52 protein-coding genes (1 of these 52 running past the window's edge) are annotated in these 56702 nt (G+C 69.7%); 34 read left to right on the top strand and 18 right to left on the bottom strand.

The features are described from left to right. Positions 1–571 carry the 3' portion of an NADPH-dependent FMN reductase gene (locus IEY93_RS06135; RefSeq protein WP_189161973.1) on the top strand. The gene continues 11 nt to the left of window position 1, outside the view, so the window shows 571 of its 582 coding nt (coding positions 12–582); the start codon falls outside the window, past its left edge; its stop codon occupies positions 569–571. A 10-nt stretch (positions 572–581) separates the two neighbouring features. Further along, complete coding sequence (locus tag IEY93_RS06130) at positions 582–935, top strand: winged helix-turn-helix transcriptional regulator (protein WP_189161972.1); 354 nt, start codon at positions 582–584, stop codon at positions 933–935. A gap of 51 nt (positions 936–986) precedes the next feature. Here the strand turns inward: IEY93_RS06130 and IEY93_RS06125 are convergent, their stop codons facing one another. The 3 genes from IEY93_RS06125 to IEY93_RS06115 form a co-directional block, all read right to left on the bottom strand. Then, a complete protein-coding gene (locus tag IEY93_RS06125) occupies positions 987–1340 on the bottom strand; it encodes a hypothetical protein (protein WP_189161971.1) in 354 nt (117 codons plus the stop codon). Between the two features lie 68 nt (positions 1341–1408). Beyond that, positions 1409–2332 (bottom strand): hypothetical protein, encoded by a 924-nt coding sequence (locus IEY93_RS06120; protein WP_229690899.1) that lies wholly within the window; start codon positions 2330–2332, stop codon positions 1409–1411. 118 nt (positions 2333–2450) lie between these two features. Beyond that, a complete protein-coding gene (locus IEY93_RS06115) occupies positions 2451–3593 on the bottom strand; it encodes a GTP-binding protein (RefSeq protein WP_189161970.1) in 1143 nt (380 codons plus the stop codon). Between the two features lie 72 nt (positions 3594–3665). On the opposite strand from IEY93_RS06115, the gene rpmG reads away from it, so the two are divergent. From rpmG to IEY93_RS06040, 15 genes are all read left to right on the top strand, one after another. Beyond that, on the top strand, positions 3666–3830 hold the full coding sequence (gene rpmG, locus IEY93_RS06110; protein ID WP_189161969.1) for a 50S ribosomal protein L33: 165 nt from the start codon (positions 3666–3668) through the stop codon (positions 3828–3830). Positions 3831–3894: 64 nt separating this feature from the next. Beyond that, positions 3895–4131 (top strand): 50S ribosomal protein L28, encoded by a 237-nt coding sequence (rpmB, locus tag IEY93_RS06105; protein ID WP_189161968.1) that lies wholly within the window; start codon positions 3895–3897, stop codon positions 4129–4131. Then, complete coding sequence (gene rpsN, locus IEY93_RS06100) at positions 4131–4430, top strand: 30S ribosomal protein S14 (protein WP_189161967.1); 300 nt, start codon at positions 4131–4133, stop codon at positions 4428–4430. Before rpmB ends, rpsN begins: the two co-directional genes overlap by 1 nt. A 2-nt stretch (positions 4431–4432) precedes the next feature. Next, positions 4433–4594 carry a 50S ribosomal protein L32 gene (rpmF, locus tag IEY93_RS06095; RefSeq protein ID WP_189161966.1) on the top strand — a complete coding sequence of 54 codons (162 nt, stop codon included), beginning with the start codon at positions 4433–4435 and terminating at the stop codon, positions 4592–4594. A gap of 267 nt (positions 4595–4861) precedes the next feature. Beyond that, positions 4862–5284: a hypothetical protein gene (locus IEY93_RS06090; protein WP_189161965.1), complete on the top strand. Its 423-nt coding sequence runs from the start codon at positions 4862–4864 to the stop codon at positions 5282–5284. Then, positions 5281–6522, top strand: a complete 1242-nt coding sequence (locus IEY93_RS06085; RefSeq protein WP_189161964.1) for a DUF6395 domain-containing protein — start codon at positions 5281–5283, stop codon at positions 6520–6522. Before IEY93_RS06090 ends, IEY93_RS06085 begins: the two co-directional genes overlap by 4 nt. Next, positions 6519–7361, top strand: a complete 843-nt coding sequence (locus IEY93_RS06080) for a M55 family metallopeptidase (protein WP_189161963.1) — start codon at positions 6519–6521, stop codon at positions 7359–7361. Before IEY93_RS06085 ends, IEY93_RS06080 begins: the two co-directional genes overlap by 4 nt. Before the next feature lie 4 nt (positions 7362–7365). Beyond that, positions 7366–9186: a flavin monoamine oxidase family protein gene (locus tag IEY93_RS06075; RefSeq protein WP_229690898.1), complete on the top strand. Its 1821-nt coding sequence runs from the start codon at positions 7366–7368 to the stop codon at positions 9184–9186. A 5-nt stretch (positions 9187–9191) separates the two neighbouring features. Beyond that, entirely contained in the window at positions 9192–9716 is a 525-nt protein-coding gene (locus tag IEY93_RS06070) for a YbaK/EbsC family protein (RefSeq protein ID WP_189161962.1), read from the top strand. A gap of 410 nt (positions 9717–10126) precedes the next feature. Further along, positions 10127–12529, top strand: a complete 2403-nt coding sequence (locus IEY93_RS37875; protein ID WP_203968353.1) for a serine/threonine-protein kinase — start codon at positions 10127–10129, stop codon at positions 12527–12529. Next, positions 12526–14577, top strand: a complete 2052-nt coding sequence (locus IEY93_RS06060; RefSeq protein ID WP_189161961.1) for a protein kinase domain-containing protein — start codon at positions 12526–12528, stop codon at positions 14575–14577. The genes IEY93_RS37875 and IEY93_RS06060 overlap by 4 nt, the downstream gene beginning before the upstream one ends. A gap of 45 nt (positions 14578–14622) precedes the next feature. Beyond that, complete coding sequence (locus tag IEY93_RS06055) at positions 14623–15840, top strand: serine/threonine-protein kinase (RefSeq protein ID WP_189161960.1); 1218 nt, start codon at positions 14623–14625, stop codon at positions 15838–15840. Positions 15841–16189: 349 nt separating this feature from the next. Continuing rightward, the gene (locus tag IEY93_RS06050; protein ID WP_189161959.1) at positions 16190–16969 is read left to right on the top strand and encodes an electron transfer flavoprotein subunit beta/FixA family protein; all 780 of its coding nucleotides are present in this window, start codon (positions 16190–16192) and stop codon (positions 16967–16969) included. Positions 16970–16979: 10 nt separating this feature from the next. Next, the gene (locus IEY93_RS06045) at positions 16980–17933 is read left to right on the top strand and encodes an electron transfer flavoprotein subunit alpha/FixB family protein (protein ID WP_189161958.1); all 954 of its coding nucleotides are present in this window, start codon (positions 16980–16982) and stop codon (positions 17931–17933) included. 222 nt (positions 17934–18155) lie between these two features. Next, the gene (locus IEY93_RS06040; RefSeq protein WP_189161957.1) at positions 18156–18686 is read left to right on the top strand and encodes an NUDIX hydrolase; all 531 of its coding nucleotides are present in this window, start codon (positions 18156–18158) and stop codon (positions 18684–18686) included. A gap of 174 nt (positions 18687–18860) precedes the next feature. Here IEY93_RS06040 and IEY93_RS06035 read toward each other — a convergent pair whose 3' ends face one another. Beyond that, positions 18861–20234, bottom strand: coding sequence for an MFS transporter (locus tag IEY93_RS06035; protein WP_189161956.1), 1374 nt, complete (start codon positions 20232–20234; stop codon positions 18861–18863). A gap of 313 nt (positions 20235–20547) precedes the next feature. Continuing rightward, positions 20548–21057, bottom strand: coding sequence for a TetR/AcrR family transcriptional regulator (locus IEY93_RS06030; protein ID WP_189161955.1), 510 nt, complete (start codon positions 21055–21057; stop codon positions 20548–20550). Between the two features lie 60 nt (positions 21058–21117). Here IEY93_RS06030 and IEY93_RS06025 point away from each other — a divergent pair, with 60 nt between their 5' ends. Then, the gene (locus IEY93_RS06025; protein WP_189161954.1) at positions 21118–22281 is read left to right on the top strand and encodes a cysteine desulfurase family protein; all 1164 of its coding nucleotides are present in this window, start codon (positions 21118–21120) and stop codon (positions 22279–22281) included. A 187-nt stretch (positions 22282–22468) separates the two neighbouring features. On the opposite strand, the gene IEY93_RS06020 is transcribed toward IEY93_RS06025, so the two are convergent. Next, positions 22469–23686: a serine hydrolase domain-containing protein gene (locus IEY93_RS06020; RefSeq protein WP_229690897.1), complete on the bottom strand. Its 1218-nt coding sequence runs from the start codon at positions 23684–23686 to the stop codon at positions 22469–22471. A gap of 464 nt (positions 23687–24150) precedes the next feature. Here IEY93_RS06020 and IEY93_RS06015 point away from each other — a divergent pair, with 464 nt between their 5' ends. The 3 genes from IEY93_RS06015 to IEY93_RS06005 are packed head-to-tail and all read left to right on the top strand — an operon-like array spanning position 24151 to position 30733. Next, the gene (locus tag IEY93_RS06015; RefSeq protein WP_189161952.1) at positions 24151–27681 is read left to right on the top strand and encodes a type I restriction endonuclease subunit R; all 3531 of its coding nucleotides are present in this window, start codon (positions 24151–24153) and stop codon (positions 27679–27681) included. Next, positions 27678–29231, top strand: coding sequence for a restriction endonuclease subunit S (locus IEY93_RS06010; RefSeq protein WP_189161951.1), 1554 nt, complete (start codon positions 27678–27680; stop codon positions 29229–29231). Before IEY93_RS06015 ends, IEY93_RS06010 begins: the two co-directional genes overlap by 4 nt. A 5-nt stretch (positions 29232–29236) precedes the next feature. Then, positions 29237–30733 (top strand): class I SAM-dependent DNA methyltransferase, encoded by a 1497-nt coding sequence (locus IEY93_RS06005; protein ID WP_203968354.1) that lies wholly within the window; start codon positions 29237–29239, stop codon positions 30731–30733. 107 nt (positions 30734–30840) lie between these two features. Here IEY93_RS06005 and IEY93_RS06000 read toward each other — a convergent pair whose 3' ends face one another. Continuing rightward, positions 30841–32163 carry a helix-turn-helix domain-containing protein gene (locus tag IEY93_RS06000; protein ID WP_189161949.1) on the bottom strand — a complete coding sequence of 441 codons (1323 nt, stop codon included), beginning with the start codon at positions 32161–32163 and terminating at the stop codon, positions 30841–30843. 270 nt (positions 32164–32433) lie between these two features. Next, positions 32434–33783, bottom strand: coding sequence for an NsdA family TPR-like regulatory protein (locus IEY93_RS05995; protein WP_189161948.1), 1350 nt, complete (start codon positions 33781–33783; stop codon positions 32434–32436). Between the two features lie 187 nt (positions 33784–33970). Here IEY93_RS05995 and IEY93_RS05990 point away from each other — a divergent pair, with 187 nt between their 5' ends. From IEY93_RS05990 to IEY93_RS05960, 7 genes are all read left to right on the top strand, one after another. Continuing rightward, on the top strand, positions 33971–34681 hold the full coding sequence (locus tag IEY93_RS05990) for a hypothetical protein (protein ID WP_189161947.1): 711 nt from the start codon (positions 33971–33973) through the stop codon (positions 34679–34681). A gap of 99 nt (positions 34682–34780) precedes the next feature. Next, positions 34781–35530: an aKG-HExxH-type peptide beta-hydroxylase gene (locus IEY93_RS05985; protein WP_189161946.1), complete on the top strand. Its 750-nt coding sequence runs from the start codon at positions 34781–34783 to the stop codon at positions 35528–35530. Further along, positions 35527–36177, top strand: coding sequence for a TIGR02466 family protein (locus tag IEY93_RS05980; RefSeq protein ID WP_189161945.1), 651 nt, complete (start codon positions 35527–35529; stop codon positions 36175–36177). Before IEY93_RS05985 ends, IEY93_RS05980 begins: the two co-directional genes overlap by 4 nt. Continuing rightward, positions 36174–36734: a 2OG-Fe(II) oxygenase family protein gene (locus IEY93_RS05975; RefSeq protein WP_189161944.1), complete on the top strand. Its 561-nt coding sequence runs from the start codon at positions 36174–36176 to the stop codon at positions 36732–36734. Before IEY93_RS05980 ends, IEY93_RS05975 begins: the two co-directional genes overlap by 4 nt. A 34-nt stretch (positions 36735–36768) precedes the next feature. Further along, positions 36769–36984 (top strand): hypothetical protein, encoded by a 216-nt coding sequence (locus tag IEY93_RS05970; protein ID WP_189161943.1) that lies wholly within the window; start codon positions 36769–36771, stop codon positions 36982–36984. A gap of 171 nt (positions 36985–37155) precedes the next feature. After that, positions 37156–40737, top strand: coding sequence for a DNA polymerase III subunit alpha (gene dnaE, locus IEY93_RS05965; RefSeq protein ID WP_189161942.1), 3582 nt, complete (start codon positions 37156–37158; stop codon positions 40735–40737). Next, positions 40734–41099 (top strand): DUF6300 family protein, encoded by a 366-nt coding sequence (locus tag IEY93_RS05960; protein ID WP_268241533.1) that lies wholly within the window; start codon positions 40734–40736, stop codon positions 41097–41099. The genes dnaE and IEY93_RS05960 overlap by 4 nt, the downstream gene beginning before the upstream one ends. Positions 41100–41118: 19 nt before the next feature. Here the strand turns inward: IEY93_RS05960 and IEY93_RS05955 are convergent, their stop codons facing one another. After that, positions 41119–42165, bottom strand: coding sequence for a hypothetical protein (locus tag IEY93_RS05955; protein WP_189161940.1), 1047 nt, complete (start codon positions 42163–42165; stop codon positions 41119–41121). Between the two features lie 197 nt (positions 42166–42362). Beyond that, positions 42363–43685 carry a helix-turn-helix domain-containing protein gene (locus IEY93_RS05950; RefSeq protein ID WP_189161939.1) on the bottom strand — a complete coding sequence of 441 codons (1323 nt, stop codon included), beginning with the start codon at positions 43683–43685 and terminating at the stop codon, positions 42363–42365. A gap of 265 nt (positions 43686–43950) precedes the next feature. Between IEY93_RS05950 and IEY93_RS05945 the strand changes: the two genes are divergently transcribed. Both IEY93_RS05945 and IEY93_RS05940 read left to right on the top strand, forming a co-directional pair. Beyond that, entirely contained in the window at positions 43951–44787 is an 837-nt protein-coding gene (locus tag IEY93_RS05945) for a type II CAAX endopeptidase family protein (RefSeq protein WP_189161938.1), read from the top strand. Beyond that, positions 44784–45938 (top strand): sensor histidine kinase, encoded by a 1155-nt coding sequence (locus IEY93_RS05940; RefSeq protein ID WP_189161937.1) that lies wholly within the window; start codon positions 44784–44786, stop codon positions 45936–45938. Before IEY93_RS05945 ends, IEY93_RS05940 begins: the two co-directional genes overlap by 4 nt. A 103-nt stretch (positions 45939–46041) precedes the next feature. Here the strand turns inward: IEY93_RS05940 and IEY93_RS05935 are convergent, their stop codons facing one another. From IEY93_RS05935 to IEY93_RS05925, 3 genes are all read right to left on the bottom strand, one after another. Next, the gene (locus IEY93_RS05935) at positions 46042–46620 is read right to left on the bottom strand and encodes a hypothetical protein (RefSeq protein ID WP_203968355.1); all 579 of its coding nucleotides are present in this window, start codon (positions 46618–46620) and stop codon (positions 46042–46044) included. A gap of 284 nt (positions 46621–46904) precedes the next feature. After that, positions 46905–47879, bottom strand: a complete 975-nt coding sequence (locus IEY93_RS05930) for a threonine ammonia-lyase (RefSeq protein WP_189161935.1) — start codon at positions 47877–47879, stop codon at positions 46905–46907. Then, positions 47860–48492 (bottom strand): TetR/AcrR family transcriptional regulator, encoded by a 633-nt coding sequence (locus IEY93_RS05925; protein WP_189161934.1) that lies wholly within the window; start codon positions 48490–48492, stop codon positions 47860–47862. Before IEY93_RS05925 ends, IEY93_RS05930 begins: the two co-directional genes overlap by 20 nt. Before the next feature lie 102 nt (positions 48493–48594). On the opposite strand from IEY93_RS05925, the gene IEY93_RS05920 reads away from it, so the two are divergent. Both IEY93_RS05920 and IEY93_RS05915 read left to right on the top strand, forming a co-directional pair. Beyond that, positions 48595–49404 (top strand): SDR family oxidoreductase, encoded by an 810-nt coding sequence (locus tag IEY93_RS05920; protein WP_229690896.1) that lies wholly within the window; start codon positions 48595–48597, stop codon positions 49402–49404. 162 nt (positions 49405–49566) lie between these two features. Further along, positions 49567–50517, top strand: a complete 951-nt coding sequence (locus IEY93_RS05915; RefSeq protein WP_189161933.1) for a MerR family transcriptional regulator — start codon at positions 49567–49569, stop codon at positions 50515–50517. A gap of 112 nt (positions 50518–50629) precedes the next feature. Here the strand turns inward: IEY93_RS05915 and IEY93_RS05910 are convergent, their stop codons facing one another. The 3 genes from IEY93_RS05910 to IEY93_RS05900 form a co-directional block, all read right to left on the bottom strand. Next, complete coding sequence (locus IEY93_RS05910) at positions 50630–50977, bottom strand: helix-turn-helix domain-containing protein (RefSeq protein ID WP_189161932.1); 348 nt, start codon at positions 50975–50977, stop codon at positions 50630–50632. A gap of 2 nt (positions 50978–50979) precedes the next feature. Continuing rightward, positions 50980–51342, bottom strand: a complete 363-nt coding sequence (locus tag IEY93_RS05905) for a type II toxin-antitoxin system RelE/ParE family toxin (RefSeq protein WP_189161931.1) — start codon at positions 51340–51342, stop codon at positions 50980–50982. A gap of 218 nt (positions 51343–51560) precedes the next feature. Then, complete coding sequence (locus IEY93_RS05900) at positions 51561–52604, bottom strand: DUF695 domain-containing protein (RefSeq protein ID WP_189161930.1); 1044 nt, start codon at positions 52602–52604, stop codon at positions 51561–51563. Positions 52605–52703: 99 nt separating this feature from the next. Here IEY93_RS05900 and mnmA point away from each other — a divergent pair, with 99 nt between their 5' ends. Further along, positions 52704–53774: a tRNA 2-thiouridine(34) synthase MnmA gene (gene mnmA / locus IEY93_RS05895; protein WP_189161929.1), complete on the top strand. Its 1071-nt coding sequence runs from the start codon at positions 52704–52706 to the stop codon at positions 53772–53774. Between the two features lie 93 nt (positions 53775–53867). Here the strand turns inward: mnmA and IEY93_RS05890 are convergent, their stop codons facing one another. Next, positions 53868–54503, bottom strand: coding sequence for an MBL fold metallo-hydrolase (locus IEY93_RS05890; RefSeq protein WP_189161928.1), 636 nt, complete (start codon positions 54501–54503; stop codon positions 53868–53870). Positions 54504–54688: 185 nt separating this feature from the next. Here IEY93_RS05890 and IEY93_RS05885 point away from each other — a divergent pair, with 185 nt between their 5' ends. After that, positions 54689–55699 (top strand): methionine synthase, encoded by a 1011-nt coding sequence (locus IEY93_RS05885; protein ID WP_189161927.1) that lies wholly within the window; start codon positions 54689–54691, stop codon positions 55697–55699. A gap of 61 nt (positions 55700–55760) precedes the next feature. On the opposite strand, the gene IEY93_RS05880 is transcribed toward IEY93_RS05885, so the two are convergent. Further along, positions 55761–56135, bottom strand: coding sequence for an ASCH domain-containing protein (locus tag IEY93_RS05880; protein WP_189161926.1), 375 nt, complete (start codon positions 56133–56135; stop codon positions 55761–55763). Positions 56136–56702: the final 567 nt, after the last annotated feature.

Raw genomic sequence — 56702 nt, 5'->3', positions numbered from 1 at the left:
GATGATCATTCTGGCGAGCACGCGGCCGAACCGCGCCGGCTCCGCCGTGGCGAACTGGATCGAGACGGAGGCCAAGGCGCACGGTGGGTTCGAGGAGGTCCAGCTGGTCGACCTCGCCGTGCTGAACCTGCCGTTCATGGACGAGCCGCACCATCCGCGACTGGGCAACTACGTCCACGGCCACACCCGCGAATGGAGCGCCGCCGTCGACTCCGCGGACGCGTTCGTGTTCGTGATGCCCGAGTACAACTACGGCTACAGCGCCCCGCTGAAGAACGCGATCGACTACCTGTTCCGCGAGTGGGCCTACAAGCCGGTCGGGCTGGTCAGCTACGGCGGGGTCTCCGGCGGTCTCCGGGCCGCACAGATGATCAAGCAGGTCGTCACCACGCTCAAGATGACCCCGGTGGTCGACGCGGTCTCCATCGCCATGATCAACCGGGTCATCGGCGAGGACGGTAGCCTTTCCCCCAGCGAAGCCATGGTCTCGTCGGCCACGGCCATGTTCGAGGAGCTGAAGCGGATGAGCGAGGCCCTGCGCCCGCTGCGCGAGGCGGGACAGCCCGCATAAGGAGTCTGACGTGACGGCCGCGACCGACGTTCACCGTGTCTGCGCGCGCTACCACATCGCCGTCGAGCTGATCGGCGCCCGATGGAGCGGCGCGATCCTGCGCGTCCTGTTCACCGGCCACCACCGGTACGCGCAGATCAGGGAGGCCGTTCCAGGGCTGAGCGACACCATGCTCGCGTCGCGGTTGCGCACTCTGGAGACCGAGGGCCTCGTCGAGCGCGTGGTCCTCCCGTCCTCCCCGGTGCAGGTCGAGTACCACCTCACCGAGAAGGGCCAGGACCTCGCCCCCGTCATCGACGCCCTGCGTACTTGGTCGCACAAGTGGATCCCCGATCCCGAGGACCACCCGGCGGACCCTGCCTGAGGCCTGATTTGGATCTTCGATCAGGGGGTAACCGCGTACCCGCGAAGCCGGTCACGCACTACGAGCCGGCTCAGGCCCGGCGAACAGTTCCTGAGGGGACTCGACGGCGACGCTGCGGCGCAACCACACCTCAAGCTGATCGGCATCGCGGCAGCCGGTGACGCGCTCACGATCGACCGCGGAAACCCGCACCCCACGAGCCTCCAGCACGACCAACACCGCTTCGATCCAGCCCTGCAACCAGCCTTCTATTCGTCCTTGTGCCCAGCCTGCGAGCCGGGCTAGGGCCCTGACCTTCGACAGGGCTTCTTCCTTGCGTTGCCGCTTTCCTTCTTCGATGCCTTCGTCGCAGTGCTCTTGAGTCCAAGGGCCATGCACCGGCCAAGTGTCGGACGACATGAACATCTCCGCAGGATGACGTGCGGTCCGGGGTTCAATCACTCCCGGACCGCATGGATAAGGAGGGGGTTGCGTTACGCCGGCTGGTCGGGCGGCGTGAAGAGTTCTTCAGCAGAGCCGACGGTGGCGCTGCGGCGGAGCCACGCGTTGAGCTGGGCGAGGTCATGGCAGGTGGTGATGTGCTCGCGGGCGGCGGCGGAGAGTTGGATGCCCCGGCTGTCTAGTACGGTCAGCACTGCTTCTGTCAGAGTCTCCTGCTTGCCTTCCTTCCTGCCCTCCTTCCTGCCTTCCTCTTTGCCTTCTTTCTTGCCTGCTTCGAGGCCCTTGCCGTAGTGCTCGCGGGCGAAAGGGCTGTAGACCGGCCAGGTGGTGGAAGCCATGATCTCCTCCAAGGTGCGCCGAACGGCCTTCGAGGCCAGTCGATATGCGTATTCATAGTACTGCGGAGCGTCACGATCGATGTGCATCATCGATGCGACGAAGGCCTTGGTCACGTCGGGGTTCTCGCCGTGCGCCATCACCGACAGCGCGGCCAGCTCCGGGTGTGCCGCGGCCTCCTTGGCATCGGTGATGACCGGGGTCAGGTCGGGTCCGAACGCCTTGGGGGTGAGGACGTAGCCCGGCAGGCTCGTCACGATCGGCTCGGCCGCCCACTTGGCGACCTTGGCGTCGTTGCAGATCACCAGGACGGTGACCGGGCAGTCGAGCCGGAGCCACAAGGCGGCCGCGTAGCGGGAGAGCCCGCGGCGCTTGGAGTCCTCGATCTCCTGCTGGATCTCGACGACGATGCCGTGCATCGGGTCGTGCGGCGGGCCGACGACGATCACCGTGTCGGCCTGGCTGTCTCGTGACGGGCGGTCGTTGAAGTCGCCGGCGGCCAGGTGCGCCGGTGCGTGGACCGGAACGTCCACGCCGAGCTGCTCTCGCAGGATCTCCACCGCGAACTCGGGGCGGTTGCGGAACAGCAGATTGAGTGTGTCGTGTACAACGGAGGGCACGTCACGGCAAGTTATCAGTCAAGTGCGCACCGTCACCGGATTTTCGGTCCCGCCACAACATCTGTGCGCACCTGTCGGCTCCGGCTCCGGCTCCGCGTCCGCCAGGGCCGGTGCGGCCTCATGCGGTCTCTCTCGCGTCGAGGAGATGGGCGAACGGGTCGTCGTAGGCGGCCCAGGCGAGCGGGCCCGCGGTCTCCTCCTCATGGGTCAGTAGGCAGGAGTCGAGCAGGCCGTGGAGGTGCCGCCGGTCGAGGTCCGGGCCGGTGAAGACCAGGTGCTGGACGCGGTCGCCGTGCACCGGGTGCCAGTCGAGGGCGGCCGCCGCCCGGCGGGCCGGTGAAGCCGTGTCCCAGGCGGAGTCCGGGAGCGCGGCCAGCCAGGGCCCGGCGTCCTCCACCGAGATGACGCCGGCCACCGCGTCCCAGGCGAGCATCCGCTTGTTCCGGCCGGCGAGCCAGAACCGCCCGCGGGAGCGGACCGTCGTGGTGACCAGCTCGTCCACGGCCTCGAAGAGGCGACCGGAGTGCAGTGGCCGGGTACGGCGCCACACCACCGTGGTGATCTCTTCGTTCCGGGCGTCGCAGGGGAGGCGGGCGGTGGCGGGATCGACGCGTTCGGCGAGTTCGGTGGCGCACAGCGCCCCGCCGGTGACCTCAGGCAGGCCGGTGAGCTGATGGACCGGCGTGACGGGGGCGAGGTGGGCGAGCACCGCCCGGGAGAGCTCGTCATCCTCCTCGCCGCCGCCGTACAGCACCAGACCGGTGGCGTACTCGAGTTGCCGCGCCAGGACCTCGGCCAGGTAGCGCTGGTCGCCCTTGGCGGCGGGTCTGCCGACCTCGGTGAGGCGGTCGCCGCGGGTGATGTCGACGGGAGTCCACTCGGTGTGCAGTGCGGTGAGCACCGAGGTCAGGCGCAGCACGTCGCGGGCCTCGTCGCGGTCGATCGCCTCGGCCACCGGGCGTGGTTCCACCGAGTCCCACAGGTCCACCACCAGGAGTGAGGCGGTGGGTGCCAGGCGTGCCAGAAGTGGGAGCAGGTCTTCGCGGACGGTGCAGGTGACGCATCCGTGCGCCAGTCGTACGTCGGTCACCTCCAGCACTCCCGCCGCGTTGCGGACCACTCGCTCGACCCGGTCGGTGGTGATCGCGCGCAGGTCGTGGTGCACGGCGAGCGATGCCGGGTGCTCGTTCAGCAGCCGGTCGACGGTCGCGGTGCGAGCCGGGGAATGCAGGCCGGCGACGAGGACGACTGGGGTGGACACGGCACCTCCCAATGCTTAAATGAAAACCGTTGTCGTTATCATGACACAGTCCGCGCTCAGAAAGGATCGGCATTGGCCCGAAACGAGCTACGCCCGGTGATCAAGCTCCGTTCGACCGCCGGCACCGGCTACACCTACGTCACCAGGAAGAACCGACGCAGCACCCCCGACAGGCTCGTGCTCCGCAAGTACGACCCGGTCCTCCGTCGGCACGCGATCTTCAAGGAGGACCGATGAAGAAGCACGTCCCGGACACCGCGCACCGGCTGAGGCGGTCCGATCGGCGCCCTGGGAGGGACTGATGTCCGCGCACTGTCAGCTCACGGGTGTCGCGCCGGTATTCGGCAACACGGTCTCGCACTCCCATCGGCGCACCCGCCGCCGGTGGGAGCCCAACATCCAGCGGCGCCGCTACTGGGTGCCCAGCGAGGGCCGGTTCGTCCGGCTCATGCTGAGCGCCCGCGCGATCAAGACAATCGACAAGATCGGTATCGAGAAGGCCGTGGCCGCGATCCGCGCCAGGGGAGAGAAGATCTGATGGCCAAGACGAGCAAGATCGCCGCCAACGAGCGGCGGAAGGCGGTGGTCCTCCGTCACGCGGCCCGGCGGGCAGAGCTGAAAAAGATCATTCGCGCCGGCACTCCTGAGCAGCGGGAGCGGGCCTTGCGAGAACTGGGACGCCAGCCGCGCGATGCAAGCGCCACCCGCCTCCGCAACCGCGACTCCGTCGACGGGCGTCCTCGAGGGCACCTGCGGAGGTTCGGGCTCTCCCGCATCCGTTTCCGGGAGATGGCCCACCGGGGCGAGCTTCCCGGCGTCACGAAGGCGAGCTGGTAGCCATGGCCGTGCCCAAGCGCAGGACCTCCCGCAGCAACACCCGCCACCGGCGCAGCCAGTGGAAGGCCACCGCTCCCGACATGGTGCCGATCACCGTGAGCGGACGGGAAGTCCTGGTCCCACGCCGTCTCGTCCGCGCCTACCAGCGAGGGCTCCTCCCGTGAGATGACCTCCGCCGCCCGCCCGCCGTGTGCTCCCTCGACGATCCACGGCCGGCGGGCCACCCGGCCCCACGGGAGATGCGACATCACGATCGGCCTCTTCGCCCCGTCGGAGTATCTTCGAGCGGCGTCATGGCCAGGGGCAGGTGGTTCGCTGAGGGCTGGGGTGTTCGTGGGTGGTGAGAGTCATGAGCGTCTGTCAGGAAGTGTGATGGAACGGTCATCTATCGGATTCGGGTAGATCATGGATTGCCGTTAGGGTGACCGGTCATGGCTCGGTTCGTGATGCGTGTGCTGGCGCCTCTGCGGGTGCGGCGCGCTGTGCTCGGCCGGTTCGACGCCCGCTATGTCACGCGGGCCGACCACCGGCAGGACGTCCGGGACGCGCTGTGGGAGGTCCAGGCGCTCAAACGGGAGATCGAGGGGCTGCGGCGCGAGGTCGAGCAGCTCCGGCGCGAGGTGAAGCGCGCGGGCACGCCGCAGGCGGCGCCGGGTGCGGCCCTGACCGGGAAGGTCGAGGAGGCCCACCGGCTTGCCACCGAGACCGCCTCGGCGGTGGACCACCTGCTGCAGGCCGAGGTGCGCCTCTGGCAGGCGGTGGACGACCTGCGCGAGGGCGACGCCCCCAGCGATGCCTCCGGCGAGGTGGCCGAGGGCGGAGTGGCGGCCCGGGGTGGCGGAGCGGCGTCGTGAGGGTGGTCTGGACGTCCGAGGGGGACGTCTGGCGGCTGCGCCTGCGGCTGGACGCCGGGGAGGAGCTCACCGGGACCGTCACGGACGCGCACCGGGTGGAGCTGTCGACCGACACCTGCCACGTGCGGCTGCCGGCCGGGTCGCCGTCCGGCCCGCAGGCCGTGCATCCCGACCTGCTCGCGCTGGCCGCCTGGACGGTGGCGGCGCCGTGGACCCGGCGGCGCGTGGTGTTCGACCGGCCGATCTCGGCCGAACTGGCGGCGGCGTTCGAGAGCGGCTGGGGGATCGACGCGGGGCCGGTCGGCGAGGGGGAGCGCCCGGCGGGCGCCCGGCTGGCGATCTCCTACAGCGGGGGAGCGGACTCCGCGGCGGTGGCGGCGATGCTGCCGGACGCGCCGCTGGTCCACTTCCGCAGGGTGAGCCACCCGCGTGTTCCCAACCGGTGGACGCACTACCGCTCCGACGTGCTGGCCGCGCTCGCCGAGCAGACCGGCAGGGATGTGACCCCGGTCGAGTCGGACCTGGAGTTCCTGCTGCGTCATCCCCGTCCCGGATATCCGGAGCACCACGCCGTGATGATCGGTGTCATCCTGCTGGCCGGTGCCCGCGACTTCGGCGGGGTGGCCCTCGGGTACGAGATCGGCTCCCGGTGGCTGGGCGGCGGCCGGTACGTGCACCGGTACACGCCCGACAATCCCATGTGGTCCGGCCATGGCCCGTGGGGCCGGCTGTTCGCCGCCGCGGGCCTGCCGCTGGTCCTCCCGGTCGGCGGCATCAGCGAGGCGATGACGATGCGTTACGCCCTCGGCTCCGAGCTGCGCGACCAGGTGCGCTGGTGCCTGCGCGGTGACAACGCCGGTCCGTGCGGCCGGTGCGGCAAGTGCCTGTACAAGGAGCTGATCCAGGCCGCCGTCGAGCGGCGTCCGATGCGGACGACGATCACGGCCGACCGGCCGGTGGCCCGCAAGTGGCAGCAGCCTCCGCCCTACGGCGGCCAGGAGATGATCGAGTACGGCTGCGCGCACGTCCCCGGCATCGAGGACACCCCGTTCGCCCGCGCCGCTCAGTACCTTCAGGCCACACCCGGGTCAACCGCCTGGCTGGAGCGGTGTTACCCTCCGGCCGTTGAGGAGATCCCGGTACCGTGGCGCGACACGATCGCGTCGATCATGGCCCGTGAGTTCGGGTTCATGGACGCGGGCGACGTCAAGCGGGTAGAGAGCTGGGGAGGGCGATGAAGGTCTACGTTTCGGTCGACATGGAGGGCGTGACCGGGCTCACCGACCCCGAGGAGATGCACGCCGGAGGCCGCGGCTACGAGCGCGGCTGCGAGCTGATGACCGCCGACGCCAACGCCGTGGTCGCGGGCGCGTACGAGGCCGGGGCGACGGGCGTGACCGTGAACGACGCCCACGGCTCGACCAAGAACCTCCGGGTGGACCTGCTCGATCCCCGGGCCACGCTGCTGCGCGGCCCCGGCAAGCCGATGCGCATGGCCCAGGGGCTGACCGCGGGCTTCCAGGCGGCCTGCTTCGCCGGGTACCACGCGCGGGCGGGCACCCAGCACGGCGTGCTGAACCACACGTGGATGGGCAAGGAGATCCAGAACGTGTACCTCAACGGCGAGGTGTGCGGCGAGACGCGGCTGGTGGCCGGGTTCGCCGGGTTCCTCGGCGTGCCGGTGGCGCTGGTCACCGGGGACGAGGCGGTCTGCGAAGAGGCACGCGAGCTGCTCGGGGACGTCGAGACGGTCGCGGTGAAGAAGGGCGTGGACCGGTTCGCCGCCGAGCTGCTGCCGCCCAGCGTCGCCCAGGCGCTGATCAGGGAGGCGACCGCCCGGGCACTGAACCGGCTGAGCGACTTCCGGCCGCACGCCGAGACGCCGCCGTTCACGCTCGGTGTCGAATGGAACTCCACGGCCATCGCCGCGGGCTGCGCGCTGATCCCGGGCGTGCGCTCGGCGGGGCCGCGGCACACCGAGTTCACCACCGAGGACTTCCGGGACATCATGGCGCTGCTCGGCATCTTCGCCATGATCGCGGGCCAGGTCGCCTGCGGCAGCGGGGTGTACGGCTGAGCCGATGAGCGACGGTCCCCCCAACCGGCACGACGACTCCTCCTCCCACGAAGACGGCTCCTCGCCTACGCGGTCCCCGCACGAGGGCTCCCCGTCCGCCGGATCCGCATACGCCGGGTCCCCGCACCCGGGCTCCCCGGACCGCGGCGCCGCGCCGGACGAGGCGGCCCGGCGCGGCGGCTCCCGCGCCGGCCACGGGCCTTCCCGCCTGGGAGGGCTGACGCGGCGGTCGTTGCTGGTCGGCATCGGCGCGGCCGGCGGCGCGGGCGCCATGTACGCCGCCATGGGCGTGCTCGGCCTGGCCCCCTCCGGGGACACCGCCCCAGTGCCGGTGGTCGGCGGCTCGCCCGCGCCGGCGCCGTACGTCCCGCCGCAGCGCTCCGACTTCGCCCTGCGCGGCGGCCGTCCCGCGAGCGTGCTCGTGCTGGGCGGCGGCGTCGCCGGGCTGGCCTGCGCGTACGAGCTGGGCAAGGCGGGGTACGACTGCACGGTGCTGGAGGCCCGCGACCGGGTGGGCGGGCGCAACCTCACCCTGCGCGGCGGCGACACCCTGACCGAGCTGCCCCTGACGGCGACCGCGCCCGCGGGAGGCGCCGGGGGCCTTCAGCGGATCACGTTCGGCGAGGGCACGTACTTCAACGCGGGCCCCGCCCGCATCGCGCAGTGGATGGTGACGCTCGACTACTGCCGCGAGCTGGGCGTCCCGCTCGAGGTGTTCGTCAACGGCAACTCCGCCGCCTACGTCCTCACCACCGGGATGAAGACGCCCGTGCGGGTGCGCACCGCCCGCGCGGACGCCTACGGTTACGTGTCCGAGCTGCTGGCCAAGGCGACCGACGAGGGGGCCCTGGACGCGCGGCTGACGGCCGCCGACAAGGAGCGGCTGCTGGACTTCCTGTCGCGCTTCGGGGAGATCGGCCCGTCCCACGCGTACGCGGGCGGGGAACGCCGGGGCTTCCGGGTGAACCCGGGCGTCGGGCCGGGCGAGGGGCTCGGCGTGGTGCCGTCCCTGACCGAGGTGCTGAGCCAGGGCCTCGGCCGGGTGCTCACCATGGACGCCGGGTACGAGCAGGCGATGCCGATGTTCCAGCCGGTGGGCGGGATGGACGCGATCGTCCGGGCGCTGGCGGCCCGGGTCGGCGCCGACCGCATCAGGACCGGCACGCGCGTGACCCGGATCACCAGCACCGCCGCCGGCGTCGAGGTCGCGGTCGAGGGGGGTGCGCCGTTGCGGGCCGAGTTCTGCGTCGCGGCCCTGCCACCGCACCTGCTCGCCGGCATCCCCGGCAACCTCGGCGCGAAGGTCCGCTCGGCGCTGTCGGCCGCGGTGCCGGTCTCGGCGGGCAAGCTCGGCCTGGAGTACGGCCGGCGGTGGTGGGAGATCGAGGACCGCGTGTACGGCGGCGCCACCGAGACCGACCTCGACGTGGGGCACATCTGGTACCCCTCCTACGGCTTCCACGGCGAGCGGGGCCTGGTGGTGGGCTACTACAACACCGGCGCCGACGCCGAGGTCTACAGCGCGATGACCCATCCGCGGCGCCTGCGCCGCGCGCTCGCCCAGGGGAGGAAGGTGCACGGCGCCAAGTACGCCGAGGGCGTCCTGGCGAGCGCCTCCATCTCCTGGCGGCGGCAGCCGCACATCGAGGGGGCGTGGGTGCGCTGGTCGTCGCAGGAGGCGTTCCGGCTGCTGCAGCGCCCGGCGGGCCGGGTGTACTTCGCGGGGGACTGGCTCACCCACCTGATCGCGTGGCAGGCGGGGGCCCTGGAATCGGCCCGTAAGGTGGTGACCGAGCTCCACCACCGCGTCCTGAAGGAGGCCTGACCCACATGAAGCTCGGCACGCTCGACTGGGTGCCCGCCGCCGGCCGGCCCGATCTGCTCGCCCCGCCGGTCGCCCGGGCGGTCGAGACGACGGCCGACGAGGTGGCGGTGGCGCCGATCGACCCGGCGCTGGCCGACACCGCGGCCTTTTGCGAGCGGTACGGGGTGACGCTGGAGGAGTCGGCGAACTGCGTGATCGTGGCGGCCAAGCGGGGCGGCGAGACGCGGTACGCCGCGGTGATGGTGCTGGCGACGATGCGCGCCGACGTCAACGGGGTGGTCCGCCGGCACCTGGACGCGCGTAAGACGTCCTTCGCGGCGCAGGCGGACGCCGTCGAGCTGACCGGCATGGAGTACGGCGGCATCACGCCGCTCGGGCTGCCGGACGACTGGCCGGTGCTGGTGGACGCCGAGGTCGCGCGCCGGCCGCTGCTGGTGGTCGGCAGTGGGATAAGAGGGTCCAAGCTGGCGCTCGCCGGTGCGGCGCTGGCCCGGCTCAAGACCGCCGAGGTGCTTCCTCTCGCCGCCTGACCGGCGCCGGTCAGGGGAGTTTCCCGGAATCGGAAACCTTTGGGGCCGGTTGGGCCGTTGTACTACCGGGAATGTCGCCTCTTGGTTCCTCTCATGGGCGGGGTTTAAGCCGGTATGGTGCTACGTGCCGTCAAGGGCCGCGAGCGCGTGCAGCGCTCTGGTCTCCGCGCCGGGCTCAATGATGAGACCGGTGGCCGCCGCGGGGAGGTCGCCGGCCGACCGGCAGGCAAGGGGGGTTGCCGGCCGCGATGGTGCACGGGCCCGCGCAGGGCGGATCCGTCGGTGTGCCATGCCATGATTCGCCGACCGGACCTTTCCGGTACGGGCATTGCACAAAGTGAGCGAACCGTGACAATTGGAGCAAGGCGCTTCCCTCCGGTCACCGAAGCCGGGGCACCGCCGGAGATCAGATGAATCAGGACGACCGATTGGGCCCCTACCGGCTGCTGCGGCGGCTGGGTGAAGGCGGCATGGGCGTGGTGCACCTCGCACTCGACGCCCAGGGCAGGCAGGTCGCGGTCAAGGTGCTGCGCGCCGAGGTCACCGGGGACGACGTGGCCCGCCGCAGGCTCGCCCGCGAGGTCGACACCATGCGGCGGGTGCGCAGCAGGCACATCGCCGAGGTGCTCGACGCCGACGTGACGGGCAGCAGGCCTTACATCGTGACCCGCTACGTCCCCGGCAGGCCGCTGGACGACGCGGTCAAGCACGATGGCCCGCTGCAGGCCGGTCCGCTGCTGCGGCTCGCCCACGGCGTCGCCGAGGCGCTTTCGACCGTGCACGCCGCCGGGGTCATCCACCGCGATCTCAAGCCGGGCAACGTGTTGATGCTCGACGGCGAGCCCGTGCTCATCGACTTCGGCATCGCCCAGGCCGTGGACGCCACCCGGCTCACCCAGACCGGCATGTTCATCGGTACGCCCGGCTACCTCGCGCCCGAGATCATCGAAGGCCACGAGGCCGGGCCCGAGGTCGACGTGCACGCCTGGGCCGGCACCATGCTCTACGCCGCCACGGGCGCGCCGCCGTTCGGCAAGGGCACCCTGGAGATGGTCTTCTACAACATCACGGCGGGCCGGGCGAACATCGAGGCGGCGCCGGCCGTCATCCGCCCCCTGCTGCGCGCCGCCTTCAACCGCGACCCCGCCCGCCGGCCCCGCGCGGCCGAGCTGGCCGCGCAGCTCGCCGTCCTGGTGCCGCCGCGGTCGGCGCCGGGCCGCCCGCGCGTGCCGGACGAGATCCGCACGGTGCCCGACATGCCGAGCCTCCCGGCCACCGGGACGTCGCTGCCGCTGCCCGACCCGCGGCCCCCGCTGCCGGGCCGCCCCGACGCCGGCCCGGTGCGGCCGGAGGCGGTTCCCGCCACCGATCTTCCCGCCGCGGGCCTCGCCGCGTCCGCCGAGCCACGTGGCCTCGGCGCCGCCGCCGCGTCCACCACCGCGGGTGCGTCCTCCCAGGCGGGCACCGGAGCCGCGGCCGGCACATCCGTGGGCCCGTCCGCTGGAGCGTTCACCGGTACGGGCGCGCCGGCCGGAGCCGCCACGGGGACGCCCGCCGGGGAGTTCGTCTCGCTGCTCGGCGACGCGCCGCAGGGCCCGGCTCCGGGAGACCCGTGGCCGACCGTCCGGGTCACCGGCGACGACCTGCGCAAAGCCGGTCTCGGCCTCGACCGCGCGGCCGGTCCGGGGGAGGGGGAGGTGCCCACGCGGTACACCCCGCCGTCCGGGCCGTCCCGCCCGTGGACGGGTGCTCCGGCGGCGCCGCTCGACCAGGGCGAGGTGCCCACCCGCCGCGTGCGGCCCGACGAGCTGGGCGAGGCCAAGGGCGACGCCTATCGCACCCCGGGTACGACACCGCCGTCCGGCGCCCTGCCCGGCCTCGTGCGACCGGGCGGTCCGATGGGCGCGCCCGGCCCGTCCGGTCCGGGCGCGGGGGCGCGCGGCTCAACGGCCCCCGGCACCGGCCGCCCGCCGTCCCCCGGCGTCCCCGGGCACGGGCCGGCCACCCCGTCCGGGCCCGGTCGCTCCGGCCACACCGGCCAGGAGGCGGCGCCCGGCGGCCGGCCGTACCCGCAGGCGCTGTTCGAGCAGGCCCCCGACATCTTCGAGCGGACACCGCATGTGCGGCACCCGGCGCAGCCGCAGCCCGCCGGGTCGTACGTGCCGACCGTGCACCTGCCGCCCGAGGCCACGCCCAACTTCACCGGCGACATTTCCGGCTCCCCGGTGTACACCGCGGCGGCCGTGCTGGCGCTAATCATCGCGATCGGCGCGGCGGTGGCGATCCCCGTGCTGGCCGCGGTGCTGGTCATCCCGGTGGCCGTGCTGCTGCGGGCGGCCGACATCGCCCAGCCCGCGCTCGCCTCCCGGCGACCGGCCGCGGCCGCCGCCGGCGACGTGCTGCGCGTGCTCGGACGGCCGGGAGCGCTGGTCAAGTCGATCGGCGTCACCCTGGCCCTGGTGCCGTACGCTCTCATCCTGGGCGTGCCCGTGACGCTGGTGCTCACCTTCCTGGTGAAGAGCATCCCGCTCGGCACCGCCCTGAGCTGGGGCGTCGCCGTGTCTCTGTGGATCATCTGCGCGGGCCCGGGTGTGGAGGGGCCGGGACGCCAGATGGGCCGGGCGCTGGCCGCCGCGTTCCCGAGCCGGGGCACCGCCATCGCGCTGACCTCGGTGCTCGGGGTGCTGGCCGCGCTCGCGGCGCTTTACGCGGTCGGCACGCTCGTCGCGCCGCTGGGCGATGCAGTCTGGAGTCCGGTGGACGTCGGCTCCTTGCTCGGCCGCCTGGAAGAGCTTCGGAAGAACACTGGATGACGGGGGAGACCGTGCCGGACACGCTGGAAAGACTCGGCCCGTACCGGTTGCTGCGCCGGCTCGGCGAAGGCGGGATGGGCGTGGTCCACCTCGGCCTCGACGAGGAGGGCAGGCAGGTCGCCGTCAAGGTCCTGCACCCGCACGTCGCCGCCGATCTCAAGGCGCGCGACCGGCTCACCCGCGAGGTGGAGACCATGCGGCGGGTGCGCAGCCCGCGCGTCGCCGAGGTGCTGGACGCCGAGCTGACCGGCGCCACGCCCTACATCGTCACGCGGTACGCCCCCGGCCGCACCCTGGAGGACACCGTCCTGGCCGACGGGTCGCTGCCCGCGCATGAAGTCGTGCGGCTGGCCCGCGGCCTGTCGGAGGCGCTGATCGCCATCCACGCCGCCGACGTCATCCACCGCGACTTCAAGCCGGCCAACGTCATGCTGGTCGGCGGCGAGCCGCTGGTCATCGACTTCGGCATCGCCCACCTGGTCAACGCCACCCGGCTCACCCAGACCGGCATGTTCGTCGGCACCCCCGGCTACCTCGCGCCCGAGATCATCAGGGACGACGCGATCACCCAGGCGGCCGACGTGCACGCCCTGGCCGCCACGGTCTTCTTCGGCGCGACCGGCAAGCCGCCGTTCGGGTCGGGCTCGTTCGAGTCGGTCTGTTACAACATCATGGAGGGCCGGGCCAACATCGACCAGGCGCCGCCGTGGCTGCGCGGCTGGCTGCGCGCCGCCTTCGCGGTGGACGCCGCCGCGCGGCCGAACGCCCAGCGGCTGCTGGCGATGGCCAGGTCCCTGGACCCGAACACCACCGAGCTGCGCGAGTCCGCGGCGCCGGCCGGCCAGACCCGGCGGCTGGGCGGCCCCCAGGTGCCTGACGGCACGCGCGTCCTGTCCGGCGAGGCCCCCGGCGCGATGCCGGATGCCACGCACGTGCTGGGCGGGGCGGACGGCACCCGGGTGATCGGCGGCTCGGGCGACCTGCCGCCGACCAAGCGCACCATGCTCGACCGTGACGACAGCTTCTCCGACCTGCTGCCGCCGGTCCAGTACGCCGAGCCCGAGCGCAGGCGCGGCAGCCGGGCGGAGGCCCCGCCGCCGGCCCCGGCGCCCGCCCCGGCCGCCTTCGCGCCGCCCCCGCCCGCCACCGGGCACCCTCCCGCGCCGTACGCGGCGCCTGGCCAGTACGCCCCGATGCCGTATCCGGATCAGCGGGTGGCCGGGCCACCGCCGCCCGCCTACCCCGCCCCGACCAGGGGCAGTGTCCCGCCGGCCACCCAGCCGCCGCGCGCGTACCCGCCCGCCCCGGGCCCCGACCCGTACGCTCCCGGCCGTGACCCGTACGCCCCCGCGCGTGGCCCGGAGCCGCGGCGCGACCCCGACCGGCCGCGCTACCGCGCCGGCCATCCGGTGCTGGCCGCGCTCATGCTGGCCGTGGCCGTGGCGGGCGCCCGCCTGCTGCCCGTCCTGGTGAGCGTGCTCATGGTGGTCGTGGTGCTGTGCCTGCGCGTCGGCGAGCACCTGTGGAGCGACCTGGCCGAGCGCCGCTCGGTCAGGGGCGCCAGCACGAGCGACCCGCTGATGGCCGTGCTCGGCACACCGTGGGCGCTGATCAGGGCCACTCTGAGCACCGTGCTGATCACTCCGCTGGCCGCGCTGTTCGCCACATGCGTCTGGGGCGGGCTGCGCTTCGCCGCCGGCATGGGCACGGACGAGGCGGCCTCCTTCGGGGCGGCGGCATTCGTCGCGGGCCTTTTCGTGCTGCCCGGCGGGGGAGCGCCGCGCAAGGCCGTGGCGCGCACGCTCACTGCCGTGATCCGCAGCCCGGGCGCGGGTATGGTGGCGACGATCATCGTGGGCACCGTGGCGTTCTTCGTGGTGGTGACCGCGATGTCCGCCGTCCCGTCCTGGATCCCCTGGCAGCCGCCCTCGCACGCCATCAACGCGCTGAGCGAGCAGGCCAGGAGCACCGCGACCGGGCTCATCGGCGGCCTGGTCGAAGACCTGCTGAACAACCTCGGCCTGGGATTCCTGGCCTTCTGGAGATGATGAGCACGCCCTGACCCCACGGCCGGGCCGGCCGGAAGGAGTGGCATGAGCACCACTGATCGGCTCGGGCCGTACCACCTGCTGTCGCGGCTCGGCGCGGGCGGTTTCGGCGAGGTCCATCTGGCGCTCGACCGCGAGGGCCACACGGTGGCGGTCAAGGTGCTGCACCCGCACGTCGCGGCGGACGAGGCGGCGCTCGCCCGGCTCGCCCGCGAGGTCGAGACCATGCGCAGAGTGCGCGGGCCGCACCTGGCCGAGGTGCTCGACGCCGAGCTCACCGGCCCACGCCCCTACCTGGTCACGCGGTACGTCCAGGGCCGTTCGCTCGGCGCGGTGCTCGCCGAGGGCGGGGCGCTGCGCGGCGACGACCTGACCCGGCTGGCGCGCGGGCTGGCCGAGGCGCTGGCCGCCATCCACGCGGCCGGGGTCGTCCACCGCGACCTGAAGCCGGCCAACGTCATCATCGCCGACGGCGAGCCGTACGTGATCGACTTCGGCATCGCCTGCGCGCTCGACTCGGCCTCGGTGACCGCCTCGGGCGCCGTGCTCGGCACTCCCGGCTATCTCGCCCCCGAGGTCCTGGAGGGCGGGGAGGCGAGCTTCGCCGCGGACGTGTTCGCCTTCGGCGCCACGATGGCCTACGCCTCCTCCGGCCGTCAGCCGTACGGGACCGGGCCGCCGCCCGCGGTGGCCTACCGCGTCGTCCACCACGAGCCCGACCTCGCCGAGGTGCCGTCCTGGCTGGCCGCGCTGCTCGCCGACTGCCTGCGGCGCGACCCGGCGGCCCGGCCCGCCGCGGCCGAGCTGTGCGCGCGGCTCGGCACCGCGGCACCGGTGGTGCAGATCCCGGCGCAGCGCCGGCGCCGTGACGCCTCCCCCGAGCCGCCCACCCAGGCGTTGCGGGCGCGCAGCCGCGAGGACGCCGGCGCGGTGGCCGACCCACGGGTGCGCCACCGCGACACGGTGCGCCGCCGCTGGGTCGCCGGGTCCGGCATCGTGTCCGGGCTGGTCGCCGCGGCCGTCCACCGGTACCTGCCCGACATGTCGCTGCTGGTGCTCGCCGCCTACGGCGTCGGCGTGCTGGGCGACGCGGCGGCGGGCGTGGTCGCGCGTGCGCGGTCACGGGTGGTGTTCGACCTGGTCAGCGCGGGGGCTACCGTCGGGTTGTACGCCGCGCTCATCGCGTTCTTCAGCCCGCTCACTCTGCTGCTCGCCCTCGGCACGGTGCTGTTCGTCCTGCTGCTGGTGACCTTCGCGGGGTGACCCCGCCGCCGCGGCCGAGGGCACTGGAATATAGTTCGGTAGGGTGGGAAGGTCACGGTGTGCGGGGCCCCGGAGGGCGCACCCTGCGGGTATGCCGCTAAGCTACTCGTGAGTAACAAACTCTGGGTACAGTGAGGGAGGACGTGGGATGGGTTTCCGGACCTGGAGATCGTCCCGGGCCACCCGACGTCATCGCGTCCCGAGGCGCGTGGCAGTCTGAGTGCCGCTCCGGTGCCGGTCACCGGAGCGGTGTGTACGACGTGTGCGTACCCCGCGCGCACGTGCCGATCAGTCGGCGCCGGCCCAGCGATGCGCCGGCGCCAGTGAAACGGGAGGTCGGCCACCGGCCATGAACATCGTCGTCTGCGTGAAGCAGGTCCCCGATACGGCGACCGAGCGCAAGCTGAGCAGCAAGGACAACACGCTCGACCGTGACGCCGCCGACGGAGTCATCAACGAGCTGTGCGAGTACGCGGTAGAAGAGGCACTGAAGATCAAGGAAGCGCACGGCGGCGAGGTGACCGTGCTCACGATGGGCCCGGCCAAGGCCACCGACACGATCCGCAAGGCCCTCGCCATGGGCGCCGACAAGGCCGTCCACCTGGTCGACGACGCCCTGCACGGCTCGGACGCCCTCGGCACCTCCCACGCGCTGGCCCAGACGCTGAAGAAGATCGGCTTCGACCTGGTCATCCTCGGCTCGGAGTCCACCGACGCGCGCACCGGCGTACTGGCCGCCATGCTCGCCGAGCGCCTCGGCACTCCGCAGCTCACGCTCGCGCGCAAGGTCGACATCGACGGGTCCGCCATCTCCATCGAGCGGGTCACCGACTACGGCTACGACAAGGTCACCGCCACGCTGCCCGCCGTCGTCTCGGTCGTCGAGAAGATCAACGAGCCGCGGTACCCGTCGTTCAAGGGCATCATGGCCGCGAAGAAGAAGCCGGTGCAGACCTTCGGCGTCGCCGACGCCGAGATCGACACCGCGCAGGTCGGGCTGGCGAGTTCCTGGAGCGAGGTGACGGAGTTCGCCGTCGCCCCGCCGCGCGCGGCCGGCACCATCGTCAAGGACGAGGGCGACGGCGGCGCCAAGGCCGCCGAGTTCCTCGCGTCGAAGAAGTTCATCTGAGGGGCGACCGATGGCTGAAGTTCTGGTTCTCGTCGAGCACGTCGACGGAGAGATCAAGAAGGTCACCCTGGAGCTGCTGACGCTCGCGCGCAGGCTCGGCTCCCCGTCGGCGGCCTGGGCCGGCCCCGGGTTCACCCCGGCCGCCGCGGCCAAGCTCACCGAGTACGGCGCCGACAAGATCTACGTCGCCGACGCCGAGGAGATCACCGACTACGTCGTGGCGCCCAAGGCGGGCTTCCTCGCCCAGCTCGTCGCCTCCGCCGCCCCCGCGGGCGTCCTGGTGGCCGCGACCGCCGAGGGCAAGGAGGTCGCCGGCCGCCTGGCGATCAAGACCGACTCCGGCGTCATCACCGACGCGGTGGGCATCGCGGACGGCTTCGCCGCCGAGCAGTCCATCTTCGGCGGCGGGGTCAACGTCCGCTCGCGGGTGAGCAGGGGCATCCCGATCATCACCGTGCGCCCCAACTCCACCACCCCCGAGCCGTCGCCCGGCGCCGGCGCCGAGGAGCGGGTCACGGTGGCGCTGTCCGACGCCGACAAGGCCGCCAAGGTCGTCGAGCGGGTCAAGCAGGAGAAGGGCGCCCGTCCCGAGCTCACCGAGGCCGCCATCGTGGTCTCCGGTGGCCGCGGCGTCGGCTCGGCGGAGAACTTCTCGGTCATCGAGAAGCTCGCCGACGCCCTCGGCGCCGCGGTCGGCGCCTCGCGCGCCGCGACCGACGCCGGGTGGTACCCGCACCAGTTCCAGGTCGGCCAGACCGGCAAGACCGTCGCGCCGCAGCTCTACATCGCGGCCGGCATCTCCGGCGCCATCCAGCACCGGGCCGGCATGCAGACCGCCAAGACGATCGTCGCGATCAACAAGGACCCCGAGGCGCCGATCTTCGAACTGGCCGACTTCGGCATCGTGGGCGATCTCCACCAGATCGTCCCCCAACTCACCGAAGAAGTAGAAAAGCGCAAGTAGCACCAACGCGATCGAGCAGGATGGGCGTCGCACCCTCGGCGATTCGGCCGAGGACGCGGCGCCCTCCTTCGTCTTCCGGCGAGTCCATCGAACAGCGCTGGCCGGCCTCGGCGGGCGGTTTAGCCATCCCTTGTCCGCTTAGCTCTCCGTGAGATGTACGACACCGGCCATGATGAAGCTCTGCGAGGGCGTTGAGAACACGGCCAAATGGGTGGTGGCGGGATGACTCACGATGTGACGGGGCGAGGGGCGCTGGAGGCGGCGGTCGCGGATGCCGGCCTTGCCGTGTGGGAGTTCGACGAGGCTCGGGCCTGGCTGGAGCGGGCGCGGCACGGACCGATGGAGCCGCTGGCGGCGGAGGTCTGGGTGATCGACCCCGCCTTCACCCATGTGTTGCTCGTCAGGCATCGCCGGCGTGGATGGGTACCGCCCGGCGGCGAGGTGGAGCCGGGCGAGACACCCCGGGCCGCCGCGTCGCGTGAGCTGGCTGAGGAGACCGGCCTGCGCGCCGAGTTGCTGCCGGCGCCGGCGGCGGTGTCCGTGCGTTCCTACCATCCGGACTGGTCGCCGACACTGGGCCTGTCGTACGCCGCGATCATCGGCCGTGACCTTCCGCTCGCTGGGGAGAGTGGTCAACCGCCGCGATGGTTCGCGCTCGAAGACGAGTGGGAGAGCGTCTTCCCGGAGGACCGCGACCGCATCCAGGCGTACGTCCGCAGCCTGGCGACCGAGCGCACGGGCGAGGCGCGCTGAGCCGTACCCCGGAATGATCTTGCCGATCTGAGTGAGGGCATTGTCCGGCGGCATCAGGGGAAGGCCGCCTTGGAGGTCGACCGGTGCCGGTATCAGGCCGCGCTGCACCGTGACTTCGGTTCGTCTCTGAACCCGACGCCCGCCGCCTCTCTGAAGGCGGCGGGCGTTTCGCCGTCAGGCGACCAGTTCCAGGGGCTCGGGGGCCGGGGTGCGCAGGGGGGTGGGCTGGAGGGTGGTGGCGTCCAGGCGGGGCTGCGTGCGGGGGAGGAAGCGGGCCGCCACCGCGATCAGGACGCCGAGGACGATGGCGATGCCGAGGGCGAGGCGCAGCGTGGTGGCGTGGGACACGAAGCCGATCACGACCGGGCCGAGGAGCAGGCCGGCGTACCCCATCGCGCCGGTCTGGGCGATCGCCGGGCCGGGGGTGGGAGTGGCGGTGCCCGCGAGCGAGAGCGCGATCGGGGAGATCGCGGCGACGGTGAGCCCGACGAGCGCCATCCCGGCGACGGCGACCACCGGCGAGGAGGTCGTGATCACCACGGTGAACGCGACCGCCGTGCCGAGGCCGGAGGCGGCGATCAGGCGGCGGGTGCCGAGGCTCGCACGCAGCCGGTCACCGATGAGCCGGGCGATCAGCATGCCGGCCTCGAAGATCGGGTAGCCGAGGGCGGCGACCGCCTCGGGCGCGCCGATGACGTTGCGCAGGAACAGCCCGTTCCAGTCGGCGACGGCGCCCTCGACCATGAACGCGCCGAACGCGATCGCGCCGAGCAGGTAGACCAAGCGCGGCATCCGTGCCCGGGTACTGCCACGGCGGGAGGCAGCGGAGTTCGCGGAGCTCGTGGAAGCCGTGGAACCGGCGGAGGCGGAACCCAGCGGGTTGCCGGAGTTCGCGGAGTTCCTCCTGGAACCGGTCTTCCTAGAGGCCGGGCGTACGACGGTGCCCACGGCGACGTCCGCCTGCCCCGCCGGCAGGTCCACGGCGGGGGTTCCGTCCGGGAGGAAGCCGCGGCTGAGCAGGTAGGCGACCGGTGCCGAGACGACCGCGACCGCGACCAGGTTGGCCGTGAACGGCACCTCGAGGAAGATCGCGAGGGTGCCGAGCAGGCCGGCCGAGCCGGCGCCCACGCACCACCCGGCGTGCATGCCGTTCATCAGCGGACGCCCGTACGCCTGCTCGACCGTGGAGCCCTGCGCGTTCATCGCGACGTCCACCGCGCCGAAAGCCATGCCGAACAGCGCGGTCGCGGCGACCAGCCATGGCAGGGAGGGCGCGAAGGCCACCCCGGCGAGCGTCGCCGCGCTGAGCGGGGCGCCGACCCGCAGGACGGCACGGCTGCCCACCCGTGCCATCACGCCACGCATGGACTGCATGGTCACCAGGGCTCCGAGCCCCCACGCGAGGAGGGCGACGCCGACCGAGGCCTCGGAGATGCCGAGTTTCTCGGCCAGCGCGGGGATCCGCACGGTGAACGTGCCGCACATCAGGCCGGCGAGGACGAAGGTGAGGATCGCCCGGGAGCGGGCCACCCTCAGAACGGGGGTCATCACAGTTTCCTTTTCACGTACGTGTCCACAGGTGGGGACGGGTTGCGCGGACGAGCGCCGGCCCGGCCTCGGGTGCGACGGGTGTCGCCGGGGGGCAGGAGGCAGGCAGGGCGGATGTCCGTGATCGAATGAATGCCGACGGGCCAGAGCGCTGCGGCGACTCCCATGCCGCCGACAGGCGGAAGACCGCGAGGGCGGACGGGAGGCAGGGGGAAACGGCGCGCGGCCACGCGGAAAAGGCCCTGTCCCGGGATCAGCAGGGAAGGGCGCCTACAAGGTGACGGATCGGGTCATAAAGGGTGCGGTGCGATGATCATGGGCTTGGCAGCAGGGCCAGGAGGCGCTGGTGCAGCTCCTCGTACTGCGACTCGTCGTAGATCTCGGGGTCGTGGGTCGCCACGTCCCACAGCCCTTCGCAGGCGAGGCGGACGATCTGCGCCGCCATCGGGTCGGCCTCGGCCTCCATGCCCGCGCGGTGCCAGCGGCACATGGCCTCGCGCAGCGGGGCGAGCAGCTGCGGGTCGCCGGCCGCGCCGGTGACCACCGCCCAGCGCCGCAGGCGCCCGGAGCGGACGGCCGCCAGGGTCGCCGCGAGGTAGGACCGGGTGTAGGAGCTCTCGTCCTGGGCGGCGACCAGCTCGTCGAAGTCGGCGATGAGCCGCTCGATCAGGGCCTTGATCAGGGCTTCTTTGGTGGCGAAGTGGTAGAGAAGACCGCCCTTGCTCACGCCGGCCCGCTCCGCCACGGCGGCCAGGGTGAGGCACCCGGCGCCCTGGTCGGCCAGCAGGCTTTCCGCCGCGTTCAAAAGCTCGTCTTTCCGCACGACCGTTACTATACCGGCTGGACGGTACAGCGCGCGAACTGGGTTACGCTGGAGTACGCCATGGCTTACCTAGACCACGCGGCGACCACGCCGATGCTCCCCGAGGCCATCGAGGCGATGACGGCGCAGCTCGCCCGCGTCGGCAACGCCTCGTCCCTGCACGCGGCCGGCCGCCGCACCCGACGGGTCGTCGAGGAGTCGCGCGAGACGATCGCCGGCGCGCTCGGCGCGCGACCCAGCGAGGTCGTGTTCACCTCCGGCGGCACCGAGGCCGACAACCTCGCCGTCAAGGGCCTCTTCTGGGCGCGCCGCGCCTCCCATGGCGCCGACCGCGTCCTGATCAGCGCCGTGGAGCACCACGCCGCCCTCGACCCGGCCCACTGGCTGGCCGAGCACCAGGGCGCCTCCGTGGAGCCGCTGGCCGTCGACGAGTACGGCCGCGTCCACCCCGAGACCCTGCGCGCCGCCATCGAGGAGGCCCCCGAGCGGGTGGCCCTGGTCAGCGTGATGTGGGCCAACAACGAGGTCGGCACCGTTCAGCCGATCCGCGAGCTGGTGGAGATCGCCCACGAGTACGGCATTCCGTTCCACACCGACGCCGTCCAGGCGGTGGGACAGTTGCCGGTGTCGTTCTCCGGGTCCGGCGTGGACGCGATGACCATCTCCGGGCACAAGGTCGGCGGCCCGGTCGGGTCCGGCGCCCTGCTGCTCGCCCGCGGGGTGGACCCGGTGCCGGTGCTGCACGGCGGAGGCCAGGAGCGTGACGTCCGCTCCGGCACCCTGGACGCCGCGTCGATCGCCGGGTTCGCGACCGCCGTACGGGTCGCCGTCGAGCGCCAGGAGGCCGAGGCCGCCCGGCTGCGCGCTCTGCGCGACGAACTGATCGCCAGGGTCCGCGAGGCCGTGCCGGACGTCGTGCTCAACGGGCACCCCGACGAGCGGCTGCCGGGCAACGCCCACTTCTCCTTCCCCGGGTGCGAGGGCGACGCCCTGCTGATGCTGCTGGACGCCAAGGGAGTCGAGTGCTCGACCGGCTCGGCCTGCTCCGCCGGAGTCGCCCAGCCCTCGCACGTGCTGCTCGCCATGGGCGCGGACGCCGTACGGGCGCGCGGCTCCCTGCGATTCTCGCTCGGCCACACCTCCACCGAGGCCGACGTGGACGAGCTGGCCCGCGTCGTCGCCCCCGTCGTCGAACGCGCCCGCCGCGCCGGCATCACCGGTTGACGAAGAAGAGGATCAGGCCTGCGGTCGGCACGATATGCCCGGAGATCGTCGCGCTGGTCTTGGCGCCGAGAACCGCCTGGGTGCCATGGCCTTGCCAGCTCGTACCGCCGGGAAATTCATCGCCCGAGGAGCTTCGGCGCGGCGCGTGACCGCCGCTGCCGTTCGGGCCGGAGGTACGTGGGGAAGATCAGAGGTACTTGGGGAAGAGGTCGCCGGTCGGCCATGTGGCGACGCCGTTCCACGCGGTGTTCATCCGGGAGCTGAGCACGTCGTAGTCCAGGGTGCCGCTTTCCTCGCGCTGGTCGAAGACGGCCGCGTAGGTGAAGCCCTTCTGTAGCCGGGCCAGGTAGCTGTAGGTGCCGGGCAGGCTGCCGCTGTGCCAGGTGTTGAGGTGGCCGGTCACCTGGCGTACGTACCAGCCGCACCCGTACCAGGAGCCGTCCGCGCTGACGCCGATCTCCGGCTTGGCGAAGGCCCGGGTGATCGAGGTGGCGTTCAGCACCGGGCCGGCGGCGTCGAAGATCCGGGCCCATCTGACCAGGTCGACCGACGAGGCCAGCCAGCCGCCGTTGGCGTCGTGGTTTCCCATGTTGAAGCCGCCGTACGGCGCCGGCACGATGGTGCCCGAGTCGTCCAGCACGGTCTTGGAGGTGTACTGCGAGTAGTACGGCACCTCGCCCGCCGCGGCCTGCGACCTCAGGCCACGGCCGAGCCGCATGCGGGTGACGCCGGCCGGAGCGAGCAGCTTCTGCTTCACGTACGACTCGTAGCTCTGTCCCGACACCTTCTCGATGACCAGGCCGAGCAGCAGGTAGCCGTAGTTGCTGTAGGCCATCCGGGCGCCCGGCGCGAAGTCCAGCGGTCGGCCGCCGGCGTAGGCGACGATGTCGCTCTTGCCGATCGGCAGCGACATGCCGAGCTTGGCGGCGATGGTCCGATCGGCCATCAGGTAGTCGCCGGAGATGTCGCGGTCCCAGCCGCCGGTGTGCTGCATCAGGCGCCACAGGGTGACGTCCTTCAGCCGCGGGTCGGTCGTGGTCGGCAGGCCGAGCAGCTCGGCCACCTTCGCCCCGAGCGACACCTTGCCGTCCTGGGCCAGCCGCAGGACCGCCGCGGCGGTGATGTTCTTGCTGAGACTCGCGATCCGGAACAGCGAGGTCGGCTGCACGGCCGGGACGGTCGTGTCGCTGCTGTAGCGGTATCCCCGGGCCAGGACGAGCTTGCCGTTCTTGACGGCGGCGAGCTGGGCGCAGGGGATGTTCCGCTCTTTGATGTAGGTCTTCATCACGGTGTCGAGCGCGGCCAGCTGCGAGGGCGCGGTGCCCGTGGCCGTGAGGGTGGGCGCTCCCGCCGCGTACGCCGGCGATCCGGACAGCGCGATCGCGGGCACCAGCCCGGCGCTCACCTTGAACACTTCACGCCGACTGAGCGTCACTTTCGTCCCCCGAGTACCTTTGGTAACTTTTGCGCGATCTTATCCATCCAGCACGCGGGGAGGCAGGTATTTCGGCAATTCGGTCCACGTGGTTCTCGGCCTGCGCCGGAACGATGGCCGTCGCGCGGGACGGATCTCGGCGCTCTCCCCGCATTCCGGCGGTCGGCCCGTGCGCCGGTCGCGCGGGTCCGCAGGACCGAGCGGCGCCGCCTTCATCCCGCACGGGGGTCGTCCCTCTTCCTCGCCACCAAAGCGGGCGGAGAATTATGGACGGCCGTTATCATTCGCTCATCGCGCCTTTATGAATACGTGCCGTGATGATTATCGTCGAGCGTGAATCAATACCCATTGATCAGTAGTTCCGGCCGCGAACTTGAGATAACCTGCAAGGCTCTGTTGATCACGGATGACGATGAACAGGTGGGACTTGCAGGATGAGCACGCATATCCAGGAGCTGGCGCAGCGATCGCCCAACTTCGGCTTTCTGCTGCCGCATGAACCGATGCTCGTCCTGGACGGCGTCTCCGCCGAGTCGCACGTGCACACCGACCCCGACGCCGCGATGTACAAGGCGCGGCGGTTCACCGAGATCCTGGCCAAGATGCTGGTCCGGCTCACCAACACCTCCGTCCGGCAGGACGACCAGAAGGGCCGCGTCCACGCGCTGAGCCGGGCCGGCGTGCTGGTCCCGGAGATCCGCCAGGCGTTCGACCAGGTACGGGCCTCCGGCAACCGGGCCGTGCACACCCACTACGGGGACGTCCGCGCCGCGCTCAACTGCGTGAAGCTCTGCTTCGAGCTCGGGCTCTGGTTCCACCGGTCGCTGCGGCCCGGCGACCAGCGCACCTTCGCGTTCGTGCCGCCCGCCGACCCGGAGGCGACCCAGGCGGGGAACGCGGCCGAGCAGGCCCAGCTCGACCAGCTCCGCGCCGAGCTGGCCGCCCACCGCGAACGGCTGGCCGAGGCCCTGGTCACCCGGGACGAGAAGGCCACCCTGCTGGAGGCCGAGGCTCAGGCGCGCATCGAGGCCCAGCACCAGCTTCAGCGGGCGACCGCCGACCGCGATCGGTTGCAGACCCTGGTCGAGGAGCTGAACGCGCGCCTGACCGAGATGGAGGACGCGTTCACCCGCAGCCTCACCAGGATCAAGAAGCCATCCGCCGCCGAGCGGGACAACCTCATCGCGCGGGCCGTGCACGTGGCCCGGCAGCCGCGCACCGAGCGGGAGGTCCGCGAGGAGGTCGACCGGATGCTCCGCGCCGCCGGCTGGCAGGTGCAGGACGCCGACCGGGTGAACCTGTTCGCCGGCGACGGGGTGGCCGTCCGCGAGGCGTACACCGCCAGCGGCCCGGCCGACTACCTGCTGTACGCCGACCGCAAGCTGGTCGGCGTCGTGGAGGCCAAACGCGAGGGGACGGCGCTGCGCGCGGTGGAGCGGCAGTCCGCCCGCTACGCCGAGAGGCTGACCGCGTCCCAGCAGATGCAGGCGTGGCGGATGCCGCTGCCGTTCCGGTACGAGACCACGGCGACCGAGACCCACTTCACCAACACTCTCGACCCCACCCCCCGCTCCCGCGAGGTGTTCTCCTTCCACCGCCCCGAGACGCTGGCCCGGTGGATGCGTGCGGCCGAGGAGGACGAGTCGGCGCAGACCTTCCGCGCCAAGCTGCACCGCGGCCTGCCGGAGCTGTCGGAGAGGGGGCTGCGCCCGGCGCAGGTGCGTGCCGTACAGGGACTGGAGGCGGCGCTCGCCCGCAACGAGCCGCGTTCGCTGATCCAGATGGCGACCGGGGCGGGCAAGACCTACACCGCGGTCACCTCGTCCTACCGGCTGCTCCGGCACGCCGGGGCACAGCGTGTCCTGTTCCTGGTGGACCGGAACAACCTGGGCAAGCAGGCGCTCACCGAGTTCACCAACTACGTCACGCCCGACGACGGCCGCAAGTTCAGCGACCTGTACAACGTGCAGCGGCTCGCGGGCGCCGACATGCTCGACTCCTCCAAGGTCGTGATCTGCACGGTCCAGCGGCTCTACGCCATGCTCAAGGGCAAGGAGATCCCCTCCGCAGACACCGAGGACGAGGCGCTCGACTCCTACGACATCGAAGAAGCGGTCGGTGTCGAGTACAACCCGAAGATCCCGCCGGAGACCTTCGACCTGATCATCGTGGACGAGTGCCACCGGTCCATCTACGGTCTGTGGCGCGCGGTCATCGAGTACTTCGACGCGTTCGTCGTGGGCCTGACCGCGACCCCGGTCGCGCAGACCTTTGGCTTCTTCCATCAGAACCTGGTGAGCGAGTACACCTACACCGAGGCGGTCGCCGACGGGGTCAACGTCGACTTCAACGTCTTCCGGATCCGCACCGAGATCGGCGAGCAGGGCGCGGTCATCCCCGAGGGCATCGTCGTGCCCAAGCTGGACCGCAAGACCCGGGCGCAGCGGTACGAGGAGCTGGACGACGACTTCACCTACACCGGCCGCCAGCTCGGCCGGAAGGTGGTGAGCAAGGGCCAGCTCAAGCTGGTCCTGGAGACGTTCCGCGACCGGCTGTTCACCGAGATCTTCCCTCGCGAGCCGGGGCAGCCCGAGCGGAAGTACGTGCCCAAGACGCTGATCTTCGCGGTGGACGAGAACCACGCCGAGGAGATCGTCGCCATGGTCCGCCAGATCTTCGACCAGGACAACGACTTCTGCCAGAAGATCACCTACACGGCGAGGAACCCGGACAAGCTCATCGCGGCCTTCCGCAACAACCCGGAGTTACGCATCGCGGTCACCGTCAACATGATCGCCACGGGCACCGACATCAAGCCCCTGGAGTGCGTCTTCTTCCTCAACGAGGTGAAGAGCTGGGCGATGTTCGAGCAGATGAAGGGACGCGGCGCCCGCAGCATCGACCCCGACGAGCTGCACTCCGTCACCCCCGACGTCGCCGCCAAAGACCGGTTCGTACTGGTCGATGCGGTCGGCGTCACCGACTCCGAGCGGGTGGACGCCTCCCCGCTGGAGAAGCACACCGAACGGCAGATCAGCCTGGAACGGCTGCTCAAGAAGGCCGGCACGCTCAGCCTGACCCTGGACGAGACCTCGACCCTGGCCTCCCGGCTCGCCCGGCTCAACAAGCAGATCACCCCCGAGGAACGCGCGGAGCTGGAACGGCTCGCCGCCCGGCCAATGACCGAGGTGGTGCGCAGCCTGGCTCGCTGCAACGACCCCGACGTGCTGGACGAGGCCCGGCGGACCGGCAAGGGCTGGGAACGCCGGCTGGTGGAACAGGCCGTCGAACCGCTGGCCGACCCGGAGCTCCGGCAGCGGCTGCTCGACATCCGTCGCGCACACGACGTCGTATACGACGAGGTCAACCCGGACAACCTGCTCGAAGCGCGCGGTGTGGACCGGGGTGAGACCGCTGAACGCGTCGTCACCTCCTGGGCCGATTACGTCAAGGAGCACCGGGACGAGCTGACCGCGCTGGAGATCGCCTACCGCAGCGGCACCGCCGGGCGCGAGGTCTACCGGCAGCTCAAGGAACTCACCTCCCGGCTGGCCCGCCCGCCCTACCAGTGGACCCCCGACCGGCTGTGGGAGGCGTACGAGCAGGTCGGCAAGGCCGCCGCCCGGCAGGGGACCCGGTACGGCGCCGGCGACCTGATCCAGCTCATCCGCTTCGAACTCGGACTCATCGACGGACAGCCCCGGCCGCACCGCAGCGTCATCGAAGAACGCTTCACCAACTGGCTCGCCCGCCAGGAACAGGCCGGCGTCCGCTTCAGCCCCGACCAGGTCTGGTGGCTGGAACAGATCCGCGACGTGGTCGCGGGTAGCGCCGTCTTCGACCACGAAGACCTGGACAAGGCCCCCTTCACCGAACGCGGCGGCACCGACGGCTTCCTCTACGCCTTCGGCGACGACCGCGCCGAATCCCTCCTCGACGACCTGAACAGGAACCTCACCGCATGACCGACCTTCCCTCCGGCTGGGAACGTGTACCCCTAGGTGACCTTGGCACTTGGTACGGCGGAGGAACACCGTCAAAGGCCCGTGCGGACTTCTGGGATAACGGATCGGTTCCCTGGCTATCGCCAAAGGACATGGGGACGGACGTCATATTGAAGACGCAGGATCACATCACCGAAGTCGCAGTGGAAAGCTCTGCAGTTCGACTTGTGCCTGCTGGCTCAGTTGCCATCGTCGTCCGCTCGGGAATTCTGGAACGCAAGCTTCCAATCGGACTCGTCCCCTTCGCGACCACTCTCAATCAGGACATGAAAGCGGTGGTTCCCCTCGGCGGAATCGACCCTCGTTGGATTGCGTGGGGGCTTCGCTCCCTAGAGGGGAACATTTTGCGGGACTGCCGAAAAGCTGGAACCACAGTTGCATCCATAGAGGCCTCCCGCCTGATGGAATTACTGTTCCCAGTTCCCCCTCTTGCGGAGCAGCACAGAATCATCGCAGCTATCGAAGGGTGCTTATCTCATTTAGATAAAGGGGAGAAGTCTCTTGATGCCGTGAGTGGCAAGATGGAAATGTATTTTGCGTCGCTACTGCAATCCGCAGTCACGGGAGGATTGTCGAGTCGGGATGGGACCGACGGATCTGTAGTGGACCTCATTTCGAGATCTAAGACCCTTCTGGGTGGTGAAAGGTCGCGTGACGATAGCAATCGTCGAGACCTGCCGTCGGCAGCAAAAGAGGTTTTGGCGCCTGTCGACCTTCCAGAAAGTTGGCGGTGGGTGCAATGGAGGGAGCTGGGAAGAACTCTAAATGGGGTGGCCTTCCCGTCGGCGGACTACGCCTCCAAGGGGATTCGTCTCATCCGCCCAGGAAATCTACACTCGTCCGGGCGTCTGGAATGGTCGTCATCGAACACGCGGTACCTTCCAGTCGAGTATATGAAGAAGCGTGAAGCGTATTTAATCCGAGGGCAAGCGCTCGTGATGAATTTGACTGCCCAGTCCCTTAAGGACCAGTTCCTAGGGCGTGTTTGTCTGACCGGGGCTGGCGAAGAGGCCCTTTTGAATCAACGGCTGGCGAGGCTCACTCCTGTTGCGGCAAATATTGAATACGTGTGGCTGGTATTTCGATCGCCCATCTTTCGGCGGTTCGTAGATCGGCTTAATGGCGGCAGTCTGATACAGCATATTCACAGCTGGCAGATAGATCGTTTCCTGGTGCCGTTGCCCCCGCTTTCCGAACAGGAGCGAATTGTTGCTACTGTGAAAGAAGGGCTTTCGTTAATGGTGCGGATGGCTGGAGTTGTGCTTCGGTCCAAGGTTCGCATCATGCATCTCCGTAGGGCTCTACTGGCAGACGCCATTTCGGGTCATTTGATTGCGCAAAATCCGCAGGATGAGCCTGCTTCGATGCTGCTGGAGCAGATTAAGACGGAGCGGGGTGCCGTGCGGGTTGCTAACCGCCAGGGCAGCCGTACCAGGCAGAAATCAATCGAGGGAAAGCGCAGTAGTCGTGCGAAATGTGATGAAACATCAGAACAGGGGACATTGATTTGAGTGCGGTGGACACGCGACGGTTGGTCGCGAAGCTGTGGAACTACTGTGATGTCCTTCGCGATGACGGTGTGTCCACGATCGACTATGTAGAGCAGCTCACCTATTTGCTCTTTTTGAAGATGGCGCATGAGCGGGCCAATCGGCGGCTGAATCCGGATACGGCGTTGGCTGGGGTGGCGGCTCGGTGGCAGGCGTTGCTTGATCTGGAAGGCCCGAAACTGGAGTCGGCTTATCGGGAGACGTTGGAGCAGCTCGGCAAACAGCCTGGAACGCTCGGCGTGATCTTCCGGAAGGCGCAGAATCGGATTCAGGATCCGGCGAAGCTCAAGCGGCTGATCGTCGATCTGATCGGCAAGGAGAACTGGTCGAGCCAGGGGTCCGACGTCAAGGGGGACGCCTACGAGGAACTGCTCGCGAAGGGGGCCGAGGACGTCAAGACCGGGGCCGGGCAGTACTTCACCCCGCGTGCGCTGATCTCGGCCATGGTCGACTGCCTCCAGCCGGGGCCGGACGACACGATCGCCGACCCGGCCTGTGGCACCGGAGGCTTCCTACTGGCGGCGCACGAGTACATCGTCGATCGCTACGGTTCCAGCCTCACCCCCGAGCAGCGCGACCGGCTCGCCCTCGGTGGGATCAGCGGTACCGAGCTGGTGGACGGCACCGCGCGGCTTGCCGCGATGAACATGATCGTGCACGGCATCGGCAAGCCCAATGGGCCGTCGCTGATCGACGTCCGGGACGCGCTGGCCGAGCCGCCGGCCCGGCACCCGAGCGTCGTACTGGCCAATCCGCCGTTCGGCAAGAAGTCCTCGATCACGGTGATCGGCGAGGACGGCCGGGCGGACCGTGAGGCGATCTCGTACACCCGCAACGACTTCTGGACCACCACGACCAACAAGCAGCTCAACTTCGTCCAGCACATCGCCTCGATGCTCGCCATCCCCGGCCGGGCCGGGGTGGTCGTCCCGGACAACGTGCTGTTCGAGGGCGGGGCCGGCGAGACCGTACGGCGGCGGCTGCTCAAGCAGTTCGACGTGCACACGCTGCTGCGGCTGCCGACCGGCATCTTCTACGCCGGCGGGGTCAAGGCCAACGTGCTGTTCTTCGACAAGAAGGAAGCCCGTCCCGGCGAGGCGTGGACGGAAACGCTGTGGGTCTATGACTTCCGCGTCGGCCAGCACTTCACGTTGAAGCAGAACCCGCTCCGCCGCGACCATCTGGACGATTTCGTCAAGTGCTACCGGCCGGGGGAGCCGCACAAGCACCGGGTCGAGACCGAGCGGTTCCGGCCGTTCGCCTACGAGGAGCTGATCGCGCGGGACAAGGTCAACCTCGACATCAGTTGGCTGAAGGACCCCTCGCTGGAGGACGCCGACTCGCTGCTGCCGCCCGAGGTGATCGCCCAGGAGATCGTGGAGGACCTGGAGGCCGCGCTCAGCGAGTTCGCCGCCATCGCTGAGGCGCTCCAGCAGGCGAAGGCCAGGTCCGCCGACGCGTAGACATTTCTGGTGAGGTGCAGGAGGGGGGGACTCCAGCGCGTCAGCGCTGGAGTCCCGCACCTGGTCCGGCAAGGGCTTCCGCCCACACCGGAGGACGAGTCCGTACGTCAGGCGCGTTGCGGAGGAGGCGTGGCGGCCAGGAGTTCGCGGAACTCGGTGACGGCGGGACGGGTGCGCTGGTCGTGGGGGACGGCACGGATTATCAGGTTGGCGGTTTCGAGGATGTGGTGAGTGCGGTAGGCGGGGCTGACCGCGTCTATCGTCGCCGACGCCTGGTGTAGGCCCTCGTCGATCCCGCCTTGGGTCACGGTGCAGAGAGCGCCGTGGAGATGGACATTGGTCGGATAGACGTAGTCGCGGGTGAGCTCCAGCACCTTCTCCCGCGCGGTGCCGGCTGCGGCCTCGTCACCTACTCCGGCGCACACCCAGCTTTCCGCGAAGTGGGTTCCCTCCTGCTTCCAGAAGCCGTACCGGTCGCTGCCGCCCGTGTCGACCGCCTTGTGCAGGGCGGTCAGCGTATTGAGTGCCTCGTCGTGTCTGCCGAGCATGGACAGTGCCTTGGCCTCGGTGCTCAGCAGGCTCGGGAAGGGCTTGTCACTGAGCTGTTGGGCGTCGCGGACCATGCACAGGATCGTTTCGGGGGCGCGCTGGCCGTAGAGGCCGTGGCCGGTTTCCTCGGCTCGGACGACGAGTCGCAGTTCCAGGTCTCCCGAGGCATCGGCGGCCTGGCGCGAGTTGTGCCACCAGCGGAGAGCCGCGCCGTGTGCTCCGAGCCTGCTCAGCGCGTTGGCCTGGAGCGACGCGAGCATGGCGATGATGCGCTGGAGTTCGGTCGCCTCGGCTGGGGTGGATGTCTGCGATTGGCGGCGGACCGCTGCCAGGTCGATGGACAGGTCGGCGACGACCTGGTGGCAGGGGCGGGTGCGCAGGGCGTGGAGGTGGTCGGCGCAGGCGAGTTCCCAGTCGGCGAGGTCGCGGTGCGGGTAGTCGTACGAGCGGTCGAGGAGTTCGCGGACGGGTTCGGCGGTGATGCCGAGGGTGCCGAACGTGCCGAGGGTGCCGAGTCCGGCGAGGAGGTGGAGGGCGGCTCGACGTTCCATGTCGTCGTCTCCGTTGGCATATGCGGGGTTTTCCAGGGTTCTACCCGCGTACCGCTGGGCTGATTCGGTGGCGGTTTTGAAATCGACCAGCACTTCGTACAAGGCCGCCAGGATGCCCCGGGCGTCGTACACCTGGTCCAGCCGCTGGACCATGTCCGCCGGGGGAACGCGTTCGCCGCGTTCCCATTTGGCCAGATTTGAGAAGTCGGTGTACATCATTTCCCCGGCCCGGCGCAGCCCGAGATTGCGCTTGCTCTCCCGCAGGTGCCGCATCACAGCCCCGTACAGATGCCACACCGAGGCATGCGGATCGATCGAATCCGTACTCACGGGCGCCCCCTCATACTCAAGCACGGCCCTACCTGGACCGCGCTACAGAGCTTCTATCACCTCTTATTACTTTCCGTGGTCTTATTATTACGTAAGGTATTGGTGGGTGTGCTGGGTTCGGCCGAGATCTCCTTGTGAGCGTCCGACAAGAATGTGCCGAGAGGCAGGCCAACGACCATGGTCGCGGTCGAAGCCGAGCAGGTGCGGGGAGGCACGGCGCGCCGGCACCTGCTCCGGGGGCACCCTCGAGAGCGGTGGTTGCGTGCTGTCTCAGTCGGCTCCCTCGATCTCCATGATTTTCTGCTTGAACAACTCCGTGGCAGACGACCTGGGATAAGTGCGCTCCAGGACGCCTTGCATGACACGCGCACGCGTGATGATGGCCGCGGCGTGGCGTTTCGCTGATACGGCGGCCGATCCGTGTACGACCGCCTCGTCGGGGTCGCCCAGGCGAGCGCACGCGGTAGCCAGATCCAGCAGTGTGATGGCCTGTCGGGTCGGCGATGCGTAGGGGGACAGGCGCTTGTACACGTTCACCGCTCGCTCGGCGTCCGCCTTGGCCTGTTGATCGTGACCCAGCCATAGGTGCGACGTGGCCGATATCGCGGCGATGCGTACCGCGTCCGCCGAGAACAGGCCGCTGGCGTGCTCTGGCTGATGGTCGGCATGCCGACGCAACTCGGTGAGGGCTTGCTCGGCGGGCATTGCCCGACCGAGGCGGGCGTAGATGCGTGTCAGTTGCCCGGTCAGTCGCACTTGCGCTGCGCTTCCAGATGGAGCGAATGCCATCCCGTGCTGGGCGGCGTAGAGCGCTTCATGAGGTCGGCCGGAGTAGAAATACATGGTGGCCTCCGCATCCCGCGCCCATGCCACGACCTCAGCACAGTCCGCTTCCATCGCGTGGTGACGGGCGTCAGCGGTGTAAGCCAGTGCGACCTGATCGGCACCTTGATCATGAGCGGCCCAGGCCAGTACCACGGACAGCCAGCCGGCGGTGACGTACAACTCCTTGCGCTGGCGCAGTGTCATACGGCGCTGCGTAAGGTCAACAACTCGCCAGCGGTCGGCGGCAGCGGACCGCCATAGCTCTTCAGCGGAGTAACAGGAGTAATTGCGGCCGTAGTCGCTGATTGCATGACGTAAGCCGTCCAAAGTACTCGATCCGATGTCGGTTCGCTCGCTCTCGCGGGTCAATTCCCGAGCAATGTGCTCGGCGTCCGCTGCCACTGGGCTGATGATCGCTGCGACGCTCCAGCGAAGAACATCTCGACGATTCGTGTTCTCACCCCCAACGGGGGAGTGGTCGATGGTGAATCCAAGCGTGACCGGGTTGGTATGGAACAGGCGGGATAGACGGTCCTGGTAGTCGTTGTCGGCTCGGCCGGTCGACTCCCAGCGCCGCCAGGTCCGCTCGTCGGTTCCACGGTTCGGAAGGCCGGCCGCTCGGGACGACCGTTCCAGTTCCTGAAGCGCTTCATTGACCGTCCACCCATGCGCCAAGCGGTACGCCTTCACAGCGTGCACTCCGCAGCACCTGATGATTTCGGCGGCGATGTCGTGCGGGGGCGAGCCCGCCAGCCGCGCCGCGATGTCCTTCGCGCATCGGCGAGTGTGTTCCACGGCACCTCCTTGCTGCGTCCTGCTCGCCACGATGCAGTGTTCTCGCCTGTCAGGGCAACCGGGCACGCGGTGTCCGGTTGCCCTGACGGCTGCCGTCCGGCCAGGCGGGCAACACCTGCCACTACCGCCGTGCCTGCGGCGAGGGCAAATTCGAAGGGGCTGGTAACCGGGGTGCACAAGGGGGTTGATGGATGTGACGGCATGCGATCGGGTCGCGGCCACCTTCAGCGTTTTCTACCGGGTGCCCCGTGCCGGCGCGGTGCGCTTGTCGGACGGCGGAGGACCGCTCGGCTTCGACATCACCGTGGCGCTCCTCCTGGACGATCTGGTGTGCCGGTATTCGTGCGACGCGATCGTGGAGACCGGCTGTTTCCTCGGTGACACGACTGAGTATCTGGCTTCGCGTTACCCCGAGTTGCCGGTGTTCGCTTGCGACATCGACGCCCGATACGCCTCGTTCACCCGGCATCGTCTCGCCGGGCACGGCAACGCCACCATCGAATGCGGCGATTCCCCGGAGATGGTGTCCGCGGTCGGCTCGCGGTATGAGCGGCCGCTGTTCTTCCTTGATGCCCACTGGGGCGCGGGCTGGCCGCTGTCGCGGGAGTTGGACGCCATCGCCGCCGGCGTGGCCGTCATCCACGACTTCGACATCGGCCACGAGCGGTTCGCCTACGACACCTACGACGGAGTCGCGCTCGGCCCGCAGATATTGGCCGGCATGCGCATTCCGCCCAAGGTCTACTTCACTCCCGATCCGGACGCCGAGTGGCCGCTTCCATGTCTGCAGATCGGTCGCCGGTCCGGCGTGGGACTGGCCGCCATCGGCATCGACAGCAGGCCTATGGAATCTCACCTGCACCTGATCAAGAGACCTTTGGAACCGGCCGCCTCGTGACCACCGCAACAGTCGACTCCTGAGGATGCCGGTCGCGGAGAGCGTGTCCCGAGTGGCATCTGGCCGCCGACCGGCCACCGAGGTCTTGGAGGCCTCCATATGACGCAGATCTATGACCTGTCCGATCCCCTCACTTTGCTGGACGGGCTGCCTTTCGTGGATGAGGGTTTCACCGCCAAGCGGTTGTTGGCCGCCGTGGCAGCCGCCCGACACGTCACCGCGGAACGCGAAGGACGAACCGGTCGAATCGGAGAACATCATGCCGAGACCTGGCTCGGGCCGTCCGGTGCTCTGCTCCTGGCCGGAGGCCAGGCCATGCCCGCGATTCCCCTCACACCCGGGAAGAAAGTACAGGTGGCAGCCAAACTGGCGGAGATCGGAGTACTTGTTCCCGCCTGGACGCAGCTCACTACCCTGCCGATCCGGTATGCCGGCCTGTACCCGGCGAACGGGGCGATCTCCGCGTCATCCCGGGCATGGCCGCAGCACATTCTGCTCGCTGAAGAGGCGTTCGCCACTCCGATCGAGTTGCGCGAGCAGGTCGTTCACGAACTGTCCCATCAGTGGCTCTACCTGCTGGAAGAGCTCTGGCGGCTGGAGTTGCCGTCCGCGCGGCGGGTCGCCCTACCGTCCGGGACCGCCGACCGCTCACCGGCCGAGGTCCTGGGGGCCGCCCATGTAGCCACCGTCCTGATCCGCCTGTACGAGGCGGCGGGCGACGCCCCGCCGGGCCGTCTGGCGAAGCTGGCGGCCTACCGAACCGGATGCCTGCATGTGCTCGACCGGATCGCCGACGACCTGACCGACCTCGGGCGTGCCGTCGCCCGTCACCTGAAGGAGGCCACATGAGCATCACCGCACTCCCCAGCAGCGACACAGCGGTGAAGCCGATGTCGCTGTGGAGGAGCCCGCTGTACATCGCCGATCTCCCCGGTGCCGCCGAGCAGAACGAGGTCCTGCGTGACCTCATCGTCAGCCGCACCACGACAGACCCCGAGGCGTCGAATTTCGGGGTGATCTCGGCGACCAAGGCCAACCAGGACATCCTGGCCTGGAGCCATCCGGCCATCGACTGGTTCAAGAGCCAGATCATGGCTGCGGTGTCCGCCCTCACCCGCGCGGTGCTCGGAGACGCGGCAAGCGAGGTCACCCAAGAAGTGATCGCCGAGGCGTGGACCGTTGTGTACGCCGAGGGTGGGAGCCTGCGCCCTCACACTCACCATGACTCGGCCTGGTCGGGGGTGTACTACGTCGAGTCGGGTGACGCAGGTGGCACGGGTGACGCCGGTTATCTGCAACTGCTCGACCCCCGTCCCGCCGCGATCGCCCGGGATGCCTCCGAGGGCACGTACCGGGTGGAACCGACGCCGGGACGGATGGTCGCCTTTCCGGGGTGGCTGCCGCATTCGGTCCAGGCGACTCTCACCGGCGGTGGCCGACGTATCTGTATCGCCTGGAACGTGGCCTACGACAAGGATTGGACGGGGATGAGATGACCTCGCTGATTGCGACGCAGAACGACGCTCCAGTCCAGTTCCTCTGGGGAACCAGGGTCATCGTGGACGCGATCAACCTGCGAGGCATCGCCCGCGACGACATGAGCCTGCCGGCAACCGGGCCGATCTGTGAGGACCTGCCTGCCCATGTCGTCCTGACCGACCAGGCCGCACTGGAGAAGGTCTTTCTGGCAAGGATGAGCGTCCTCGCCGGCACTGTCACAGGGCCTCCGGTCACAGCGGTGACCGTCCGCATCCAGGGTTGGCGGGAGGGATACGGCATTCCAGCCGCCGCCGATGCCTCCGCCTACATCGGCTGGTGCTGTCTGGCCGCGACCCCGGCCCCTTCGACCGCCGAATCCGGGTGCCTGTCGCTGGCAGACCCGCGCGCCGGCAGCGACCTGACCGCGATGCCGGGACTCCCCTGGGGTCGCCAGGTCCTCGTCAAGCCGATGGCGGGCGCTTTGACGGTCGCTCCCGGCTGGCTCACCCATTCGGTCGTTCCGATCGAGCACGGCCAGCAGCTAGTCATGGCCGTGGCCACCTGCTCCCGGTGACCCACCGGGCCTACAGAGAGAAGGAACGTACACCATGACCATGACCCAGCCCAACGAGAGAGCCGCCACCAGCCTCCGGCTGGAGGGCCCCGGTCTCGGTCTCGGCCTCGACCCGGCCGACATCGAGACCTTCATGGAAGCCACCCGCAAGGGGCTCATCGCCCCCGAGACCGCGTGCGACAAGGGGATGCAGGACAACTTCGCCCTGCGGACCGCCACCACCGTGCCGCTGACGGCGCCCCTGGCCTGACCCCGACCAGCCGAGCGGGCCCCGCAGCCGGCGGCTGCGGGGCCCGCGCATGTCTCGGCCGGCGTTCAACCCAGTCATCACAATCGGCGATCGGGTTCCACCAGTCCCAGCCGGCTCTCGATAGAGTTCTGGTCTCCGCCCGCCCTCAGCACGAAAGGCCAGAGATCCACCATGGCTGATTCGTTCGTCCACCTGCACGTTCACACTGAGTACTCGATGCTCGACGGTGCGGCGAAGATCGGCAAGCTGGCCGCGCGGGCGGCCGAGCTGGGCATGCCCGCGATCGCTATGAGCGACCACGGCAACATGTTCGGCGCCTACGAGTTCCAGAAGTCGATGAAGTCCGCCGGCGTGAAGCCGATCATTGGGATCGAGGGTTACGTCAGCCCCGAGTCCCGCCACTACAAGAAGCCGGTGTTCTGGGGCGAACCCCACCAGCGCAAGTCGGACGAGCGCACCGGGCTCGGCGGCGACGTGTCGGCCAGCGGCACCTACTTGCACAAGACCATGTGGGCCGTGAACGCCCAAGGGCTGCGCAACCTTTTCAAGATCTCTTCGCTGGCCTCCCTCGAAGGCCACATGAAGAAGTACCCGCGCATGGACGACGAGCTGTTCGAGCAGTACCACGAGGGGATCGTCGCCACCACCGGCTGCCCGTCCGGGGCGGTCCAGACCCGCCTGCGGCTCGGCCAGTACGACAAGGCGCTGGAGCACGCCGCCAAATACCAGGAGATCTTCGGCCGGGACAACTACTTCCTGGAGATCATGGACCACGGCGGAATCCCGATCGAGACCGGGGTCCGGGAAGATCTTCTCCGGATCGGCAAGGCCCTCGGCATTCCTCCCCTGGTCACCAACGACAGCCACTACGTCACCGAAGACCAGGCCACCGCCCACGACGCCCTGCTGTGCGTCGGAACGAACTCCCAGCTCAGCAACCCCGACCGGTTCCGGTTCTCCGGCAACGGCTACTACGTGCGCTCGGCAGAGGAGATGTGGGCCCTGAACCCGGGCTCCGACATGTGGGCCGAGGGCTGCAAGAACACTCTGCTGATCGCCGAGCGAGTCGAACCCTACGACGAGGTTTTCGCTCACCGCGACCTGGCTGCCAAGTTCCCGGTCCCCGAAGGGGAGACCGAGATGAGCTGGCTGCGCAAGGAAGCCCATCGCGGCGCGGTCCGCCGCTACGGCGACCCCGTGCCCGCCGACGTCATGGAGCGCATCGATTACGAGCTCGGCGTCATCGAGAGCATGGGGTTCCCCGGCTACTTCCTCGTCGTCGCCGACATCTGCCAGTACGCCCGGGACAACGGCATCTGGCTCGGCCCGGGCCGAGGGTCGGCTACCGGCTCGATGGTGGCCTACGTCACCGGGATCACCGAGCTCGACCCCATCGAGCACTCGCTGCTGTTCGAGCGGTTCCTCAACCCCGAACGCATCTCCATGCCGGACGTCGACTTGGACTTCGACGAGCGCAGGCGCGGTGACATGATCCGTTATGTCACCGAGAAGTACGGCGAGGACAACGTCTCGCTGATCATCACGTACATGACGATCAAGTCGAAGGCCGCGGTCAAGGACGCGGCCCGCGTTCTCGGCTACCCCTTCGCCGTCGGCGAGAAGATCACCAAAGCTTTTCCGCCGGCCGTCATGGGCAAGGAGATCCCGCTCACCGGCATCTTCGACGAGAAGCACCCGCGGTACCCCGAAGCGACCGAGCTGCGGAAACTGTACGAGGAAGATCCTGACGTCAAGCAGGTCATCGACACCGCGCTCGGCCTCGAAGGGCTCACCAGAGGCACCGGTGTGCACGCCGCGGGCGTCATCCTGTCCTCGCAGCCCCTGATCGACGTCATGCCGATCTTCCAGCGTCCCGACGACGGCGCCCGCATCACCGGCTTCGACGGCCCCAGTTCCGAGAACATGGGCGCGCTGAAGATGGACTTCCTCGGCTTGCGCAACCTCACCGTCATCGGCGACGCCGTCCAGAACATCAAAGCCAACCGCGGCTTCGACCTGGACATGCTCACCTTGTCACTCGACGACAAGAAGACCTACGAGCTGCTGGCCCGCGGTGAGACGCTCGGCGTGTTCCAGCTCGACTCCTCGATGATGCGGGACCTGACGAAGCTGATCGCCCCCGCCCGGTTCGAAGACATCTCGTCGGTCCTGGCTCTTGGACGACCCGGCCCGATGGGCGCCAACGCCCACACCAACTACGCGCTGCGGAAAGCCGGATCGCAGGACATCACGCCGATCCACCCCACGCTCAAGGAAGCCCTCGACCCGATCCTCGGCACGACCTACCACCTGGTGGTCTACCAGGAGCAGGTCATGGCCATCGCCCAGCAACTGGCCGGCTACACCCTCGGCGGCGCCGACATCCTGCGCAGAGCGATGGGCAAGAAGAAGAAGGAGGAGATGGACAAGCAATGGGCCACCTTCTCCCAGGGCATGATCGACAAGGGGTATACCAAGGAGGCCGCCAAGGCCGTCTGGGACGTCCTTGAACCGTTCAGCTCCTACGGCTTCAACAAGTCCCACACGGCCGGCTACGGACTCGTCTCGTACTGGACGGCCTACCTCAAGGCCAACTATCCGGCCGAGTACATGGCCGCCCTGCTCACCTCGGTCGGCACCAACAAGGACCGGATGGCGCTGTACCTCGCCGAGTGCCGGCGAATGAAACTCAAGGTCCTGCCGCCCGACGTCAACGAGTCCGGGCTGCGGTTCAGCGCCGTGGGGGAGGACGTCCGATTCGGGCTGGGCGCCATCCAGAACGTCGGCGAGAACGCCATCGACGCCATCATCACCACCCGCGCGAAGAAGGGCGCCTACACCGACTTCAACGATTTCTTGAACAAGGTCCCGCAGGTCGTCTGCAACAAGAGGACGATCGAATCACTGATCAAGGCCGGAGTCTTCGACGAGCTCGGACACAGCCGCATGGGCCTGTACCAGGTCCATGAACAGGCCGTGGACGCGGTGATCGACGTCAAGCGCAAGGAGGCGCAAGGCCAGGACTCACTGTTCGGTGCCTTCGACACCGACGAGACCGCGAACGTCTTCCAGATCCCCATCCCGGACGGGGAATGGCCCAAGAAGACCAAACTCGCCTTCGAGCGGGAAATGCTGGGCCTCTACGTCTCCGATCACCCGCTCACCGGCGCGGAACGCGTCCTGGAGCGGAACCGGGACCTGACCATCGCCCAAGTGCTGGACGGCCAGGCGGGCGGAGGCAACGTCCGCATCGCCGGCATCATCTCCGGCGTCGACAAGAAGGTCACCAAGAAAGGTGACGTCTGGGCGATCCTCAAGATCGAGGACTACGACGGTTCGATCGAAGTCCCCTGCTTCCCCCAGACCTACCAGCTGTACGGCACCAATCTCGCGCCCGACTTGGTGGTCTCCGTCACGGGCAGAATCCGCTCACGCGGTGACGGCGAGGACGCCACCATCTCCTTCAACGCCACCGAGATCGCGTTCATCGACATCTCAGGGATCCAGGACGGCGGCCGCGAACCCGTCGTGATCGCCGTCCGTGAGGAACGCATCAACAAGGAACTGGTCAGTGAGCTCAAGCGCATTCTGACCACGCACCCGGGCGAAACACCGGTCCACCTGCGAGTCGAGCGCCTCAACCGGAAGATCAACCTTGTCGCGCTCCCCGACTATGCGGTGAACATCAACGGTGGGACCTTCGCGGGAGACATCAAGGTCCTCCTCGGACCCAACTCATTGGTCGTGCCGTGACAGATCGACCTGATTGTGAATCGGGCCCGGTCGAAATCGTCCTCTCGGAGACACCGCCCGAGTGCGGGCGGTGTGACGGTGAAGGAATATTGTCGGTCCGGGTCCCGAACAGCTGGACCAACAGTCGTGGCGCCGAAGTACGCGGATACTCCGTCGTGGTGCTCTGCGCTTCCTGTGACGCCGACCGGCCCGCCACGGCGCCGCTGATCACCTGGTTCCACGTACACGGCGAGGTCACAGAGGACAACCTGCACGAGTTCGCCACGCTGGGCTCAGTCTGGATCAATGGTCTCGACCTTCAGCCTCTCGACCTGGAAATGCTCGCCGCCGAAGAAGAGGCGTGGCGCCGCGGCGAGCTGTGATCGGGGCCGGAGTATCAGGTCATGAGTCGGATCCTCGAGAGCTGGTCGTACTGCCCTGAACGGCCATACGTACGGCGGGCAGGTGGTCGGTAAGGGCCTGCGCGTAGGCGGTCAATGCGTGCGGCAGTTCGAACTCGATATCGATGATGCGATTGATCGCTTCATCGAGCCGGGAGCCACGCTCGTTGTCACCGGCGGCATCGGCCACATGCAGCTCGCTCTCCAGCACTCCACGGTGGTGAGCGGCGGCCATCGTGAAATCCAGCGCGAAACAGGCATCGAAGATGGCGGTAGCCGCCTCCTGAGGTGCCGCTACGCGGGTCAGCGCTTGCTGGAGAATGAACGTGGGTGGCAGGTCGGGTATCCGATGCTGGATCCAGTTCTCACCCCACAAGCGACGCCGGCGTGCTGCGGGAAACCCGTCAGCGATCAGTACCAGATTGCCGTCGTCGCGACGTCGCACGATCATGCCGAAGCGTTCCGCCAACTCGAACCCACCGACCGCGCGCGGGGCGCCCCCGTGCGCTCCGGCCGGCAGGCCGTCGTCCATCCACACGGCCATCTCGATCAGTTGCCGTAGGCCATCGTCCAGCGGTGCCACTTGCTCCACTTCTGACTGGTCCATAAAGCCGTGCGGGTCGGTCATCACCACACGGCCCACTGTCAGCCGCCGACCCCCGAGTAAGGCGGAGATCAAGGCGCCGGCCGCTACATCCGCCCACCAGGCCGCGAACTCCATCATGCTCTCGCGCGAAGCTTTCGCGGCCTGCGCGGCGAGGCGTTCACGCTCGGAGAGGAGCGAACCGAGGGGATCAACAATGAGTCTCTCCCGCCATGCACCCGGACTATCGTCTCGGCTCGCCGCTCGTTGGGTGATGCGGCGTTCGCCCTCTTCCAGAAGCATCTCGTAATGGTGCTCCGCCTGCTCTTGCTGCACGATGAGCTGCTGGACCGCTTCCGCTATTCGGCGGAGGGTGGAGTCGATGATTTCGTCACTCATCTGCTGTCCGGCGGGCGCGGAGATCAGAGCAGCATGATCGGCGGCGTCGTTCGGGAAGTCATGCATATGCGTTTCTCCGGGCCTGGTGTGGAAACAAGGCGCGAGCTGCCGTCACGGTACGTATGCACATCCGAACCGTGACGGCAGCATAGCGATGCGTGTCTGCGGGGGCGTGATTATCGCCGTGCCTCCAAGAGCCGGAGCTCCAGATATTGCGCGCGTTGCGTCGGCCGGCACCTTCGTCGAGATGACGGTTTCGTATGTCAGGTGCCTTGCGGAGCAGGCGCGGTGGCCAGGAGTTCGCGGAACTCGGTCGCTGAGGGACGGGTGCGCTGGTCGCGGGGGACGGCGCGGAGCACCAGCTTGGCGGTTTCGATCATGTGCTGGCTCCGGTAGGCGGGGGCCACCGCGTCGATCGCCGTGGCCGCCTGGCGCAGGCCCTCGTCGATGCCGCCCCGGGTGACCGTGCTCAGCGCACCGTGGAGTTGCACGTTGACGAGGTACACGTAGTCGCGGGAGGAGTTGAGTACTTTCTCCCGGGCCGTGTCGGCTGCGGACTCCTCGCCCGCTCCGGCGTACACCCAGCTATCGGTGAAATGAACCTGATTCGGGGTCCAGAAGCCGTACCTGTCGGCGTCACCTTGATCTGCGGCCCTGTGCAGAGCACTCAACGTCTTGAGTGCTTCGTCGTGTCTGCCGAGCATGGACAGCGCTTTTGCCTCGGTGGTCAGCAGCTTGAGTTGGGGCTTGTCGATGAGTTGCTGGGCGCTGCGGACCATGCGCAGGATGGTTTCCGGGTCGCGCTGGCCGTAGAGGCCGTGGCCGGTCTCCTCCGAGCGGACGAGGAGTTGAAGTCCGAGGTCTCCGGAGGCGTCGGCGGCCTGGCGTGAGCTGTACCACCAGCGGATGGCGGAGCCGTGGGCGCCCAGCCGGGTCAGCGCGTTGGCGTGGATCGACGCCAGCACGGCGGTGACGCGCTGCAGCTCGGTCACCTCGGCCGGGGTGGAGACCTGGAGTTGGCGTCGCACCTCCATCAGGTCGATGAACAGGTCGGCGGCGACCTGGGCCGGTGGCCGGGTGCGCAGGGCGTACAGGTGATCGGTGCAGGCGGCGTCCCACTCTTCCAGGGGCCGGTGAGGGTGGCCCAGGGCCAGGTCGAGGAGTTCGCGGACGGGTTCGGTGGAGATGCCGAGGGTGCCGAATGTGCCGAGGGTGCCGAGTCCGGCGAGGAGGTGGAGGGCGGCTCGACGTTCCATGTCGTCGTCTCCGTTGGCATATACGGGGTTTTCCAGGTTTCTACCCGCGTAGCGCTGGGCTGATTCGGTGGCGGTTTTCAAGTCGACCAGCACGTTGTACAAGGCCGCCAGGACGCCCCGGGCGTCGTACACCTGGTCCAGGCGCTGGACCATGTCCGCCGGGGGAACGCGTTCACCGCGTTCCCATTTGGCCAGATTCGAGAAGTCGGTGTACATCATCTCCCCGGCCCGGCGCAGCCCGAGATTGCGCTTGCTCTCCCGTAGGTGCCGCATGACGGCCCCGTACAGATGCCACACCGAGGCATGCGGATCGATCGAATCCGTACTCACGGGCGCCCCCTCCGCTGAAGCTCAACCGCGGCCCCATCAGCCGTACTACAGACCTTCTACCACCTCTCATTACCTTGTGTTGCGACAACTTTACTAAGGGTATTCGTCATTCGCCGTCGCGGGAGAGCGGGTGGCCGGGCCGGGTTGTCCCCCGTGCGAGCTACGGGCGGATGTCCACTGGGTGGTGACGATTTCGGGGCCGCGAATTCATAGCGTTCTCGGCAACGCGCGGCATCCGGCCGCGGGAACGCACGAAGGAGTCGTCATGCGACTGGTGAAGCAACTCGGGGCCGTCGCGGTGGTGGCCTTCCTCGGCAGCCTGGTGGTGGGCGCGGTGCAGGGGAGCCCTTTACTCACGCTGATCACCGGCGTCGCGACGGCCCTGCTCACCCTGCTGACGTACGCGAAAGTGGTGCGGTGGACCGAGCGCCGCGACCCCCTGGAGGTGGCCAGGGCGGGAGCCGCCGGCTCCCTCGGCCGCGGGGCGCTGATCGGTGCGGGGATGTTCGGGGCCGTCATCGCGCTGATCGCCCTGTTCGGCGGCTACCGGGTGGACGGCTGGGGTTCGGCCGGCGGCGCGGTGACGCTGATCGGCGTCACGGCCGCGGCCGCCGTGACGGAGGAGGTGATGTTCCGCGGCGTGCTGTTCCGGATCATCGAGGAGCGCCTCGGCACCTGGGGGGCGCTCGTCCTGACCGGCCTGGTGTTCGGCCTGATGCACATCATCAACCCGCACGCCACCCTGTGGGGCGCGCTCGCCATCGGCATCGAGGCCGGCTGGATGCTCGCCGCCGCCTACGCCGCCACCCGCACGCTCTGGCTGCCGATCGGCCTGCACTTCGCCTGGAACTACACCGAGGCCGGCATCTTCGGTACCGACGTCTCGGGCAAGACCGGGTCCGAGGGGTTGCTCGACGGCGTGACGTCGGGTCCGGCGCTGCTGACCGGAGGCGACTTCGGGCCCGAGGCGAGCCTGGTGACGGTGATCGCCGGCCTGGTGGTGACGCTGCTGTTCATGCGGCTGGCCCGCAGGCGCGGCACCGTGGTGCCCCGTCGCCGCCGCTCCGCTCCGGCCGGCGCCGGCACTACGCTCGTCCCGTGATCGGAATCCGGCGCATCCCGGACCTGTGGCGCCGGTGCGACGTCGTGGTCCAGGATCTTCCGTTCGCGCTGCTGTTCGCCGCACTGTCGTTCGTGCCGGCGTTCGACGGGCACGGGACGGAGGTCGGCGAGCTGCCGGACCGCCCTTTCGACGCGGCGACCATCGGGGTCATCGCCCTGGAGTGCCTGCCACTGGCCGTGCGCCGGCGGTGGCCGGCCGTCTGCCTCGCCCTGGTGGCGGCCGGCTTCGCCGTCGACCAGCTCCGCGGCTACCACACGTTCGCGGGCAACGCGCTGCCCGTGGCACTGTTCAGTGCCGGAGCCCATCTGGAACGCCACCGGCGCGCGGTCATGATCGCCTGTTCCGTCGCGTACGTGCCGCTGTCGGTCGCGCTTCACCGGCTCGGATCCGCAGAGGGCGTCTCCGGGTTCACCACGTTCTACCTGACGCTGGTGGTCGCGTGGGGCGGCGGCTCGTGGCTGCGGCTCTCGCGGGCCGCCGAGGCGGAACGCCGCCGCCACGTCGCCGAGGCCACCCGCGCCGCCGAACGCACCCGCATCGCCCGCGAGCTGCACGACGTCGTGACCCACCACGTGACGGCGATGGTCGTGCAGGCCGAGGCGGCGCGGTACCTCGCCGCCGTCCCGGAACGCCTCGACCAGAGCCTGACCGCGGTGACCGACACCGGCCGGCGGGCCATCACCGACCTGCGGCACCTGCTCGACCTGCTCAACCCCGACCACGGCACCGAGCCGGTGCTGCCGCCCGTCGGGGAGCTGCACGCACTCGTGACGCAGACCCGGCTGGCCGGCCAGCCGGTGGAGTTCACCGAGGAGGGCGGCCCCCGGGAGACGACCGGCGGCGCCGAGATCGCGGCCTACCGGGTCGTGCAGGAGGCCCTGACGAACGCCCTGAAGTACGCCCACGGCAGCCGTACCGTGGTCCACGTGCACCGCCACGCGACGGAGATCACCGTGGAGGTCGGCACCGACGGCTCCGGGACGCGCACCGCCTCACCCGGCGGGAGCGGACGCGGCCTCGCCGGCCTGCGCGAACGGATCCACGTGCTCGGCGGCGAGTTCAGCGCGACCCGCCGGCCAGGCGGCGGCTTCCTCGTCCGGGCTCGCATCCCCGCGGAGAGCACCACCTGATCACCCCGATCCGGGCCCTGCGCCGTCCTGTGCGGCAGAATCCGGATCGCGGTCAAGGACACCTCTGCAATGAGGGCTTCCGCATCTGCTGCGCTGTTTCCGGTCAGCCCGCGATGAAGCGCCAGCCTTCGGTGACGGTCGGAGCGTTGGTGGCGCCGCGCTGGGTGCCCTGGTCCCAGCACTTCTCGCGCGGTTTCGAGGTGTTGGCCGGCCAGGACCAATACTTCTGGGCGTCGTAGGCCACGTCGTACGCCTGCACACCGTACTGCCCGGTCACCCGGCTGTGCGGGGGGACGACGAGGCTGGCGTTCACGCCGATGGCGGTGGTCCGTTCCTGCACGATCTGCGTGCTGACGTTGGTCTGCAGATAACTCGTCAGCTCGGCCGTCACGCCCACCGTGACGCTGATCCGCCAGGTGCGCGACTGGGATGAGGTGAACGTCGCATTGATCGGCGAGTCAAGGGCGTTGTCCACGACCCGGGCGTCACTCACGTTGAACGTCGGGGTGGTGGAAATCGCGGTGTACCGGTATCCCTCCAAATACGGGGTGCGGCCGTAGAACGTCAGTCGCCACACGATATTGGGGTCGGTGGGGCAGGAAATCTGCGGGCCGATTTGGCCGGCCTGAGCGGCGCTCGGTGTCACGGTCACGCACAGTCCGGAGATCAGGGCTGTGAGCACTGTTAACGTGGTGAGTCTTCTGCGTCGTCCGTTGGGTTTCCCGGCCGCTCTCCGCCGCCGGTCGTGCGCTCCGATTCGAAGGCCGCCCAATCTCCGCCTCCACTCGACTTAAGGTCGGCCCGGTCCACTGAATGTGGCCGGTTTCTTCCACCCGGCCACGCTGCCGAGCCGCTTGCGAGTGCTGAATTGAGATGTACAAGCGCATATTGATTGCTGTCTGGGCACCTGTCAATGGCCGAATGGCCGGATAACGCCCGGCTCTGCACGTCTTTCGAAAGCGACCGTCAAGGACCATGGACGGGGGGAGCACCGGTCCAGCGGTGGTAGGCGGGCAGGTCGACGTTGCCGCCGCAGATGATGGTGACCACGTGCCGGCCGGCGAAGCGGTCGCGGTCTTCGAGGATCGCCGCTATGCCGAGCGCGGCCGACGGTTCAACGACGAGGCCGGCGTGTTCGAGGAGCAGTCGCATGCCGGCGATGATCGACGTCTCCTGCACCAGGACGGCGTCGTCGGCGACCAGGAGGAGATCGTCCAGGACGGCCTGGATGGGACGGCGGCCGGCGACGCCGTCGGCGATGGTGTCGGTCGAGTCGGTGGTGACGACGCGCCGTTGCCGCCAGGAACGCGTCATCGCCGGCGCGCCGAGCGGCTGTACGCAGATGACCTCGACGCCGGGCGCGAAGGACTTCAGCACATGGCCCACACCAGTGGCCAGCGCCCCGCCGCCGAGTGCGATCAGGACGGCGTCGAACGACGGCGCGGAGTCCACCAGTTCCAGGCCGATGGTCGCCGCGCCCTCGCAGGTCTCGATGTCCAGGCTGTCCTCGACCAGCCGGATGCCCTCGTACCGGGCGAGTGCCGCCGCTCGCTCGCGAGCCGTGTCGAAGTCGCCGTCCACCAGTTCCAGCCTGGCGTCCAGCGCGCGGATGCGATCGAGCTTCGCCGCGGGCGCGAAGCGGGAGGCCACGACGGTGACGTCGAGCCCCCGGCCGCGGCCGGACCAGGCGAGGGCCTGGCCGAGATTGCCCGCGCTGGCGCACACCGCGGCCGGCGAGCTCGTGCCGGCGAGCCGGCTCGCGACCAGCTCGGTGCCCCGGGCCTTGAAGCTGCGCACCGGGTTCGCGGTTTCGAGCTTGATGCTCACCGCGCACCCGAGGGCGGGCTCCAGCGCGTCGCAGCGGTACAGGGGGGTGTCGAGGAAGACCGGGTCGATCACCCGGCGAGCCGCCCGGATCCGGTCAGTGTCGAGGCGCGTCACGGCGAGCCTCCGCTTCTGAGGCGAGGGAGGGGGTGGTGAGCCTGCGGACGGCTTCGATCACCGTCGCGCGGCGGCGGGCCCAGGCGGCCTGGTCGGTGTCCTCGTCCAGCACCATGCGGCACATATTGGGCACCGCGAAGTTCCAGGCGATCAGTCCCATGATGGTGAACATCAGGTCCTGCGCGGAGCGGACGAGCGCGTCCTCGGCGAGATGGCTCGGGCTCCCGCCCACGAGATGGCAGACCTTCTCCCGGAAGGCGTCCCGGCGCTCCCGTTCGCTCTCGTCGGGTTCGTCGCCCGCCTCCAGCGCCTCCCACAGCAGCAGCCGGATCAGCTCGGGATGCTCCCGGTACCAGTCGAAGATCTGCCCCACCGACCCGGCCACCGCGTCGGGATCGATGGAGACGGAGTCGCGGACCTCCTCCAGCTTCGCCCGCAGGACGGCGGCGAACAGCTTCTCCTTGTTCCCGTAGTAGAGGTAGATGGCCTGCTTGTTGGCCTTGGCGGCCGTCGCGATGCGGTCGACTCTCGCCCCCGCCAGGCCGCGCTCGGCGAACTCGGCGGCGGCCGCGTCGAAGATCCGTCGTCTGGTGTCCTCCGCGTCGTAGGGCATGGCCGAATTAAACCATCGGGTTGACTCGGCGTGCTCCAGGCGTCAGTATCGAGGCAGTAATAAAACAACCAGATGGTTTAGTCTCTTGAGAAAGGCTCTCCCTTGAGCACTGCCACCACTGCGACTCCCATCCCCGTGCACTCGCCGCTGTCGAGCGCCCTCTCCGGTACGACCGCCGTCCTCGTCGGCGGCACCTCGGGCATCGGGCTGGCGGCGGGCGTCCTGCTGCGTTCGGTCGGCGCCCGGGTCGTGCTGGTCGGCCGCGATGCCGACCGGCTGAAGGCCGCCGTCTCGCGGGTACGGAACGTGAACCCGGCCGACGGGCCCGGCGACGCCGTGCTGGGCATCGCCGGTGACGGCGGAGACGAGCGGACCCTCGCCGAGGCCTTCGACGCGGCGGGTCACGTCGATCACGTACTCGTCACCGCGGGGGGCATCGGCGGCGCCGGCCCCGTGAGCGAGCTGTCGGTGGGCGACGTTCGCGCGACCTTCGACTCCCGCCTCGGGGCGGCCTTCGCCGCCGCGCGGGCGGCGGCGACCCGGCTTCCGGCCGGAGGCTCGCTCACGTTCAGCTCTGGCACCCTCGTGGTCCGCCCCCTTCCCGGGATGGCCGCTCCGCTTTCGGTCGCCGGCGCCGTGGAGACCCTCACCAGGGCGCTCGCCGTGGAACTCGCCCCGGCGCGGCTGCGCGTGAACACCGTCCGCTTCGGCCGGATCGACACCCCGCTCCTGCGCTCGCTGCCGGGCCTGGACTCCGACGACGCGATCGCCGCGGCCGGATCGACCGCTCCTCTCGGCCGCTTCGGCACCGCCGAGGAGGCTGCCGGAGCGGCTCTGTTCCTCATGGCCAACAACTACGTCACCGGTCAGGTCATCACCGTCGATGGCGGGGAAACCCTCGGCCGATCCTGACGCGCCGCCGGTGCCGGGTCATCCTCGCCAACGGTCGCCGGACCGGCCTCGCCGACGCTGAGCTGGATCTTCACCACTCTTGTGATCTTGAGCTTCGCCAGGGTCGAAACGGTAAAGTGTCCAGTTACTGGAGACTCAACGCGATTTCGGGAGCTGGAGACCATGGCGTCGCTGGAGGACGGCTACTCGATCGGGCAGCTCGCCAAGCTGTCCGGAGTGCCGGTCAAGACCATCCGGTTCTACTCGGACGCCGGCGTGCTGCCCGAGCGCGACCGTACGGCCGCCGGCTACCGCCTGTACGGGGAGGAGGACCTGGCCCGGCTGGAGCTCATCCGCACCCTTCGCGAGGTGGGCGTGAACCTCGCGACGATCCGTACCCTGGCCGAGCGTGACCTGCGGCAGGTGCTGGCCCTCCAGCTCCGCGCCGTGGAGACCCAGCTCACCGCGCTCCAGCGCACCCGCGCCGTGCTGCGCGCGACACTGGAGCGCGGCCGGCCCAGCGAGACCGACCTGCGCCGGCTGAACAGCCTCGGCCGGCTCGGCGCCGCCGAACGTGAGGCGCTGATGGACGCGTTCGTGGCCGAGGTCGGCGGCGGCAACCGCGCCCGCGAGCGGTGGCTGACCGAGCTGCGCAAGGCCATGGTGCCCGAGCTCCCGGCCGAGCCGACGATCGAGCAGTTCGACGCCTGGCTGGAACTGGCGGAGCTGCTCGCGGACGAGGACTACCGGGCGTCGCTGCGCAAAGACGACTCGGGCTTCTGGGAACGCCGCGACCGGGACGAGGAGGCCGGCGCCGGTTTCGAGGGCTGGCGGGAGGCGAACGGCGAGATCACCCGTACCGTGCTCGCGGCCATCGAGCAGGGCGTCGCGCCGGAGTCCGCCGCCGCCGTACCGATCGTGGACAAGGTCGTCACCTTGCTGGCCGGCATGTACGGCGCTCCGGACCCGGGGCCGGAGTTCCGGCGCGGGCTGTCGCGCGGGTACGAGGAGCACGACCCGCGGGCCACCCGGCACTGGGAGCTGGTGGCCAAGATCCAGGGCACCCCCTGGCCGCACCCCGACACCATCGCCCACACCTGGATCGCCGAAGCCCTCCGCGCCCACCCCGCCTGACCGTCAGAGGCCGCGGCGCACCTTTGAACGGCGAGGCGTGCGGTGCGCCTCGATCGCGGACGCCGAAATCCGGGAGCAGGGCCGGGCGCGACGGGGACGGGGACGGATTGAATCAGGCGGCATCCAGCGACGCTTCGCTGACCGGCAGGCGCACCGTCCGATCACCGAAGTCGACGACCAGGTCCAGGCGGGCCCCGAGCGCCTCGACGTAGCGGGCGAGGACCTCGAGGGAGGTGACCTCGCCGTGCTCGATCTGCGAGACGCGGGCGATGCTCACGCCCATGATGGTCGCGACATCCTTCTGTCTGAGTCCGAGCTGCCTACGTGCCTCGGCGAGTTGGTGGCCGCGGGCCTCGGCGAGGAGCTTCTTGGCACCCTCTTCGATCACTGAAGGGGAGACACCGGCCTCGTGCAACTCCTGCTCCAGGTCGCTCCAATCCCTCGGCGTCCTTTTCGGCATGTTCACTCCTCTTCGTCGCTTGTGTAGTCGAGGTAGAGTCGCACGGCCAAGGGGATGTGCTCCTTGTACCACCGTTCCCAGTTGCCCGCCTTGTCACCGCCCAGTAACAGCAGTGCCGCCCGCGTGGGGTCGAAGGCGAAGATGATCCTGATCTCCGATCGCCCACGTGATCCCGGGCGTAGTTCCTTGAGGTTGTGCAGAGAGCTTCCATGGAGCCGGTCGACGAGTGGTCGGCCCAGCGTCGGCCCCTCATCGCGGAGAGCGGCCACGGCCTGGGCGACCTGTATCGCCGAGCCGAGATCCTCCTTGAGGAGCGTCCTGAACCAGGCGGCGTACTCATCTGTGACCTTCACTTCCCAGGCCAAGGAACCCTCCCGTCATTAAGCGTAGCCTTAACCAGGGCAGCAGGGTACCGTGGCGAGGTCCGGACCTCATGTGATCGAGCGACTTCGATAGGTAACTACTCCGTCGCCGCGCAGTTCGGTACGAGGAGTCACGTTGCGCACGCGAACGTGCTGCGCACGAGGGGCGCCGGGGTGGCGAAGCCGGAGCTGAAAAGAACCCTTGTCGCTGCCGGGAAGCGTCAGGTCAGGAAAGGGGAGATGGCGATCCAGCCCGGGTCGTCGGCGACCTCGACGTGGGCGTCGCCCTCGGTCCAGCCGGAGGCGAGCGGCTCGACGCGGGCCGGGACCTCGGCGGCGGGGTCGGCGTAGACGTGCAGGACGCGGGCGCCCTCGGCACTGACGTGCACGGTGAGCAGGGCGGCGTCGCCCACCTCGCCGAGCAGCCCGGTCAGGCGACGCTCGAAGTCGCCGAGCGCCGCCGCGGAGTCGCCGTCCGGCAGGCCGTCGGCGTCGGACACGGCGTACGGCAGGCTGATCGCGATGTGCTGGTCCAGCAAGGGGTGGTCGACCGGCCGCAACGGATGACGGGCCGCGGCCACCAGGCGCGCCCCCTCGCCGGTGCGGCCCTCCAGCAGGGCCCACTGCTCCTGGCCGTACTCGGAGGCCAGGTCGGCCACCACGGCCGGCAGGTGGACGGCGGCCACGGCGTCGATGGGCGGCGCGGTCGCCGCGGTGATGTCGCCGGCCCAGCGTGCGACCTCGTCCTCGCCGAGCAGCGAGTCGAGGGCCAGCAGGGTGGCCTCGATGCGCGTCTCGTCGTCCAGGTCCGGGAAGATCGGATGGTAGGCGGAGATGTCGATGCGCGGCGTACCGTTCGGAATCCGCAGGCCGAGCACCAGCTCGCCCAGCCCGAAGTCGCGACCCGCGACCGGCAGGGTGAGCCGCGCGGCGTCCGAATGGGCCGGCCGGGAGGGCAGGAACTCCCACAGCGCGTCGGCCGGCGGCGCGGCCAGCGCCCAGCGGTGGGCCAGCGGCCGCAGCTCGGGGTCACCGGCCGAAGAGACGATCAGGGCGTACAGCGCGCGCCGGCCGGGAGTGACGTCCCAGGCCAGCTCGGGGCTCAGCGCGGTGGCCCGCGGGCCGAGCTCGGCGGCCAGCGCGTCGGTGTCGCCCGCCTCCACCAGCCTCTCGACCTCCGGCCGGGCACCGGCCCACCACGTCCAGAAACCGGCGATCGCCTCGGCGGGCCCGGCCGCCCGCCCCTTCCGCGCGAACAGTCCCATGGCCCTGGATCCTCCCAGGTGTCCGACGGGAACGCGAACGCGAGCCGGTGTACGGGGAGGGGCGGTGAGGGAGCGGCGGACGGTACTCTCGATGGTGTTATGAGTCTTCGTGTGCTTGCCGCCATGTCCGGCGGCGTCGACTCCGCGGTGGCCGCGGCTCGCATCGCCGAGGCCGGCCATGACGTGACCGGCGTCCACCTGGCGCTGTCCGCCAATCCCCAGTCCTACCGCACCGGCGCGCGAGGCTGCTGCACCCTGGAAGACTCCCGGGACGCCCGCCGCGCGGCCGATGTGATCGGCATCCCGTTCTACGTGTGGGACATGGCCGAACGCTTCCACCGTGACGTCGTCGAGGACTTCGTCAGCGAGTACGCCGCCGGGCGCACTCCCAACCCGTGCCTGCGCTGCAACGAGAAGATCAAGTTCGAGGCCGTGCTCGACCGGGCGCTCGCGCTCGGCTTCGACGCCGTGGCGACCGGCCATCACGCGCGGCTGGAGGGCGGCGTGCTGCGCCGCAGTGTCGACTCCGGCAAGGACCAGTCGTACGTCCTCGGCGTGCTCACCCGCGAGCAGCTCTCGCACGCGATCTTCCCGCTGGGCGGCTCGACGAAGGCCGAGGTCCGCGAGGAGGCCGCCGCCCGCGGGCTCACCGTGGCCGACAAGCCCGACAGCCACGACATCTGCTTCATCGCCGACGGCGACACCCGCGGGTTCCTCGCCGAGCGGCTGGGCTCCGAGAGCGGGCCGATCGTGGACGAGTCGGGCGCCGTCCTCGGCACCCACGGCGGCGCGTACGGCTTCACCGTCGGCCAGCGCAAGGGTCTGCACCTCGACCGGCCGACACCCGACGGCCGTCCCCGCTACGTCCTGTCGATCGAGCCGGTGTCCAACACCGTGACGGTGGGCCCCCGCTCGTCGCTCCAGGTCACCTCGATCGCCGCCGAGCGGCCGGTCTGGAACGGCCCGGTCACCGAGCCGCGCGCGCCGCTGGCCTGCCAGGTGCAGCTCCGCGCGCACGGCGAGGTGTACGACTGCCGGGCGCAGCTGTCCGGCGATGTCCTGCACATCGAGCTGGACACCCCGGCGACCGGCGTGGCCGCGGGCCAGGCGGCCGTCCTGTACGACGGCGACGTGGTGCTCGGCTCGGCGACCATCGCCTCGTCCTCCTGACGCCGCCGGCCTCGGCCTGCCCGACTTTCGCCGCGTACGGGCATCACCGGCTCGACCGGCGGTCCGATCGCCGGGGCGCCGGGTCCTGCCAGGTCAGCCGGGCAGTTCGACGCTTTCGCCCGGGGCCAGACGGCGGAAGTCCGCCTGCTGGGCATCGCCCCGCATCTTGAGGAAGTTGTCGACGAGCGAGAGCCCGACCTCGTTGTACAGGCCGTCGTGGATGGAGTACGCGCGGCTCGGCGCGACCTCCCGCAGGTAGTCCACGAACTCCGCGGCCTTCAGCCACGGCCCGCTGGTCGGGGTGAGCAGGGTGCCCACCGGCCGGCCGGGCACGGTGAAGGCGTCGCCGGGGTGGAACAGTTCGTCGTCGACCAGGAAGCCGATGTTCTGCACGACGGGGAGGTCCATGATGATCCGCGCGTGCTCGCGGCCGAGGACCCCCACCTCGAACCCGGCCGCGGTGAAGGAGTCGCCCTCGCCGACCACGTTGACCTTGTTGCCCAGGCCGGACAGGTGCTCGGCCGCCGAGGCGCAGGTCCAGATCTGCACGTCCGGACGCAGGGCGGCCAGCCGCGCGGCGTCCAGGTGGTCGAAGTGCTCGTGCGTGATGAGCACGGCGTCCGCCCCGTCGAGCGCCGTCGCCTCGGTGAGCCCGCCCGGGTCGATCACCAGGGTCGAGCCGTCCTTCTCCAGCCGGACGCACGCGTGGCCGTGCTTGGTGAGCTTCATGTCTCCATCATCCCGCGCCCCGATCACATCCTCCGGAAGGGGTGCCCGGCGCGGAGCCGGCACCGGTGAAACCGGTCCTGTACGGGGCGAGGCGATGCGAGGAGCCGGCGGCCGGGTCACCCGGGTCCTGGGCCGGTAGGGCGGCCGGGGCGAACGCCGTCCCGGCGGTCCTAAGCTTGCCGGTTGTGAGCGAGTTTCCGTGGGGTGTGGCGAGCGCGACGGGGGTGGGCTCGCACTCCGGCGACGACCACCTCGAGACGCTGCGCATGGTGTTCGGCGAGCTTCCCGATCTTCCGTACCTGCCGGAGCTGCCAGCCCGCGGCGTGGGCGCCGACATGATCGGGCGTACCGCGTCGCTGCTGGTCGACATGCCGGTGGAGGTGCAGCCGTCCGGTTGGCGCATCACCGATCGCCCCGGCCGCGACATACGGCGGGCCAGAGACCACCTCACCCGCGACCTGGACGGGCTGGAGGAGGTCACGCAGGGCTACGAGGGCCCGCTGAAGATCCAGGTGTGCGGGCCGTGGACCCTGGCGGCGGCCATCGAGCTGCGGCACGGCGACAAGACCCTCGCCGACCTCGGAGCCGTGCGCGACCTGTCGGAATCGCTGGCCGAGGGCATCGCCACCCACCTGGCGAGCGTACGGGCACGGGTGCCAGGGGCGCAGGTGCTGCTCCAGGTGGACGAGCCCGGCCTGCCCGGGGTGCTGGCGGGCACGGTGCCGACCGCCTCGGGCTTCGGACGGCTCGCCGCCGTCGAGGCCCCGCTCGCCGCCGACCGGCTGGGCGCCGTGCTGCCCGCCGAGACCTTCACGATCGTGCACTGCTGCGCGCCGGACGTACCGATCGAGGCGTTGCGCACGGCGGGCGCGCGGGCGATCTCGCTGGACGCGAGCCTGCTGCGCCGCCGGGACGAAGACCGCATCGGTGAGGCCCTGGAGGCGGGCGTCGCGCTGTTCCTCGGCGTCGTCCCCGGCACCGACGCCCGGCTGCCGGACATCGGCGTGATCGCCAAGCCGGCGCTCGAACTGTGGGGAAGGCTCGGCTTCACCCCCTCCCGGCTGGCCGAACAGGTGGTGCTCACCCCTCGGTGCGGCCTGGCCGGGGCATCCCCCTCCTACGCCCGCGCCGCCCTCGCCCGCTGCCGCGAAGCCGCCCGCGTCCTCCGCGAAGACCCAGAAGACGAACGCCCCTGACCGGCGTCCGGCGCCGCAGCGGCCCTCCCTCGCATGTGACCGCTTGTGAGCACAGGGCCGGTCAGGTGGCCGCTTCGTCGATCAGCTCGATCTCGATCGCCAAGACACCGAGTGCTTCCTTCTCGGGCCCGTAGATGCGGCGGATGTTGGCGAGCTGCTGCTCGCGGGGGCTGGTCGGGTTCACTTGCTCGGGGCCCTCGGCGTCCAGCATCTCCTCGAACGAGGTGTAGCGAGTGACCCGCTTCACCCGGGTCAGGGCGTCGTCGCGTCCGCACACGAATCGGATCTGGTCGCCGGCCTTGAGCTTGCGCAGGTTCGGGTACTGCACCCGCACCTCGATCGTCTTCGTCCCGTTGGCGACCAAATCGAAGTAGCGACGGTAAAGGTTCATCTCCCGGGCACGCACCCCCGTCGTGCGCTCTGGTCGCACGGTCATCGCATACCTCGGGGGGACCCTGCGCTCGGGCGAGGGAGGACTCGAACTCTTGTGGGGCAAGGCAGGGACAGGCGGTCCACCGCCACCTCAACCCTCGCATCAATGTACACGGGTCGTAACGTAGCGTAAGTGTGATGTGGGGACATGGCGCCAAGCGGAAGCAGTCCTCGAAGTACTGCTTCTAGCGCAGAACGAGCGTCCGCCGGTTTCTTTGCGCCGCCGCACTACGGCTGCCTTCTGATCAGGCGGCAGGTCTTCGGCTGGATGGCTTATGTCGGCAAGCAGCATCAAGTGGGCTGCAAGGTGGGGGGCTTATCTCTTTTGGGGCAGCGATCGCGCATCGATCGCGCACGAAGAAGGGGGAATCTCATGCGCACCGTACTTCCCGCACTGTTCAGGCTGACCGGGATCATGACGGCGGTCGTCGCAGTCATGGCCGTGGGATCAGCCGGTCTCGCGACGTCCGCCTCGGCTCAGAGCGTCGAAGCGGTCTCGGTGGGTTCGGGGGCCGGGGAGAAGTGGTCGTGGGGGCCGGCGGCTTCTGCGGACCGGAGGGGGTGGGCGGGT

The organism is Sphaerisporangium melleum (assembly GCF_014646695.1).
GTDB lineage: Bacteria > Actinomycetota > Actinomycetes > Streptosporangiales > Streptosporangiaceae > Sphaerisporangium > Sphaerisporangium melleum.
The sequence above is the reverse complement of the archived record's forward strand: the minus strand, read 5'-3'. Positions and strand labels throughout refer to the sequence as shown.

Excerpts from the sequence above, each read along its gene's own strand:
- IEY93_RS05970 (WP_189161943.1), top strand. The coding sequence starts at position 36,769 with ATGACCATGACCCAGCCCAACGAGAGAGCCGCCACCAGCCTCCGGCTG.
- dnaE (WP_189161942.1), top strand. The coding sequence starts at position 37,156 with ATGGCTGATTCGTTCGTCCACCTGCACGTTCACACTGAGTACTCGATG.
- IEY93_RS06060 (WP_189161961.1), top strand. The coding sequence starts at position 12,526 with ATGACGGGGGAGACCGTGCCGGACACGCTGGAAAGACTCGGCCCGTAC.
- IEY93_RS06010 (WP_189161951.1), top strand. The coding sequence starts at position 27,678 with ATGACCGACCTTCCCTCCGGCTGGGAACGTGTACCCCTAGGTGACCTT.
- IEY93_RS05955 (WP_189161940.1), bottom strand. The coding sequence starts at position 42,165 with ATGCATGACTTCCCGAACGACGCCGCCGATCATGCTGCTCTGATCTCC.
- IEY93_RS05985 (WP_189161946.1), top strand. The coding sequence starts at position 34,781 with ATGACGCAGATCTATGACCTGTCCGATCCCCTCACTTTGCTGGACGGG.
- IEY93_RS05900 (WP_189161930.1), bottom strand. The coding sequence starts at position 52,604 with ATGGGACTGTTCGCGCGGAAGGGGCGGGCGGCCGGGCCCGCCGAGGCG.
- IEY93_RS05975 (WP_189161944.1), top strand. The coding sequence starts at position 36,174 with ATGACCTCGCTGATTGCGACGCAGAACGACGCTCCAGTCCAGTTCCTC.
- IEY93_RS05910 (WP_189161932.1), bottom strand. The coding sequence starts at position 50,977 with ATGCCGAAAAGGACGCCGAGGGATTGGAGCGACCTGGAGCAGGAGTTG.
- IEY93_RS06080 (WP_189161963.1), top strand. The coding sequence starts at position 6,519 with ATGAAGGTCTACGTTTCGGTCGACATGGAGGGCGTGACCGGGCTCACC.
- IEY93_RS06045 (WP_189161958.1), top strand. The coding sequence starts at position 16,980 with ATGGCTGAAGTTCTGGTTCTCGTCGAGCACGTCGACGGAGAGATCAAG.
- IEY93_RS06015 (WP_189161952.1), top strand. The coding sequence starts at position 24,151 with ATGAGCACGCATATCCAGGAGCTGGCGCAGCGATCGCCCAACTTCGGC.
- IEY93_RS06055 (WP_189161960.1), top strand. The coding sequence starts at position 14,623 with ATGAGCACCACTGATCGGCTCGGGCCGTACCACCTGCTGTCGCGGCTC.
- IEY93_RS06040 (WP_189161957.1), top strand. The coding sequence starts at position 18,156 with ATGACTCACGATGTGACGGGGCGAGGGGCGCTGGAGGCGGCGGTCGCG.
- IEY93_RS06025 (WP_189161954.1), top strand. The coding sequence starts at position 21,118 with ATGGCTTACCTAGACCACGCGGCGACCACGCCGATGCTCCCCGAGGCC.
- IEY93_RS05990 (WP_189161947.1), top strand. The coding sequence starts at position 33,971 with ATGGATGTGACGGCATGCGATCGGGTCGCGGCCACCTTCAGCGTTTTC.
- IEY93_RS06090 (WP_189161965.1), top strand. The coding sequence starts at position 4,862 with ATGGCTCGGTTCGTGATGCGTGTGCTGGCGCCTCTGCGGGTGCGGCGC.
- IEY93_RS05880 (WP_189161926.1), bottom strand. The coding sequence starts at position 56,135 with ATGACCGTGCGACCAGAGCGCACGACGGGGGTGCGTGCCCGGGAGATG.
- IEY93_RS06075 (WP_229690898.1), top strand. The coding sequence starts at position 7,366 with ATGAGCGACGGTCCCCCCAACCGGCACGACGACTCCTCCTCCCACGAA.
- IEY93_RS06070 (WP_189161962.1), top strand. The coding sequence starts at position 9,192 with ATGAAGCTCGGCACGCTCGACTGGGTGCCCGCCGCCGGCCGGCCCGAT.
- IEY93_RS05945 (WP_189161938.1), top strand. The coding sequence starts at position 43,951 with ATGCGACTGGTGAAGCAACTCGGGGCCGTCGCGGTGGTGGCCTTCCTC.
- IEY93_RS05980 (WP_189161945.1), top strand. The coding sequence starts at position 35,527 with ATGAGCATCACCGCACTCCCCAGCAGCGACACAGCGGTGAAGCCGATG.
- rpsN (WP_189161967.1), top strand. The coding sequence starts at position 4,131 with ATGGCCAAGACGAGCAAGATCGCCGCCAACGAGCGGCGGAAGGCGGTG.
- rpmF (WP_189161966.1), top strand. The coding sequence starts at position 4,433 with ATGGCCGTGCCCAAGCGCAGGACCTCCCGCAGCAACACCCGCCACCGG.
- IEY93_RS06050 (WP_189161959.1), top strand. The coding sequence starts at position 16,190 with ATGAACATCGTCGTCTGCGTGAAGCAGGTCCCCGATACGGCGACCGAG.
- IEY93_RS05925 (WP_189161934.1), bottom strand. The coding sequence starts at position 48,492 with ATGCCCTACGACGCGGAGGACACCAGACGACGGATCTTCGACGCGGCC.
- IEY93_RS06035 (WP_189161956.1), bottom strand. The coding sequence starts at position 20,234 with ATGACCCCCGTTCTGAGGGTGGCCCGCTCCCGGGCGATCCTCACCTTC.
- IEY93_RS05890 (WP_189161928.1), bottom strand. The coding sequence starts at position 54,503 with ATGAAGCTCACCAAGCACGGCCACGCGTGCGTCCGGCTGGAGAAGGAC.
- rpmB (WP_189161968.1), top strand. The coding sequence starts at position 3,895 with ATGTCCGCGCACTGTCAGCTCACGGGTGTCGCGCCGGTATTCGGCAAC.
- IEY93_RS05915 (WP_189161933.1), top strand. The coding sequence starts at position 49,567 with ATGGCGTCGCTGGAGGACGGCTACTCGATCGGGCAGCTCGCCAAGCTG.
- IEY93_RS06125 (WP_189161971.1), bottom strand. The coding sequence starts at position 1,340 with ATGTTCATGTCGTCCGACACTTGGCCGGTGCATGGCCCTTGGACTCAA.
- IEY93_RS37875 (WP_203968353.1), top strand. The coding sequence starts at position 10,127 with ATGAATCAGGACGACCGATTGGGCCCCTACCGGCTGCTGCGGCGGCTG.
- mnmA (WP_189161929.1), top strand. The coding sequence starts at position 52,704 with ATGAGTCTTCGTGTGCTTGCCGCCATGTCCGGCGGCGTCGACTCCGCG.